The sequence below is a fragment of the Seongchinamella sediminis genome (genome assembly GCF_003457605.1).
GTDB lineage: Bacteria > Pseudomonadota > Gammaproteobacteria > Pseudomonadales > Halieaceae > Halioglobus > Halioglobus sediminis.
In genome coordinates this window covers 57,444-104,601 of the sequence record NZ_QRAN01000016.1, presented here as the reverse complement: position 1 = coordinate 104,601, position 47,158 = coordinate 57,444, and the positions used below count along the sequence as shown (strand labels likewise).

Annotated in this window: 39 protein-coding genes (1 of these 39 running past the window's edge); 10 read left to right on the top strand and 29 right to left on the bottom strand. The window is 61.6% G+C overall.

Annotation, left to right across the window (positions count from 1 at the left end):
• Positions 1-75: 75 nt before the first annotated feature.
• On the bottom strand, positions 76-675 hold the full coding sequence (locus tag DWB85_RS14575) for an SDR family NAD(P)-dependent oxidoreductase (protein WP_117956090.1): 600 nt from the start codon (positions 673-675) through the stop codon (positions 76-78).
• Positions 676-886: 211 nt separating this feature from the next.
• Between DWB85_RS14575 and DWB85_RS14570 the strand changes: the two genes are divergently transcribed.
• From DWB85_RS14570 to DWB85_RS14550, 5 genes are all read left to right on the top strand, one after another.
• Positions 887-1,480, top strand: coding sequence for a MarR family winged helix-turn-helix transcriptional regulator (locus DWB85_RS14570; RefSeq protein WP_117956088.1), 594 nt, complete (start codon positions 887-889; stop codon positions 1,478-1,480).
• A 207-nt stretch (positions 1,481-1,687) separates the two neighbouring features.
• The gene (locus tag DWB85_RS14565; RefSeq protein ID WP_117956086.1) at positions 1,688-2,176 is read left to right on the top strand and encodes a redoxin family protein; all 489 of its coding nucleotides are present in this window, start codon (positions 1,688-1,690) and stop codon (positions 2,174-2,176) included.
• A 74-nt stretch (positions 2,177-2,250) separates the two neighbouring features.
• Positions 2,251-4,242, top strand: a complete 1,992-nt coding sequence (locus DWB85_RS14560) for a CocE/NonD family hydrolase (protein WP_117956084.1) — start codon at positions 2,251-2,253, stop codon at positions 4,240-4,242.
• A gap of 21 nt (positions 4,243-4,263) precedes the next feature.
• Complete coding sequence (locus DWB85_RS14555) at positions 4,264-5,778, top strand: BCCT family transporter (RefSeq protein WP_117956082.1); 1,515 nt, start codon at positions 4,264-4,266, stop codon at positions 5,776-5,778.
• Complete coding sequence (locus DWB85_RS14550) at positions 5,778-7,655, top strand: DUF885 domain-containing protein (RefSeq protein ID WP_117956080.1); 1,878 nt, start codon at positions 5,778-5,780, stop codon at positions 7,653-7,655. The genes DWB85_RS14555 and DWB85_RS14550 overlap by 1 nt, the downstream gene beginning before the upstream one ends.
• Positions 7,656-7,691: 36 nt before the next feature.
• Here DWB85_RS14550 and DWB85_RS14545 read toward each other — a convergent pair whose 3' ends face one another.
• From DWB85_RS14545 to DWB85_RS14535, 3 genes are all read right to left on the bottom strand, one after another.
• Positions 7,692-10,247 (bottom strand): TonB-dependent receptor, encoded by a 2,556-nt coding sequence (locus DWB85_RS14545; protein WP_117956077.1) that lies wholly within the window; start codon positions 10,245-10,247, stop codon positions 7,692-7,694.
• A 77-nt stretch (positions 10,248-10,324) separates the two neighbouring features.
• On the bottom strand, positions 10,325-11,410 hold the full coding sequence (locus DWB85_RS14540; protein ID WP_117956075.1) for a FecR family protein: 1,086 nt from the start codon (positions 11,408-11,410) through the stop codon (positions 10,325-10,327).
• Entirely contained in the window at positions 11,407-11,949 is a 543-nt protein-coding gene (locus DWB85_RS14535) for an RNA polymerase sigma factor (RefSeq protein WP_117956073.1), read from the bottom strand. Before DWB85_RS14535 ends, DWB85_RS14540 begins: the two co-directional genes overlap by 4 nt.
• 346 nt (positions 11,950-12,295) lie before the next feature.
• Between DWB85_RS14535 and DWB85_RS14530 the strand changes: the two genes are divergently transcribed.
• Positions 12,296-13,603 carry a spinster family MFS transporter gene (locus DWB85_RS14530; protein WP_117956071.1) on the top strand — a complete coding sequence of 436 codons (1,308 nt, stop codon included), beginning with the start codon at positions 12,296-12,298 and terminating at the stop codon, positions 13,601-13,603.
• A 43-nt stretch (positions 13,604-13,646) separates the two neighbouring features.
• On the opposite strand, the gene DWB85_RS14525 is transcribed toward DWB85_RS14530, so the two are convergent.
• The 19 genes from DWB85_RS14525 to DWB85_RS14435 all read right to left on the bottom strand — a co-directional run bounded on the left by DWB85_RS14525 (position 13,647) and on the right by DWB85_RS14435 (position 36,635).
• Complete coding sequence (locus DWB85_RS14525; protein WP_117956069.1) at positions 13,647-13,904, bottom strand: hypothetical protein; 258 nt, start codon at positions 13,902-13,904, stop codon at positions 13,647-13,649.
• Positions 13,901-15,739, bottom strand: coding sequence for a Na/Pi cotransporter family protein (locus tag DWB85_RS14520; protein ID WP_117956067.1), 1,839 nt, complete (start codon positions 15,737-15,739; stop codon positions 13,901-13,903). Before DWB85_RS14520 ends, DWB85_RS14525 begins: the two co-directional genes overlap by 4 nt.
• A gap of 244 nt (positions 15,740-15,983) precedes the next feature.
• Entirely contained in the window at positions 15,984-16,817 is an 834-nt protein-coding gene (locus DWB85_RS14515) for an enoyl-CoA hydratase/isomerase family protein (protein ID WP_117956065.1), read from the bottom strand.
• 66 nt (positions 16,818-16,883) lie between these two features.
• The gene (locus DWB85_RS14510; protein ID WP_117956063.1) at positions 16,884-17,816 is read right to left on the bottom strand and encodes a TIGR03619 family F420-dependent LLM class oxidoreductase; all 933 of its coding nucleotides are present in this window, start codon (positions 17,814-17,816) and stop codon (positions 16,884-16,886) included.
• Positions 17,817-17,944: 128 nt separating this feature from the next.
• Positions 17,945-20,260, bottom strand: a complete 2,316-nt coding sequence (locus DWB85_RS14505) for a TonB-dependent receptor (protein ID WP_162846143.1) — start codon at positions 20,258-20,260, stop codon at positions 17,945-17,947.
• 401 nt (positions 20,261-20,661) lie between these two features.
• The gene (locus DWB85_RS14500; protein WP_117956058.1) at positions 20,662-21,882 is read right to left on the bottom strand and encodes a CaiB/BaiF CoA transferase family protein; all 1,221 of its coding nucleotides are present in this window, start codon (positions 21,880-21,882) and stop codon (positions 20,662-20,664) included.
• 43 nt (positions 21,883-21,925) lie between these two features.
• Positions 21,926-23,137: a CaiB/BaiF CoA transferase family protein gene (locus tag DWB85_RS14495; protein ID WP_162846142.1), complete on the bottom strand. Its 1,212-nt coding sequence runs from the start codon at positions 23,135-23,137 to the stop codon at positions 21,926-21,928.
• A 77-nt stretch (positions 23,138-23,214) separates the two neighbouring features.
• Entirely contained in the window at positions 23,215-23,991 is a 777-nt protein-coding gene (locus tag DWB85_RS14490) for a DUF2889 domain-containing protein (RefSeq protein WP_162846141.1), read from the bottom strand.
• Between the two features lie 40 nt (positions 23,992-24,031).
• A complete protein-coding gene (locus tag DWB85_RS14485) occupies positions 24,032-25,183 on the bottom strand; it encodes an acyl-CoA dehydrogenase family protein (RefSeq protein WP_117956051.1) in 1,152 nt (383 codons plus the stop codon).
• Between the two features lie 69 nt (positions 25,184-25,252).
• Positions 25,253-25,741, bottom strand: coding sequence for a hotdog family protein (locus DWB85_RS14480; RefSeq protein WP_117956048.1), 489 nt, complete (start codon positions 25,739-25,741; stop codon positions 25,253-25,255).
• The gene (locus tag DWB85_RS14475; protein WP_117956046.1) at positions 25,738-26,262 is read right to left on the bottom strand and encodes an FAS1-like dehydratase domain-containing protein; all 525 of its coding nucleotides are present in this window, start codon (positions 26,260-26,262) and stop codon (positions 25,738-25,740) included. The genes DWB85_RS14480 and DWB85_RS14475 overlap by 4 nt, the downstream gene beginning before the upstream one ends.
• Before the next feature lie 14 nt (positions 26,263-26,276).
• A complete protein-coding gene (locus tag DWB85_RS14470; RefSeq protein WP_117956044.1) occupies positions 26,277-27,437 on the bottom strand; it encodes a CaiB/BaiF CoA transferase family protein in 1,161 nt (386 codons plus the stop codon).
• A gap of 20 nt (positions 27,438-27,457) precedes the next feature.
• Complete coding sequence (locus DWB85_RS14465; RefSeq protein WP_117956042.1) at positions 27,458-28,636, bottom strand: acyl-CoA dehydrogenase family protein; 1,179 nt, start codon at positions 28,634-28,636, stop codon at positions 27,458-27,460.
• A gap of 156 nt (positions 28,637-28,792) precedes the next feature.
• Positions 28,793-30,049, bottom strand: a complete 1,257-nt coding sequence (locus tag DWB85_RS14460; RefSeq protein WP_117956039.1) for a CaiB/BaiF CoA transferase family protein — start codon at positions 30,047-30,049, stop codon at positions 28,793-28,795.
• Between the two features lie 163 nt (positions 30,050-30,212).
• A complete protein-coding gene (locus tag DWB85_RS14455; protein WP_117956037.1) occupies positions 30,213-32,699 on the bottom strand; it encodes a CaiB/BaiF CoA transferase family protein in 2,487 nt (828 codons plus the stop codon).
• Positions 32,696-33,694, bottom strand: coding sequence for an AraC family transcriptional regulator (locus tag DWB85_RS14450; protein WP_133300628.1), 999 nt, complete (start codon positions 33,692-33,694; stop codon positions 32,696-32,698). The genes DWB85_RS14455 and DWB85_RS14450 overlap by 4 nt, the downstream gene beginning before the upstream one ends.
• Positions 33,695-33,796: 102 nt before the next feature.
• Positions 33,797-35,293, bottom strand: a complete 1,497-nt coding sequence (locus DWB85_RS14445) for a class I adenylate-forming enzyme family protein (RefSeq protein ID WP_117956032.1) — start codon at positions 35,291-35,293, stop codon at positions 33,797-33,799.
• 35 nt (positions 35,294-35,328) lie between these two features.
• A complete protein-coding gene (locus tag DWB85_RS14440; RefSeq protein WP_205422751.1) occupies positions 35,329-35,637 on the bottom strand; it encodes a hypothetical protein in 309 nt (102 codons plus the stop codon).
• Positions 35,638-35,666: 29 nt separating this feature from the next.
• Positions 35,667-36,635: an amidohydrolase family protein gene (locus DWB85_RS14435; RefSeq protein WP_117956030.1), complete on the bottom strand. Its 969-nt coding sequence runs from the start codon at positions 36,633-36,635 to the stop codon at positions 35,667-35,669.
• A gap of 378 nt (positions 36,636-37,013) precedes the next feature.
• Here DWB85_RS14435 and DWB85_RS14430 point away from each other — a divergent pair, with 378 nt between their 5' ends.
• From DWB85_RS14430 to DWB85_RS14415, 4 genes are all read left to right on the top strand, one after another.
• The gene (locus DWB85_RS14430; RefSeq protein ID WP_117956028.1) at positions 37,014-37,970 is read left to right on the top strand and encodes an electron transfer flavoprotein subunit alpha/FixB family protein; all 957 of its coding nucleotides are present in this window, start codon (positions 37,014-37,016) and stop codon (positions 37,968-37,970) included.
• Between the two features lie 52 nt (positions 37,971-38,022).
• Positions 38,023-38,439 (top strand): Zn-ribbon domain-containing OB-fold protein, encoded by a 417-nt coding sequence (locus DWB85_RS14425; RefSeq protein ID WP_162846140.1) that lies wholly within the window; start codon positions 38,023-38,025, stop codon positions 38,437-38,439.
• Positions 38,440-38,459: 20 nt separating this feature from the next.
• On the top strand, positions 38,460-39,653 hold the full coding sequence (locus tag DWB85_RS14420) for a thiolase C-terminal domain-containing protein (RefSeq protein WP_117956024.1): 1,194 nt from the start codon (positions 38,460-38,462) through the stop codon (positions 39,651-39,653).
• 157 nt (positions 39,654-39,810) lie between these two features.
• Positions 39,811-41,799, top strand: a complete 1,989-nt coding sequence (locus DWB85_RS14415) for a heterodisulfide reductase-related iron-sulfur binding cluster (protein WP_117956022.1) — start codon at positions 39,811-39,813, stop codon at positions 41,797-41,799.
• Here DWB85_RS14415 and DWB85_RS14410 read toward each other — a convergent pair.
• The 6 genes from DWB85_RS14410 to DWB85_RS14385 all read right to left on the bottom strand — a co-directional run.
• Positions 41,796-43,187 (bottom strand): amidohydrolase family protein, encoded by a 1,392-nt coding sequence (locus DWB85_RS14410; RefSeq protein ID WP_117956018.1) that lies wholly within the window; start codon positions 43,185-43,187, stop codon positions 41,796-41,798. The genes DWB85_RS14415 and DWB85_RS14410 overlap by 4 nt on opposite strands.
• Positions 43,181-44,584 carry a CoA transferase gene (locus tag DWB85_RS14405; protein WP_162846139.1) on the bottom strand — a complete coding sequence of 468 codons (1,404 nt, stop codon included), beginning with the start codon at positions 44,582-44,584 and terminating at the stop codon, positions 43,181-43,183. The genes DWB85_RS14410 and DWB85_RS14405 overlap by 7 nt, the downstream gene beginning before the upstream one ends.
• A gap of 62 nt (positions 44,585-44,646) precedes the next feature.
• Positions 44,647-45,708, bottom strand: coding sequence for a TIGR03617 family F420-dependent LLM class oxidoreductase (locus DWB85_RS14400; RefSeq protein ID WP_117956012.1), 1,062 nt, complete (start codon positions 45,706-45,708; stop codon positions 44,647-44,649).
• A gap of 10 nt (positions 45,709-45,718) precedes the next feature.
• Positions 45,719-46,498 (bottom strand): enoyl-CoA hydratase/isomerase family protein, encoded by a 780-nt coding sequence (locus tag DWB85_RS14395; RefSeq protein ID WP_117956009.1) that lies wholly within the window; start codon positions 46,496-46,498, stop codon positions 45,719-45,721.
• A 38-nt stretch (positions 46,499-46,536) separates the two neighbouring features.
• Complete coding sequence (locus tag DWB85_RS14390; protein ID WP_117956006.1) at positions 46,537-46,965, bottom strand: Zn-ribbon domain-containing OB-fold protein; 429 nt, start codon at positions 46,963-46,965, stop codon at positions 46,537-46,539.
• A gap of 16 nt (positions 46,966-46,981) precedes the next feature.
• Positions 46,982-47,158: the 3' portion of a thiolase C-terminal domain-containing protein gene (locus DWB85_RS14385; protein ID WP_117956003.1), read on the bottom strand. 987 nt of this gene lie beyond the right edge of the window; the window shows 177 of its 1,164 coding nt (coding positions 988-1,164); the start codon falls outside the window, past its right edge; the stop codon is at positions 46,982-46,984.

Genomic DNA, 47,158 nt, shown 5'->3' with positions numbered 1-47,158 from the left:
CAAGCGACACATTGACCGAAGTGACCTTCCAGGGCTTCTGGATACCGAGAATCTGACTGTAAAGCTGTGTATCTTTCATGAGGACAAGGCTAATCTACCCACTCGATTTGGTGAAGACCCATTACAGGTAATGCCATGCCTTCCCCACTCTACCGCGGCGGTGCGGGTTAGCGCGCGCAGCGCCTCCTTGGAGCTGTTATAACCGACCGTATAACGATGCGCGTTGATGCCATTCAGTGAACACATGCTGATGATGCGGCCCCAGCCATTGGCTTTCATCGACGGGAACAGCTTTTGCATCGCCCACAGGGGAGCCAGGTAATTGACGGTATTGAGAGCCTCGATACGGGACGCCTCGGTGTGCTCCAGCCGCACCGGCTGGCCATCCCCGGAGGGCGTCGCGTTGCTCACCAGAATACCGATATCGCCGTGGTCGGCCGCCACCTCATCCAGCCGTCCCTCCAACTGCGCCCGCTCCGAGACGTCGGTCTGTAAAAAGACAGCATGGCCCTGCGGGTAATCCCGGTTGATCTGCTCCGCGGTTGTGTTTCCCGCTTCCGCGTTGCGGCTGGCGATGATGACGGTGGCGCCCTGCTCAGCATAGGCCCGCGCCACCCCTTTGCCAATTCCCTGGCTGGCGCCGGTGATAAAAGCGAACCTTCCCTGTAACTGCATAATCACTGCCCCTTGGGGGAGTCGACCATAGGAGTAAAGCACAGCTTTGCCATACTGGCCAAAGCGTTAGTACGCGCCTGTCGCCCCGGTGCTTTTTTTGCCACCCCGACAGTCAGCCGGAAACTGCCGGGTGTTGGCTCGAACATCACGAATCGGGCCCTGCTTCCGACGTGATTTGACAAGCCCGGAATTTAGGTTAGGATTCCTTACTATGATTTTTGATGACATTACCGAACCGCTCCCGGGGCGACTCGCCGACGGACTCGCCAGGCTGGCCGCCGTGGCCCGCCAACTCGACTGGCAAACCGCCGAGGCGGCTGGCCTGTCGCCGACCCAGGCCGATATCCTGCGCTTCGTGGCCAGGCGCCCACCGGGCGCGCGGCTCACCGCCGCAGCGGCCCACGCCGGCGTGCGCAAGGCCACCGCCAGCGACGCCGTGGCCGCGTTGGAACGCAAGCGGCTGCTGCGCAAGGGCCCCGACCCTGCCGACGGTCGCGCCGTGGTCCTCAAGGCCACGGCCGGCGGCAGGCGCGTGGCCGAGACCTGGCCCGCCAGTTTCGGCGCAGTCGTTAGCGGCCTGTCGGCGCCGGAACAGGAAAGCCTGTTTGCCCTGGTGCTCACCATGATACGCAGTCTGCAGCAGCGGGAACTGATCGCACCCCAGCGCACCTGCGTGAGCTGTCGCCACTTTCGCGAAAATGTTGCGCCGGGCAGCCCGGCGCCGCACTACTGTGCCCTGGTCGATGCGCCGATGGCCGACCGGCACCTGCGCGTCGACTGCGCGGAACACGATACGGCTGCCTGAGGCGGCCGCTGGCGCCCGCCCTGCCGGGGTGGGCTTTTTATGGTCCTATATAGTTAGGAGTCCTTATATGAAAAAGCAAGGCAGGCACTATCCAAGGCGGCGCCCCGGCGCTGTCACCCGCCCCCCACAGGAGATTTCCTCATGAAAACACTGCTTGCGGCTGCGCTGGATTACACCTTCAGCCGCCTGCGCGACTGAGTCGGCAACATGGCAGATCCAGACGCACCGCCCTGGCATATCGCCGAGTGGCTCAACAGCGCCGCCCCGCTAGACCTGGAGGCGCAACGGGGCAAGGTAGTTGTCGCCTGCGCGTTCCAGATGCTCTGCCCGGGCTGCGTGAGCCACGCCATACCGCAACTGAAAGCGCTGCACGAGGTGTTCACGCCCCTCGGCGTCACCGTTGTGGGCTTGCACACCGTGTTCGAGCATCACCGGGCGATGACCACAACCGCGCTGAGGGCTTTCCTTTACGAGTACCGCGTGACCTGCCCGGTGGGCGTGGATGCGCCGGACCCTGATGGGGGCGCGATCCCGCAAACCATGGCCGCCTATCGCATGCAGGGGACGCCAACCCTGCTGCTGATCGATCGCCAGGGCCGCCTGCGCCAGCAGTCTTTCGGGCACGTTGCCGACCTGCAGCTGGGGGCACAGGTCATGCGCCTGCTGCTGGCAAGTGACGCCGCAACCGCGGACTGATCGGCGGCCGCAAGCGGCACACGGCCACAATTCCTCCCTGTCATCCGCTATACTGCGGTTCACAGGGAGCGTTCATGCAACACATCAAAGAAATTCACCACGACTGGCTGACTCTGCCGGACGGCACGCGGCTGGCATTCCGCGCCTGGCTACCGGAGAACGCCGTTTCGCGCCCGGTGCCGGCCATCCTCGAGTACCTGCCTTACCGCAAGAACGACGGCACGGTAATCCGCGACGAGATCACCCTGGCGCAAACGGCGGCGCAGGGTTACGCCTGTGTGCGCGTCGACCTGCGCGGCTGCGGCGAATCGGAGGGGCTGTTTGAGGACGAGTATTCACCGCAGGAGTTGCAGGATGGCTGCGATGTAATTGCCTGGATCGCCGCCCAGCCCTGGTGCGATGGCAACGTCGGCATGGCCGGCATTTCCTGGGGCGGCTTCAACTCGCTGCAGATCGCCGCGCTGCAGCCGCCGGCCCTGAAAGCCATCATTACCCTGTGCTCCACCGACGATCGCTTTCGCGACGACATCCACTTCCTCGGCGGCTGCCTGCTCAATGACAATATGGACTGGGCGGCGTTTTTCTGGGCCTACGCCCAGGCGCGCGCGCCGGACCCGGAGCTGGTGGGCGACGACTGGCAGCGCATCTGGCGCGAGCGGCTGGAGCAGATGCCTTTTCTCGCCAGCCGCTGGATAGGCGAGCAGACGCGCTCCGCCTACTGGCAGCACGGCTCGGTGTGCGAGGACTACAGCCGCATCCAGGTCCCGGTGTATGCCATGGGCGGCTGGGCGGACAACTACCGCAATACGGTATTCTCTCTGCTGGCTAACCTGGACGGCCCGCGCAAGGGCCTGGTGGGCCCGTGGGCGCACAAATATCCCAACATCGCCTACCCAGGGCCCAGGGTGGACTACGTGGCCGAGTCGGTGCGCTGGTGGGATCGCTGGCTCAAGGGTATCGACAATGGCATCGATGCCGAGCCGCAGTTGCAGTATTACCTGCAGGACAGCGTGGCGCCCGCCACCGACTACGATTTCCGGGCCGGGCGCTGGGTCAGCGAACCCTGCTGGCCCTCACCCAACACCCGTTACCGCGACTATTACCTCGACGACAGGCGCCTGGTGGACGCCCCCGCTGGCGACGTCCCGCTCACCATCCGCTCGCCGCAGGACCTGGGCTTGCAAGGGGGCCGCCTGTGCGTGGGCATCCGCCTGGCCATGGAGCAGCCCGCCGACCAGCGCCCCGACGATGCCGGCTCACTACTGTTCGAGACGCCTGTGCTGGAGGAGGACCTGCCAATCGCCGGCCAGGTCGGCGCGCGTTTGCGCCTCGCCAGTTCCGCCCCGAATGCCCACGTGGCGGTGCGGCTATGCGATGTGCACCCGGATGGCGCCGTTACCCGGGTCACCCACGGCGTAATCAACCTGGCGCATCGCGACAGTCACGCCTCGCCCACGGCGGTGGAGCCGGGCCGCTACTACGACGTGGAGGTACCGCTGTACCACATGGCCTATGTCGTGCCGCGAGGGCACCGGCTGCGGCTGGCAATCTCCACCGCCTACTGGCCCCTGTTGTGGCCCTGCGCCCACGACGCCACCCTCACCCTGAGTCCGGCGCAGTGTCGCATTCGCCTGCCGCTCAACGACCAGAGCACCGCCGCCGATCGCGTCCCCGCCTGTGACAGTGCGGTTACATTTGCCGGCGAACAACGCCGGCCCACGGACAGCCAGCGCAGCGTGCGGCGCGATTACCGCAGCGGAATCACCACGCTGGAAACCCACGATGATTTCGGTTGCCAGTATTTTGAATCCAGCCGCAGCGAGGTGGCATTCAGCGTGAACCAGGTGCTGTCGATACATACCGACGACCCCCTCAGCGCCAGCAACGAGCTGTTGCTGCGCGTGGACATGGGCCGGGAGGGTTGGCGCACCGGCATTACCGCGCGCTACCTGATGACCTGCGACGCCGACAATTTTTACCTCAAGGCGCAGTGGACGGCCCGCCACGACGATAAGCTGGTGTTCGAGCGCGACTTCGACGAGACCATCCAACGCCACTTCATGTAAGGCGAGTAACCGGATCCCCTGATGCTGCGAGCCCTGCGCCCACTGGTTTTTTACCCTACCTTTCTCATCCTGGTGAGCGCCCTGGCGCTCAGCCTGGTGGACCTGGAGGGCTTTACCCGCGTGACCGGGGGGCTCAACGATCGGGTGCTGGACCTGTTCTCGTGGCTGTTCAGCCTGGGCAGCTTCTACCTGGTGGTGCTGGTCGCCTTCACCTACTTCTCGCCCCTGGGCAGGATCCGCATCGGCGGCGAGGGCAGCACGCCGCTGATCAGCAAAGCGCGCTGGTTCATGATCGTGCTCTGCACCACCCTGGCGGTGGGTGTGCTGTTCTGGACCACCGCCGAGCCGATCTACCACCTGCACGCGCCGGCGCGGAGCCTCGGCATTGCCCCCGGCAGCCCCGATGCCACCCTGTTCGCCGTTTCCGCCATGTTCCTGCACTGGGGCCCCACTCCCTACGCCATCTACTGCGTACCGGCACTCACCTTTGCCCTGGCCTTCTACAACCTCAAGCTGCCGTTTTCCATCTCCAGTTCCCTGCGCCCGGTATTCGGCCGCGCCCTGGGCCCGCGCACGGCGGACATCATCGATGCGCTGGCGCTGTACTCGCTGGTGGTCGGCATGGCCTCGTCACTGGGCACCGGCGCGCTGACCCTGCTGGGCGGCGTGGGCCACTTCATCGAACTGGAGCGCAACCCGTTCACCCTCGGCATCTTCGTGGCGTTGATCGTGGCAACCTTCGTGGTGTCTGCCGCCAGCGGCCTGACCCGGGGTATCGCGCGCCTGTCCAATGCCAATTTCTGGATGCTGATCGCGCTGCTGGTGTTCGTCATCCTCTGTGGCCCGACTGCCTATATGCTGTCGCTCGGGGTCGAGGGCCTGGGCACCTACCTGCAGAACTTTTTCCGTCTCAGCCTGTTTACCGGCGAGGCCGCCAACGATCCCTGGCCGCGGGACTGGAGCGTATTCTACTGGGCGGTGTGGTTCGCCTGGGCACCTATCACCGCCCTGTTCCTGGGCAAGATCGGCCGCGGCTACACGGTGCGCGAATTCATCCACATCAACCTGGTATTCCCCAGCCTGTTCATCCTGTTCTGGGTGTCGGTATTTGCCGGCACCGCAATCTACCTGGACACTGCCAGCGCCGGTGCCCTGCACCGGGTGTTGACGGACGGCGGCGTCGAACAACTGCTGTACTACATCATGGAACAGCTACCGCTCAGCGGCCTCACTTCGTTCTTCCTGATCCTGGTGGCGTTCATTTCCTACGTTACCGCCGCCGATTCCAGTACCGATGCCATCGGCGACCTCTGTACCCGGGATTTCAATGCCGATAGTGATGAGGGCGCCGCGATGCCGATCAAGATCCTCTGGGGCACGCTGATCGGCCTGGTGGCCTGGATCATGGTAAGCACCGTGGGCATCGAGGGAGTGAAGCAGCTGTCCAACCTCGGCGGCCTGCCCGCCACCCTGATTATCCTCGCCTGCAGCCTGACCCTGCTGCGCTGGCTGACAAAACCGGAGCTGCTGCAATAATGGCCCGCCGCTTTGCCGCCGGGCGCACCTTCGCCCTGCTGGCGGCCGCCACACTGCTGGCTGCGTGCAACGATGAGCCCGCGTCGCCAGCGGCAGCACCGCCGCCCCCCACACCTGCCGCAAGTCAGCATGAAAGCGTGGCGGCGCTGTACGCGAGGGCGGGCCGGCGCCTGTTCAGCGCACGCCCGGTGAGCGCCAGCAGCTATCGCCTCACGCTGGAGGCAGCGGGAGGCTACTACGCCAACCGGCTGGATGACTACTCGCCCGCCGCGGAACAGGCGCTGCGGTCCGACATGCGCGCGCTGCAGCGCACAGTGGGCGCGACCTTATCGGGCCAGACCGGCGACAGCGACAGCCGCGAGGTGCTGGCAGACCTGGCGCATTACTTCGCCGGCCTTGAGGCCTTCCCGGTGGGTTATATCGAGCTGTGGATGGGGCAGTCGCCCTTCATCGTCAACCAGATCAACGGGCCGATGATCGATGTCCCGCTGGCGCTGGAACACAGTCACCCGGTCAGCTCGCTGCACGACGCGCAGGATTACCTGGCGCGGCTGGCGGCCTTCGCCGGCTTTGCCGATGCCGTCATCGCGCGCCTGCAGGCGGACGCGGCGCGCGACTGGATCGCGCCGGCGGCACTGCTCGGCGGCGCGCTCGATTACCTCGAGCGCTACACCGCGGTGCCTGCAACAGAGCACGCGCTGGTGCGCAGTTTCGACGCCCGCCTGGCAGCGCTGGATGACCTGGATGGCGCCGGGCGAGAGGCCCTGCGGGCCGCGGCAGAACAGCGGGTACGCGAGGTGGTGTACCCGGCTTTCGCCCGGGTAGCGGCCGCTGTCCGCGACCTGCTACCGCGGGCACGCGCCGAAGCCGGCGTGTGGGCGCAGCCCAATGGCGATGCGTTTTACCGCTATACCATCCGCCTGCTGGCCGAGAGCGAGCAGAGCCCGGCGGAAATCCACGCCCTGGGCCTTGCCGAAACCGAACGCATCAGCGGCGAGATGGACCGCATCCTGCGCGCCCAGGGCTACGTCGAGGGCAGCGTGGGCGAGCGGATGGCGGTGCTGGCCCGGGAACCGCGCTTCCTGTTCGAGGATTCGACGGCCGGCCGGCAGGCACTGCTCGACTACGTCAACGGCGAGATCGCGCGTATCACCGCGCGCATGACGCCCTGGTTCGGCACGGCGGTACAGCAGGCGGTGGAGGTGCGCGCCTACCCGCGGGACATCGAGGACGGCAAGCCCGGCGGCGAGTACCAGTCGCCACCGGCGGACGGCAGCGCGCCGGGCATCTTCTGGATCAACCTGCGCGACATGCAGGCCCTGCCCCGCTTCACGCTCAAGACCTTCATCTACCACGAGACCAATCCGGGGCACCACTGGCAGCGGGCGCTCAACATGGGCCAGGCCGAGCTGCCCCTACTGCGCCGTATCGCGCCCTACAACGCCTATGTCGAGGGCTGGGCCCTGTATGCCGAGGCCCTGGCAGCCGAGCTGGGCATGTACGAGGACGACCCCTGGGGCGACCTCGGCCGGCTGCAGGACGAGCTGCTGCGCGCCGTGCGCCTCGCGGTGGATACCGGCCTGCATCACCAGCGCTGGAGCCGCGAGCGCGCAATCTGTTTCATGGCCGAGGTGACCGGCAAGGGCGAGGCGGAAACCGCCGCCGAGGTAGAACGTTACATGGCCTGGCCGGGCCAGGCCCTGGGCTACAAGCTGGGCATGCTGAAAATCCAGGCCCTGCGCGCCCGCGCTGAAGCGCAACTGGGCTCGCGTTTCGATCCCGCCGCGTTCCACGACCAGGTATTGCGCGGCGGCGCCGTACCGATGGCGCTGCTGGAGCGGCGCGTGGATGCGTGGATAGCGGCTCTCGAGCAATAGCCCGGTGGCGCCGCCTCACCGGGCCGGCAAGCTCGCTCAGAATTCATAGACCAGATCGATACCGCTTGAGCGAGGCGGGCCAAATTGCGCGCTAATCGTGCCCAGATTGGTGGTTGACAGGCGGTACTCCTCATCCGCGAAATTCTGGCTCCACACCGCGAGCTTCAGATTTCCCCTGTTTACCAGCGGAATAGCTCCGAGTTCCAGGCGTGCATTCCACAGCTCATAGTCCGGACAGCGAGTCTCTCTCTTCGGCCCGGCATAGAAACCATCCTGCGCGCGATAGTCGATGTTCAGTACCAGCTCGCCAAGTGCCAGCGGCGGGAACTCATAGACCATCCCTGCCCCAATCTGCCAGTCCGGGGCGTTGGGCACATGCCTGACATCCGCCAGTTCCACACCGCCGTCAATGTAGGAATCGTATTCCGCATCCAGGTAGGCGTAGTAGAAATTCACACTCAGCCCGGTGGTCACAACGGCCGAACCCTCGATTTCCAGCCCCTGAATGGTCACTTCTCCCGCGTTGAGCGTGTCGACGAAGACCGGGGGTGTTCGCGCCTGGTCGACCTGCAGGTCTTCGTATTCGTTGTAAAACAGCGCCACATCAAGTCGCGCCCGGTTATCCAGGAAGCCCGACTTCAGGCCAATCTCATAGGCATCAACCTCTTCCTGATCGAAGCCCGCACTGAAGAAATCAGGTGTACTCTGAGCATTGAAGCCCCCTGCCCTGTACCCGGTAGAGTACTTGGCGTATCCATTTACCGTATCCGAAAATCTGTAAGCCAGCGTCAGCATCGGATCCGTCGAATCGAAATCCTTGTCGCCCTCCAGCCGCAGCCCGGTGATATCCGGGGTGAATTGAGGGTTGCTATAGAGCTTGCTGACTTTTCGTGAATCCTCCGTGTAACGCAAGCCCAGGGTGACATCCAGTCGATCTTCCAGTATCGGTGGCGTCCAGGTTGCCTGCCCGAATATGGCCGCGGAGGTTGACTCCGCATCAAGATCCCACTCGTCTACCAGCAGGCCGCCGGCAAAACTGGACAGCAGGTATTCATCCGCCTCCTCCTCAATGTAGAAAAAGCCAGTCACATATTGCAGCCTGTCATCCAGCACACTACCCAGGAACTGCAGCTCCTGTGACCATTGGTCCTGCTCCATCGAGCGATCCTGAGTGAAGACATCAATGAAGTTCATGTCAATTACACTGTCCAGGTCGCGGTAGGCAGTGATGGACTTCACAGTGATGGCACCGGCATCCCAGGTCAACGTGAGGTTGTGACCGGAAATCTCCGCCTCGCTCGGCCCCATGCCGTTGTTCAACGTGACTTTTTCCTGGCGGCCCGACACGGCCGATGGGCCCTCTACCACCTGGTAGAAATGGTTGCCGTAAGTCATCGAAGAATCATCGTATCCGTAATCCAGCGTCAGCACCTCGGTCGGCTCCCAACGCATCGCGACCTTAAACGCCTCTTTATCCCTGTCCTCATTGAAGTTGACTTGACTGCGGAGATCTGAATTGTTCTCCACCCAGCCATCGTTTTCCCTGCGAATGTAGCCCACCCGCGCATAGAGATTATCCGTAAGCGGGGCATTGATTGTGGCCTCACCCCCGCGCTTGTCCCAATTACCCGCTGTTAGCCTGAAGGTGCCCGCCAGCTGGTCATGCGGTTTCTTAGTGATAAAACTGATCGCCCCGGCCGTGGTATTGCGCCCCCACAAAGTGCCTTGCGGCCCGCGCAGCACTTCGACCCGCTGCAGGTCTGCGAAGTCAGTCGCAAGCCCGATGCCGCGCCCTACCGGTACACCGTCTAGATATATACCCGTTGCCATGTCATTGACCGACTGGGTATTAAGGTTGCCCATGCCTCGGATAAAGAGGTTGGGCGCCACCCTCGACCCTGCCCAGGGCACCAGGGAGACCGAAGGCACCTTGTTTGCCAAATCCATAACATTGGTTATACGCTGTACATCCAGAGCGTTAGCACTGAATGCGGTGATGGCAATTGGCGTATCCTGCAGCGACTGCTCCCGCTTTTGCGCAGTTACCAGCACTTCCTCCAGCACTGTCGCCCGCTGTTGCGAGGGTGCTTCTTCAGCATTGGCCACGAACGCAGAGAGGCTCGCCAACAAGGCCGTGAACACGCCTGTCCTGTTACACTTTTTTTCTCGCATGAACAATATTCCCCGAGTGTTTCCGTTTTTTTTTAGCATCAGATGCCCGTCTTCCGTAGCGTCCACTTCCAGGCATGTACCTGCAACGAGCAATTCCAAACCCCTGGCGACAGTGTGCCGCCCCGTCAGCCCCTTAAGCTCAAGCCCTTCGACCAGGTCAAAGGGGTAGAGAATCTGGATATCCGCCTGCATCGCAAACAGGTTTAACGCTTTATGGGCACTGCATGGCGGTATCTCGAAACTAACTTCCCGCTCACTGCCCCAGGCGTTTCCCATCCCCAGAAGAGCTACTGTCAGTGCGCACAGAAGGAACCCTGGACCGGCCACAAGCATGGCCGCACGGCAACCACGCTGCGGCTTACCGCAGAGTTTTTCAGGCGCCCTGTTCAGGCCCGTCAATACTAGAGACCGTTCAGACATCAAAACCCGCTACTGTGACTGGAAATAAATTCAATTCGAGAGATAGGGCAGGGCCGGGCAGCCGGTAACTGCAGCCCTCACTGATCGGCACTGGCGTCCAGTGCGGATAACTGGACAATGTCGTCATTCAGCCTGACTACAGAGACCCCGAATCCGCCCTCCAGAGCAGCCAGGAAGCCGTCGATTTCGCCGATATCGAAATAACCACCAATGCGCAGGTCGGCTATTGAAGAATCGACTATCTCTATGCGTTGATCGGTATAGCGTGAGACCTCGTCCACCACTGTGCTCAGGGGTTCGCCGGCGAACTGCAGTTTTCCGCTGCGCCAGGCCAGTGCCCGCTGCAAACTCTCACCTGGCAAGTAATCGGGCTCGCCCAGTACGCTGTCGTAAGCGATCCTGCCTCCCGCGCCGAGCGTGACGGCGTCGGGGGTGTGGGCAGTAGCTGGTTGCGCCGAAGAGTCCCCTGATGCGAGTGCCTGCGGTCGCGCGGTCCCGACCTGGACCCTCCCCTCGTCCACCAGCACCTCTATGTGCTGCCTGACCAGGCGTACGCTGAAGGCAGTGCCTAGTGCCCGGACACGGGCACGTCCGGCATGCACGACAAAAGGAGCATCCCGGTTTTTAGCCACCGTAAAATAGGCCTCCCCGCCGGTAAGCAAAACCAGGCGCTCGTCCGCCCGGTAACTCACCCGGACCTCGCTGCTGGTATTGAGCACCAGTACCGACCCATCCCGCAGAGTGATCTCGGACTGCTCGCCAACCCCTGTACGGTATACCAGTTCCTGGGGTTCGCTCTGGTGGTGAAGTTCGGGAGCAGTGAGGGAGCCGGTCAGGAACACTGCAAGCAGCGCAACCGCCGCTAGCGCGCTTGCCATCGCTGCAACTGAACCGACCCCAAACAAGCGACCGCGGGAGGTGTCAGGTGGTCTTGCAGCGCCGGCGGGTAGCATCTCCGCAATGACGGCCATGCAGTCCATGGCGTCCCATAAGCGGGCCATTTCCACCAGCTCCTCGACATGCCGGGGATCCTGGTCCAGCCATTCGCGCAATTCAGACAGCTCCTGCCCGGAGACATCATCGCCGTCAAGCCGCACCAGCCAGGCGGCGGCTTCCCGACGAAGCTGCAGCTGACCGCGCGGAAAAGCCAGGATATTTTTCATTGCCGTGTGCGCCCTGAGACGCTGGTTTCTGCATGATGGTCATATCCGCCCGTCTCTACACGCTGCATGTATGCAGCGCAGCGTGCGAGGGCCTTTGCCAGGTGTTTTTCCACCGTACTGATACTTATATCAAGCCGCTCCGCAACCTGTTTTTGCGACAGTCCGTAAACTTTGCGCAATATCAGCACTTCTCGGCACCGTTCCGGAAGATCGAGGGCCGCGTGGCAAAATAACTCGAAGCGTTGTTCATGACTAATCTGGCTATCCAGTGGCACACCATCTTCTATGACAGTTGTATCCGGTAAATCCTCAATATAGCTGGACAACTGATGTGACTTGCTCGCCAGCATATTCAGCGAAAGATTCCGTGCCGTGCGGTACAGGTATGCCTGCGGATGCCGTATATCGCCTTTGGAGCCAGCTTCCAGCACCCGCAGAAATGCCTCCTGGGTAATATCCTCGGCGTCCTCTCTGGTTTTGCAGAAGCGCGACACGTAGCGCTGCAGACGCCCATGCAACTTGCTGATTTCGCGTGTCATTTCGCATTCCTCACCGGGTCACAATACCGTTACCGTCCACTAAATGTGCCATCGCGCAACTGGTTGGCAGTCACTCGCAAGAAATATGCCTTGCCAGTATGCCGTGTTGCAGCGCCTGTCCAACATTAAGGCCGCCTCTTAAACAGCGGCAAGTGGCCCGGCACCGTCTGGCCACAATCGAATTCAGTTTGACCAACTATGCATTTACTACGGCGGCAACATCGCGCCTGTGGGTATACCATTACTTGCGCTTGCACGCTCTGCGTCCCCGAACAGCAATGGCGTGGAAGATCGCGGCATATGTGTCGGCATGACCCTATAACCACAGCCTTCAGGAATCCCAGGCATGAGCAGATCCGGAGAAGCTCCGCAACAACAGGCACCCGGTGAGCCCACCAGCGTTTACTCGTACTATGTGCTGGTACTGCTGTCGATCGTCTACATATTCAATTTTATCGACAGGCAGATCATGGCGGTGCTGATAGACCCCATCAAGGCGGAGTTTGGTGTTTCGGACACCGCTATGGGCTTTCTGTCTGGCTTCGCGTTTGTCTTCTTTTACACCCTCGTGGGTATCCCCATCGCACGCTGGGCAGATCGCGGTTCCCGACGGTTCATTATCACCGTCGCCATCGCCCTGTGGAGTCTGATGACCGCTGCCTCCGGCCTGGCCAGGAGCTTTACCCAACTGGCCATCATCCGGGTACTGGTTGGTGTGGGTGAGGCAGGCGCCACGCCGCCGTCACACTCCCTGCTATCGGATTACTTTCCGCTGGAAAAGCGGGCAACGGCGCTGGCGATATACTCCTGGGGCGTGTATATCGGTGCCGCCCTGGCCTTTCCCATCGGCGGCTACCTGGTCGAGCACTATGGCTGGCGCACCGCCTTTTATGCCGTGGGGCTACCCGGAGTTGCCCTGTCACTGCTGGTCTGGTTCACCGTGCGGGAAGTGCCGCGAGGCAGTGCAGAGAGCAATGAGGTCAACATCGAGCACGCCTCATTGGGCGAGGTGCTGCGCTTCCTGGTGTCGCGGCGATCTTTTATGCTTATCGTGCTGGGCTCGGCATTGCAGTCCCTATCCGGATTCGGGGTTATCACCTGGGGCGCCCCCTTCCTGAGCAGGGTACACGGCATGAACTGGTCCGAGATTGGCATCACCATGGGCTGGATTATTGCCGTCGCCGGCTGCTCAGGAGTCTTCCTGGGCGGCAGGCTGGCAGACCGGCTCGGCGGGCGCGATCAAGCGTGGTACATGCGACTGCCGGCGCTGGAGTCTTTTCTGTGCATCCCCTTTATCGCCGCCTTCGCCCTGATCACCGACACCCGACTCGCTATCCTCAGCTTCATTCCCTTCTATTTCCTGGGTGCCGCTTACGTTGGCCCCATGCATGCCATGGTGCAGAGTCTGGTACGGGTGCGGATGCGCGCGACTGCCTCGGCCATCCTGCTGTTTGTGGTGAACATGGTCGGCGCCGGGTTGGGGCCGCTGGTGGTTGGCTTGTTGAACGACTATGTGTTTGGGCCGCTCTACGGTGAGCAGGCCATTCGCTACTCGATACTGGTCATTGGCCTGGTTGGAGGCCTGGCCAGCCTGCTGTTCTGGCAGGCATCGAAAACCCTGGCCGCTGACCTGGCACGGCGCGATGAGGACTGAAGGGCAAAGATGACAACGTGTAACATTCATCTTCGCGGTGCCCTCAGGTATCGCGCCCCTTCTTGATCGACTGGTAGACCTTGATCCCCTTGTGGCGCTGGTGGCGAATGACCTCCAGCTGCTGCAAGATCTTGCGACGTTCATGCTCGTCTTCCGTCTCCTCCAGCTTGCTTTCCAGCTTTTCCTGTTTCTCTTTGAGGGCCCTGAGTACCTTGCGGAGCTTTTTGATCTCGTCTTTATCAGCGTTTTCGCCGATCCCGATCAATCTGTTGAGCTTCCCCAGCAGCTTTTTCGACTTCACAACTCATCCTCCCCTTCGGCCGCCAGGGCGCCGCCGTCCAGCCTTCTCGCAATATCGGCGATTTCCTCAATCTGCAGTGACATCTCCTCACCCAGCACCTCACCCGGGGGCATGCTGGCTCGCGCCAGGGCATCGACAACCTCGATCAGGCGCGCCACCAGTTCCCGGGTGTAGGCGCCGTCGTTGATCAGCGAGGTGGCCATCTTGGAGGTGATGGTCCGCTCCCTGATCAGCTTGTCAACCGTGGCCGACGCAAAGTTGGCGGCATCCAGGCTCGCGACTTTAATCTGGTCGAGTGACAGCAGTATGACAACCGGATCGTCCGTCTCGCGCAAGGCCCCGAGCTCCCGGAGCACCCCACCCACCCGGATCCGGAAACGGTTGTACTCCCGGCGCAGGTCCGGATTCCGGTCCCGGGAATAGACCTGCAGGTTCTTGCGCAGGTGCTTGGTGGCCTTGATGGCGGCGACAGTGTCCATGTTGGCCCGGCGCAGGTTGGAGTACTGATCCGAGTACTCAGCAGGCGCCGCGGCCTGAGCCCGGCTGATGAACTCGATATTGGCACTGTAGATGTCCTTGATCATCAGGGCGTACTGCCTATCCAGGTCAATTTCGATCTGTTCCGGCGTGCGCTCGAGCAATGGCTGCATGTCCACCTCACTGAAAATCAGGCTGCGCCGCAGGTCCACCCCGTGGGCGATCAGGCTGAAGGCATTGTCCAGCAGGTGCAGGGTCTCCTTGTAGACAGCCTGACTGGCGATCTCCGGCAACTCCAGAGACGCCTTGCTCAGGTAACGGGGCTGATCGCCAGCCATCGGCGGTCCCTGCAGGTGCTGCTCGAGGAAGCGCACCAGCCGGGGCAGCAGCGGCACCATAATCATCACCCCGATCACGTTGAACAGGGAATGGAATACGGCCAGTTTAAGGGTGTAGTCATCGGCGGCAATACCCACTGCCTCGCTGAGGTACTCCACCACCTGCAACAGCGGCTGGATAAACACCAGGGCCAGCACGCCCGTTACCACGTTGAATATCACATGGGCAGCGGCCAGCCGCTTGCCGGAAATATTGGCGCTGATAGAGCCCAGCAGAGCGGTGATGGTGGTGCCAACATTACCGCCAATGGCCAGCGCCAGCGCGTTGTCGTAGGTCACCTGGCCGGCCGCCAGGGCGGTAATCGTCAGGGTCAGGGTCGCATGGCTGGACTGCATGACGACCGTGGCAAGAATGCCGATGAGGGTGAACGCCAGCAGGCCCGCTATGCCAGGGAGGGCGTAGCGGGTCAGGTCGATCTGGTCGGCGTAGGCGGAAAATCCCTCCTTCATGAAATGAATGCCCAGGAACAGGAAGCCGATTCCCACCAGGATCCAGCCCAGACCCTTGATACGGGCCGAGGACTGCATCAGGAACAGCACGCCAAACACCAGGATGGGCATGGCGTAGGCGGATATATTCACCTTCAGGCCAAAGCCGGCGACGATCCAGGCGCCGGTCGTGGTACCCAGGTTGGCGCCGAAGATGATGCCGATGCCCTGGGCCAGGCCGATAATCTCGGCGCTGAGGAAAGAAATGGTGATGACCGAGACCAGGGAGGAGGACTGCATCAGGGTGGTACTGACCACGCCGAAGCTGAGGCTCTTCCACAGGCGATCGGTGCTGGCGCTCAGCAGGCGCTGCAGGGTGCCGCCGCTGAAGGCCTTGAAGCCCTGCTCCATACAGAGCATGCCGAACAGGAACAGGGCCACGCCGGCGGCGATGTCCTTGAAATTGCTACTGGTCCAGAAGCCATAGGCCAGGACCAGGAAAATCGTCGGTAGGAATATGCGTCCAAGCATCGGCTTCGGTGGTCCGGGAGAATGGCGATTCCCATGCGCTGCCAGTAACGACCGGACCCGACCCGCGGACTGCCCCGGTGCGACAACTGGCGATTGTTGTCACGGAATTATTACAATTAAACGGCGACCGCGATAGTAGCGGGGGCGAAGAAGAGATAATTGGCGCCGGCGACGGTCGCGGCCGAGGGGAACGGTTGGCGCTGGGCAGCGCCCTGCCCGGCGGTCTGCGAATTCAGCGGCGCGTTCAATTGCCCCGGTAAACCGGTTTGCGCTTTTCGAGGAATGAAGCAGTGCCCTCTTTGGCATCGTTCGAGGAAGCGACTATGACCCCCGCTATGCCCTCGTAGTCAAGAATTTCTTCCAGGGTCGCGCCCTGGGCTGACATGTGGATCATACGTCGCGCCATATCCACGGCGACGCTGGCGCGGCCGGCGAGTGACTTGGCATAGGACAGCGCTTCCTTATAGGCCTCGCCCTCCGCCACCAGTTCGTCCAGCAGGCCCAGCTCCTTACACTGTTCCGCCTTGAACGTTTTTGCCGTCTCCACCATCATCAGCGCATTGGGCAGGCCGACTATCTTTGGCAGAAAGTAGGACATGCCGCAGTCGGGCGCCACGCCGATGTTGGTAAAAATGGCGGCCATTTTAGTGGTGGTGTCGCCGAAGCGGCGGTCACAGGCCAGGGCATAGGCCAGCCCCGCCCCTACTGCCGGGCCGTGAATCGCGGCGATGACCGGCTTGTCTACCTGGATCAGCTGGCGGCAGACCTCGAAAAAAGGCCCCCCCGGTGTCTTGCGCTGGGACCGCGGAATCGGACGCGATGGATCGGAAGTACCCGGCATCGGTCGCTCACTGTCCCCGGAAATAAAGTCCACGTCACCACCAGCGCAAAACGCCCGGCCGGCGCCGTGAATCAGGATTGCGCGCACCTCATCCTCATAACGCAGGGAAACCAGCAGCTTGGACAGTTCCGCGGCGAGCTCCCAGCTCACCGCGTTGAGTTTGTCAGGCCGGTTCAGGGTGATGATGCCCACACTGTCTTCGATTCGAAACAGAATCAGCTCGTCTTGTTCACTCATGCGCTCTTCCCCGTATGATTTTCTGGCCGCCTGAAGGCTGGCTACCGTGGCATCTGTATCGCGATCTCAGATGAAGTTTGGAATGACATCTTCATCAAACCATGCCAGCCAATCAAGGCACTGCTCGAAACTCTCCACTCTCGGCGGCATGACCTGGGCGACGGTGGCGCCGGCTTTCTGCAGTAGTTCCAGGTCGCGCATGATTTCATCGCGTCCAGACTCGATCCTGGTGTCAGCCGTTTCCTTGTGAGAGTAGTCCTCCACCTGGTACTCGGTGGTGGGCATGACGATCTCGAAGCGGTCTTTCTTCTCTTCGAACCCTGGCTGGTCCTGCAGGTACTTTATGCACTCCGCCAGCTTGTCGCGGGTGATCAGCCAGGGTATCCAGCCATCACCATGCTCAGCCGCGCGGCGCATGGCCACCTTGGTATTGCCGCCGATGAATATCGGCGGATGGGGTTTCTGCACCGGCTTGGGGTCCATCACGATATGATCGAACTGCGTATAGTAGCCGGAGTACTTGGGCCGGTCTGAAGTCCAGCACTCTTTCAGCACCTGCAGGTACTCGTCGGTAATTTTGCCCCTCGCCTTGAACGGGATATTGAGAGCGTCAAACTCCTTTTCCAGGTGTCCAGGCGCAGTTCCCAGGGTAAAGCGTCCACCGGCAATAAACTCGATGGAAGCAATCTGCTTCGCCAACATGAGTGGATTGCGGTACGGCAGAACCAGGACGTAGGTGAGCAGGTGGATGCGTTCGGTGGCGCCGGCGAGGACGGCACAGGCAGCGACTCCCTCGGGGAACCGGCTGCCCATCATTTCGCACATGTCTTCCGGCATGAACACATGTTCCGGCACCGTCAACCACTGCCACTTCTGTTTGTCTGCAGCCTTGGCGAACCTGAGCACTTCGCCACCCTTCGCCGTTTTCTCCCAGGGAGCCATGGCCGCGGGATAATTGAGGAGACCGGGTGTTGCCAGGGCAAATTTCAGTGGTTTCATAGTAGCCTTCCCGTTAATGCTGTTGCCGATGTCACAAATACACCTGTGAGCATCGCATGATGATTGTGAAATTCAGGAAAAAAGCGGGGCGACGATGCGCGGGCGCCGCCCCCGGAATTTCACGCTGATCAGTTGCCCAGGGTACCGAAGCGATAGGTAACATCCAGTCCGTATGTCCTCGGTTCACCCCACTGGCTGATACCCGTGCGGCCAATGCCGCCAAACGCCGGGTCGCCGGCATCGATTTCATAGCCGCCGATCTTGTAGGCTTCATCGGTGAGATTGTTGCCCCACAGAGACACCATCAGGGTGCCGTCACCGAGAGCGATATCGCCGTAGGTCAGGCGCGCATTGATCAGGTCATAGCTCTCCTGGACGAGATCCTGGTTGCCGCTTATTTTCGGCGTCACGTGAATCTTGCCCTGGCCCGCCCAATCTAGGCGGGCGTACAGGCGGCCATTGTCGAAAAACTGCGGAAATGCGTAGTCCAGGGAGATGTGGTAGCTGTCTTTGGGCGTGAACTCGAAGGCCCGGTCGTCGGAAATGTCGGTGATAATACCGGTGAGCGGGTCGAAGGATTCGAATTCGTCATATTCGGCATCGGTATATCCATAGCCGGCATTGATGTTCAGGCCTTCAGTGAGCTGGGCGATCACTTCCACCTCCGCCCCGATGACGGTCGCTTCAGCAGCGTTCTGGATAACGGCGGAAAAACCGACCTGCCCGTTGGGATCGATAGCATTCACCTGGGCCTGCATATCGGTCAGTTCCTGGTAGAAACCGGTGACATTCACCTGCAGCCGGTTTTGCCACCACATGGACTTGGCGCCGAGTTCATAGCTGTCTGTCTCCATGTCGTCATACGGCCCCCACTGCAGGGGGGTAAAGCTGCGGGCATTGAAACCGCCGCTCTTGAAGCCTTTGGCATAGGTAAAGAATGTCATCATATCATCGGTGAAATGATAGGACAGCGACAGGCGTGGCGAGGTATTGGTCGCATCAATCCTGGTGTCGTAGTCGGCCGGGAAGCCGCCATAGGTCTGATTATAGGTGTCGAAGAAAGTGAAGCCGGAATTCAGGTCGGTGGCGGTGCGGCCCGCCTCGCGCTCTTCATCGGTATAGCGCACGCCCCCGGTCACCGCGAATTTATCGGTCACATTCAGGGTAACTTCGGTGAACAGTGCCCAGCTGGTATTGTCGACTTCCGTGGTACTGACCGCATGCGACTGGAATGCGTTGATCTCCTGGTCATTGGTATATTCCCCGTCTTCATTGAAATAGAAGGCGCCCAGTACGAATTCACCAAAGCCGTCGCTGAAACCACCGCTTAACTGGAACTCCTGGCTTACGGACTGGTAGTCGAAGGCATCCTTGGAAATCAGGTAGGCGCTGCTCGCGCCGGTGTTGTTGTTGAGCACGTCACTGTCTACATCGCGGTACGCAGTGATCGACTTGAACGCCATGTCCTGGAACGCCCCGCGGTCGCTCAGGCCAAAGTCCATGGTCAGTGAGTGGGAGAGCAAATCGACTTTGCTGTGGGAGGGACTGTAGGTATGGACCTTGTCGGCATAGTCCTCACGGACATCATCGCCAAACAGGTCGCCCAGTCCCCAGCAGATAATACCCGCTTCAGTCAGGCAGACTGAGCCGCTGGCGGAGGAAATCTGCGGCGCCAGGGGCAGCTCGTCTTTCTCCTGCCAGTCCAGTGCGTAATCAATGGTCACCGTATCGGCTGCTTCCCAGCGCAGGGCCGCACGGACGGCCTGGTTATCCTCGCTCCAGCGATCACCACCCAGGCTGTTCTCCACATAGGGGTCACGGCTTCTGTAGAGATAAGAGACACTGCCCGCCAGGTCGTCGGTAATCGGGAACTCCAGATAGCCCTTGGCATCCCTGCGGTCATAATTGCCGCCGGTGAAAGTCGCGGTCCCGCCCCAGTCGCCACTTGGCTTGCGGGTATGCAACAACACCGCGCCACCCAGGGTATTCTTGCCGTACAGGGTACCCTGCGGTCCGCGCAGCACTTCCACCCGCTCCAGCTCGGCAAGATCAAACAGAGAGCCGATGGATTTGCCGACATAAACCCCGTCGAGATAGATACCCACCATGGGGTCCTCGGTGATGGTGTAATCGGTGCGGCACAGGCCGCGCATACAGATCAACACACCGTCATTACCACTGGTATTGGGCTGGATAATCAGGTTGGGCGTCAACTGGCTGATGTCGCCCACATTGGTAATGCCAATGGCCTCAATTTCCGCCGCGCTGAATGCGGTTACCGATACCGGCACGTCCTGCAGGCTCTCGGCGCGGCGCCGCGCGGTAACGATTACCTCTTCCAGCGCGGTGGCGCGTTCCTCAGCCGCAACCGGCGTTATCCCGGATACCATACTGCCCAATACGATAGCGGTCGCCAGGTATGGCCTTGTACGTGCAAACAGCACTGAGTTGGTTGCTTGTTCTGCTGGTTCTGGCTTGATCATCCGGTGTCTCCCTCAATTACTCTTATCCTGCAAGTGGCTTTCACGGCGCCGACAAGCGGCTGACATTGCGCGAGCCTGTGTGCTGTCGCGCAGCAGTCACAGGCCCATGTGTTACGGTTCCCAGTCTAAAGCGAGTTGCGTCCATGCGGCTTAATAGCCAGTTTCAATAAGGGACAAAGCTGTATGAGAGGAGGACAAGAGGAACGACTGTCAGGAACAGCTTTGCCAGCGACTTTTCCACGGAAAAATGGCGAACGGAATACCGTATAAAAAAACAGGGATAAAACGCCCCGATTGCCGGTCGCCGGCATTGCTGGAGCGCCGCTGTAAGCCAGGGCCTGTTAACACTAACTGGGTTGGCCCTAGTAGATTACCTTGTTGTCCACCAGGCTTTGGTAGCGCTCGTCATCCAGGCCGAGAATACCCTTGAACACCCGATCATTGTCCTGTCCCAGCCAGGGGCCGGGTTTGATATCGGCCTCCGTGCGGCTGGTTTTCACGTAGGCGCCATAGATTGTCTCGTTGAATCCCAGCGGATGGGTCACCTCTATATAGGTGCCCCGGGCTTTGTAATGCGGGCTGTTGAACAGATCGGCCACATTGAGCACCGGCGCCGCAGCAACACCGAGCGCTTGCAGTTTTTCCGCCAGCTGATAGTCATCGAACCCGGCAGTCCATTGCGCTACCTGGGCATGCAGTTCATCGATGTTGTCGAGACGATCGCGCAGGGTGGCGAAGGCCTCCTCGTTAGCCCAGGCCGGTTCGTTCATCGCCGCCTTCAGCGCCAGCCATTCCTCTTCCGAGGGTACGGCCAGGCTGATCCAGCGATCATCGCCGGCACAGGGAAATACCCCGTGGGGTGCCGCCGCGGCCAGCGGGTGCTCATTGCCTTTCGGCCCGGCGCAGCGACCGTTCAGCACGTAATCCATATAGTCCGGGCCAATCATCTGCATGATCGCTTCCTGCTGGGAGAAGTCGATGTGCTGTCCCGCACCGCTATTGCGACGGTGATTGAGGGCGGTAAGAATGGCAAAGGCACTGAAAATACCGACGAAAGGGTCTGAATACGCATTCTCCACCGGTATCGGCCCACCGTTCTTGTAGCCCACCAGGCTGTCCAGCCCGGTGGTGGAAGTCAGGCTGAGGCCGTAGGTGCGAACATTCCTGAAGGGACCGTAGAGCCCGGCCCCGGGCATCGAACAAAGCACGATATCCGCTTTGACCTTGCGCAGCTCAGCGTAGCCAAACCCCATGCTTTCCATCACTCCGGGGCCGAAATTCTCTATCACCACATCAGCGGTAGCAATCAGGTCAAACGCCAGCTGTTTTGCTTCCGGCTCCTTCAGGTTGAGCGACACCGAGCCGTTCCCGGCCCAGCAGGCATGATTGGAGAGGCTGCGATTGAAGCCCGGTTCACCGCCGGCATAGGGCGGCAGGTTGCGCGTCATATCCACCCGCGCCCGGGATTCGATTTTCAGAACCTCGGCGCCGAGAAAAGCCAGCGTCTGGCCGGTCACAGGGCCGGCCCAGACCCAGCCGAAATTGACAACGCGAACACCTTTTAACGGAAGTGCCTTTGCCATGATTGTCGCCTCCTACGGCCTGTTCACACTAACTGGGTTGACCCTAGATGATGGCATCGGACTTGAGCTCCGTGATGTCATCGTCGCTCAAGCCCAGGATCTCGCCATAGACCTCGGCATTGTGTTGCCCCAACAGCGGCGCGGCCGAGAGCGGGCCACCGGGGCTTGCGGGTAACTTGAACGGCGCTCCGAGGTTTTTCACCCTGCCCAGTTCCGGGTGTTCGATATCGACAAAGTAGTCCCGCGCCGCCAGGTGCGGCTGCTCGGCCGCCTCGGCCACGGTAAATACCGCCGTAATGGGGCAGCCCGCCTGCTGGCACTTTTCCATGATTTCCATTTTGTCGTGCTGCATGGTCCATTCTTCGATGAACGGGTAAATCAGGTCGGCATTCTGCGCCCGCGACAGCATGTCATCGAACAGTTCTATATCTGCCCAATCCGGGTTACCCATCACCTTCTTGAGACCCTGCCACTGGCCCACTTCCAGCGCCAGCATCCACACGTGACCATCCTTACAGGGCAAGATGGTCGCCGGTGCGCCCTGGGGCATACCGACACCGGTGCGGCTGTCGAAACGGCCATCCTGGGCATAACCGCCAATATTCTGGCCGCCGACAAATGCGGCGGCGATCGCCTCGGCACAGGAGACATCCAGTTGCTGCCCACCACCCGCCAGTTCGCGTCCATAAACGGCGGCCAGCCCCCAGGAGGCAGCGCTTACAGCGCCAAAGTAGTCGGCAGAAAAGGTCCCGTGCTCCAGCGGCGGCTCTCCCGGCCGACCGCAGTAACGGCTGCTCGCGCCCGACAGATGATAGGCGTTGAGATCGTAGGCATTCCAGCCACTGTAGGGCCCCGTTTGCCCAAAGGGGGTGATAGAGATGACAACGAGGTTTTCATTCACGCTGGAGAGGGTGTCCCAATCCAGGCCCCAATCCAACATTTGCCGCGGCAGGTTATTCTCAATCAGCACGTCGGCCCACTCGAGCAGGCGCAGAAAGAGCTTTTTCCCCGCCGCGGTGGCGACGTCGCAGGTGATACCTCGCTTGTTGCTGTTGTTCACAAAAAACAGGCCGCTCTTTTCCAGGTGGGGTATATCCTGCGGAAAGGGGCCGGTTCTGCGTGCTGCATCCCCTGCTGGCAGTTCCACCTTGATAACATCTGCACCGTAATCACTGAATAATTTGGCGCAGAAGGGGGCCGAAACCATCTGGCCGAAGTCCACGACCTTAATGCCATCTAAAGCTCCACTGGACATACTGATTCCTCGTCTTTCCTGCCTCTTCATGCACGCTGCCTGCTACGGCCGGTCTGTATCACCCTGACCGAGCAAGATCAAATGAACCTGAGCAGATCATCCTGCCTGTTGCTAAAATCCCTCCCCATCCCCGCCGTGTGCACAGCTCGCTCCACAACACCGGTGTTGTAGCTGTAACAGGCGCCATCGGGCATTCTGTCCGCCGTTGCCGGCCGACCACCCGCATTCATATAATCCTGGCGCCTGGACTGCGCCACGAAATAACCTCGCTGCAGAACCTGGGCAGCCTCAAGCCGGTCACCGCAGAACGCTGCCGAGGCCCAGTGATAAAAGCCCTTTTTCAGGGGCTGTCCGGCAAACTCCCGCGGGCTCGCCACACAGTGGGAATCGACCTGCCAGGCATGGATCACAATCCCGTCACGGGCGACACTGATCCGGCTGGTGCTGCCTTTTTCATCGGGTACAGTAATGTCGTAGACCCTTTCCCGGTCGTCCCTCCGCGCATGCGCAAGCGCTAACAGGGCCAGGTCGTACAGATGGGTACAGTTCTGTCCCGGGTCCAACCGGCGACGGCTTTCGCCAGCGGCGGCCCCGATGTGGCAGCCGAGTAGCGGCTGCAGCTGATCGACAGCGCCCGGGCAGGTATTGAACGGGTAGCGAATGGGCTCTGCGACAACATCGGTGACCCGTGCTAATGCATGCACCAGGGTCAACCTGAAGGCGTGGGTGGTATCCTCGAGTTCGGCGCGCACCTGCCCGGCCGAATTCACGAGACGAATGCGACGCCGGTAGACACCGTTCCCGTAGTCGGGATTGTCAAAGGCGAAGCCCCCGTCCGGAGTACTCACCTTCACTACCAACCTTCTGTTCATCAATGCCGCGAGCGCCGGGACGCTACACCTTGAACGGGTCCGCGATGGTGATCTCGGCGTTGTCCAGCACATCCGCGGAAATCAGGTCCTCCAGTGCCCGTGAGTCCAGCCAGTTCATCTGCTGCTGCTTGGCGCGACGGAAAAACAGCTGGATATCGTATTCCATGGTGAAACCGTAGCCACCGTGGATCTGTTCACACTTGGCCGTGGCGTCGCGGTTGGCATTACAGCAGAACAGCTTCGCCATCGGCGCCAGGCGTTCGATCGACTTGCCTTCGCGGTGGGCCCAGGCCGCCTCCCAGACCAGCACCTGGGCGCCGGTAATCTCCACCTGGGCGTCGGCCATATAGTGCGCCAGCGCCTGGAACGAGCCGATGGGCTTGTCAAACTGCTCGCGCTCCTTGGAGTACTGGACGGTGATATCCAGCGCTTTCTGGGCCGCGCCCACCGCGAACGCCGCCTGCAGGATACAGCCGTCCAGCAACACCTGGTGCCAGGTGGCCCAGCCGCCCTCGAGCTGATTGGCAGCGGGCACGGTGACATCGTTGAAGGTCACCTTGTACTGGGTATCGTAGGCCATGGACTGCTGCTGCTCGAGTTCTACTCCGGGAGCATCGATATCGACCAGAAACAGGTCCACTGCGTCGACAGCATCACCGGTTCGCGCCAGCACCAACAGCTTGTGCGCCGCTTTCGCGTAGAACACATGGCGCTTGACGCCATTGAGGGTAAAGCCCTTATCCCCGGCCACGGCGCGCATCTGCACCCCTTCCGGGCTGAAGCTGTTACCGGGCTCCAACCAGGCCGGCGCCACGATCAGTTCGCCACTGCCCAGCTGCGGCAACAACTCACTCTTCTGGTCCTCGCTGCCACCGCGGGCAATAGCCCCCAACGAGATAACCGAACTGACAAAATGCGGACCGGGCGCCAGGCCGCGCCCCAGTTCCTCGTAAATCAGCGCACAGTCGACCATATCCAGGCCGATGCCGCCGTACTCTTCCGGCAGCATGATGCTGAGCAGGCCCATGTCTTTCATCTGTGCCCAGAGGCCGGCGGGAATGCCGATTTCATCATGCTCCATCTCGCGGACAGTCCCGGTGGTACTGTGGTCCTCGACCATGCTGCGCACCATGTCCCGCAGGATGTGCTGCTCTTCAGTAAAATTGAGATCCATTGAACATGCCTCTTTGAAATTTTCTATATCGTGTGTGTTGACGGAGAAATCATTCGTTACCCGGGCGCGCTAGGGTTGCCATCGCTCACCCCTGCGTTGCCAGGGATTGTCAGTGGCATCCGCCGGGATGGCCACCCTGGCCTTGCAGGCGGTCGAGACCTCGCCGCTGACGGAAACCGCCAGCTGCAGGTCCAGCCAGCAACAGCCGCTATCATCTGTGCTGATATTTTCCACCGTGCCGGACATCACCATCAGGTCGCCGGGAAAGACCGAACTGCTCATCTTGAACTTCATCCTGCCCAGGCGACCCTTGGGTCCGGCCCAGTCTGTGACATAGCGCTCGAACCAGGCCGCGTTGTTCGGCGTGTTGATAAATATGTCTTTCACGCCGTTCCTGTTGATGGCGAAGTCCCGGTCGTGATGCATGGGACGCCAGTCGCGGCTGGCCAGGGCACCGAGTACCACCGTCGTCGCAGTGACCGGTACTTCCAGCGCCGGCAATTCATCACCCACCGACACCTGGTCTGCGGTGATTCCCGTGCTTGCTGTTGCCGTCATTGGGCAGGCCTCCGGTATCCGAAACAGGTGTAGATATCAGTGCCGACATGCTCGCCATCCTGGTTCGAGCACTCGACGTCTATGACCCAGAAGCGCCCCGTGCCAACGCGGGTTGTCTTCACCTCACTGACCGACCTGAGCACCTGGAATGTTGTCAGTTTGTCGCCCATTTTTACTGGCTCGCCGAAAATGCTCTCATTGCCGGCGATAATCGCCTCCGGCAGATCCATGATGCGCTTCAGGTCGAAGTGGCTTTGCAGGGCCGTGCGCTCGCCCTCGAAGCCCGGTGACCAGTAATGCGGCCGAAACCAGACAGACAGCATGGTCGGGGGAGCTATCTGCGCGCCCACCAGCTCCTCGGCTACAGCCCTGTCCCAGTACAGCGGGTTGCCGTTCTGTACGGCAGCCAGGGTGTTGTAGACATAGCCCATCTCGATATCAAACTCGGTGTGCTCCTCGTACTGGGGCTTGTCGATCAGGTCCAGCACCTGCTGCGGAATGTCTGGCATTTCATCTGGCATGACGATGGCTCCTCCTACTCGACGCAGCCGCCGGCTTTCAGCGCTGCGATCTCTTCCTGGGCGAAGCCAGCCGCGGACAGCACCTCGTCGGTATTGGTCTCGCCGGCCGCCTGCACATGATGTTCCGGCTGCTGGCGATCACAACCGGCCAGCACCGGGGCCAGTTGGGCGAACGCGCCCTCGGTCGGGTGTCTGGCCTGCATAAAGGTATGACGCGACCTGAAGTGCCGGTCTTCGACGACTTCGGCAATGCTGAGCACGGGTGCGACACAGGTACTCTGGTCAGCCAGGAGTTGGGTCCAGAAATCCCGGGGCCGGGTCAGGAACTTGTCCCGGAACGCGGCTTTCATCTCCTCCTGCAACGCCAGGTCGTACTGGGACTCGTTGAACTGTTCCAGTTCCAGCAAACGGCAGAGGTTGCGGAAAAAGTGAGGCTCGATGGCACCCACCGATACCGCGCCGCCATCACTGGCCTGGTAGACACCGTACCAGGCATAGGCCCCGGTCAATACCGCGCTGTTGGGCCTGGTCTCGACGCCGGTAGCGGTGTACTGGTCCAGGTAGAGTGACATCAGGCTCAACACGCCGTCAGTTGCCGCGACATCCAGGTAGGCCCCCTCGCCGTGGCGAAAACGATGCAGCAGAGCGGAGATAATGGCCATCGCCGCATGCATACCGCCGCCTGCGCTATCGGCCACGGTTGCTCCCGGCATGGCCGGGCGGCCTTCACTGTCGGTACCGCTACAGGCGAGAAACCCACCCATGGCCAGGTAATTGATATCGTGGCCCGCCCATTGCGCATAGGGACCATCCTGGCCATAACCGCTGGTAGAACAGTACACAATCGCGGGATTGTGCTGCCTGATGTCCTCGTAGCCAACGCCCAGGCGGTTTGCCACACCGGGGCGGTAACTCTCCATCACCACATCGACACTGGCCGCGAGTTTGTAAATCGCCGCCTGGCCCTGTTCCGACTTGAGGTCGACCCGGATCTTTTGCATGCCCCGACCCGCGCCGTAGGCGTGATACACGGGATCAATCTGCTTTGCGCCCTGCGCGGCCACCGGTGCAACCTTGATGACCTTCATGCCGTAATCGGCGAGAATACGCGAGGCGCGGGCCGCCGGGCCCACACTAGCCAGATCCAGTATCGTCAACCCTTCGAGAAATGCCATTGCCAGTACCTTTGCGATTTCTAGAAGTTCTTGGGCAGGCCGAGCTTGCGCTTGGCGATAATGTTTTTCTGCACCTCGGATGAGCCGCCGCCGATGGTGTCGATCACCGTGTAGGTGTAACAGCTCTCGGCACGACCATTGACCGGCGCATCCTCGGTACCCAGGGCCAGCTGTGCGCCCGGACCGAGTATGTCCATGGTGGCATTGGCCACCCGCAGTGACAGCTCGGTGGCGTACAATTTGTAGGCGGAGGCCTCGTAGGTGGGCGTCTTGCCGGCAATGGCCGCATCGACAAACTTCACACCCAACAGGCGCGCCACCTCGCACTCGGTGGCCAGTTGCGCCACCCGCTGGCGCACCACCGGGTCGTCCTTCAGCGGCTTGCCATCCCTGGTGTTGTGCTTGACATAGTCACACAGCAGTTTGACCCGGCCGATGATGGGGGAAATGGTGAACAGGGTGAAACGCTCGATATCCAGCGCCTCGGCGATGTACTGAAAGCCCTTGTTCTCCTCCCCCACCATGTAGTCGTCGTGAACGAATACATTGTCAAAAAATACACCGTTGGTGCGCTCCCCGCCCATCGTGGGCATGGGGTGAATCGTCAGGCCCGGGTCGTCCATGCGAACCAGGAACAGGGAGATGCCGAAATGCTTTTTGACATCAGGGTTGGTACGGGCACCTACCCAGTACCAGTCGGCAAAGTGCGCCGAGGTGGTAAATATCTTCTGGCCGTTCAGTACCCAGCCATCACCCTTGCGCTCCGCCTTGAGCCGCATGGCCGCCGCGTCAGAGCCTGCATTGGGCTCGGAATAGCCGACGGCAAATTCGATTTCCGCGTTGAGGATCTTCGGCAGGAATTCTTTTTTCAGTTTCTCCGAGCCGACATTGATCAGCGTCTTGCCGACAATGCCCACCCCCTTGCCGATCTGGGACGCACCCACGGATGACAGTTTTTCATTCAACAGGAATTCGTAGAAACCCTCGCCGTCCTGGCCACCGTATTCCTTGGGCCAGGTGATACCCAGCCAGCCCTTTTCCGCTATCTTCTTCATGAAGGCGCGGCGCTCCGGTGTATCACAGACCTGGGCCATGTTCTCCCGGGTTACGTCCATGACATCGATATGCCGGTTCTCCTCGAGAAACTCGTCGACCTCGCGCAGGAACTGGCACTCTTCTTCAGAAAATTCAAAATTCATGACATCTATCTCTGTAGTGATTTATTACCAGGCTGTTATCCATACTAGCCAGTGACACAGGCTTTATCAGTGGCAAGGCAAGTCCCAAGCGGACGAAACAATGTCAGATAGGGACAGTGCCGCCGCTGCGGGTAGCGACTCTCTGCGGCACCCGGCTCAGGCTTGCTGCTTTAGCTGGCCCGGGCCCAGGGCGCCGGACTCCCGGAGGGACTGAATGCGATTGTCGCCATAGCCCAGCACATCTCGCAGTACCTCTTCGGTGTGCTGACCGACGGTGGGCGCCCTGGACGGCACCGGCAACTCCTCGCCGGCAAAGTGCACCGGAAACGCCAGCATGTCGGCGCCGTGCTCCTCGTGCGGCAGGATTTTGAAGCGGGCCTTGAACTGTGGATCATCGACGATATTGGCGGAGGTATTGACCGGGGCGATAGGCGTATTCACATCAGAGCTGAATTGCAGCCATTCCTGGGAAGTCCTGGTCCGGAAGATATCCCGCAACTCGGCCTGCAGTTCGCGATTGCCGGGGGCGTGGTCGGCGTACCTGGAACCGGGCCACTTTTCGAACAGATCCATACGCCCCACGCCTTCGCAGAAGTTCTTCCAGAAGGCCTGCTCCGACGCCATGAACAGCACATGGCCATCAGCGGACTCATAGAGCTGGTAACGGACGCCCATTTTCATACCCGCGGTGCCCACCGGCCGCCGCTTGTAACCGTCTGCCTTGTTGCCGGTGACCACATCCTCCGGCCGGGCATACGCCATATGACTCTCGATGCGGTACCAGTCGAAAAACGCCGCCGCGTCACTCTGCCCCAGTTCCATTTCACAGCCGACACCTGTTTCACGCGCCCGCAATACGCCGGCCAGCATGGCCAGGCCACCGAAGAAGGGCGCAGCGGCGATCCCCACTGAAATGTGTTCGGGGATGTAACAAAAGCCTTCCTCGTCATAAGCCGGCGTCACCGCGCCGGCCCAGGTGTCGTAGGCAATCCCGTGGGACGGCATGCGCTGATAGGGACCGGTGGCGCCATAGCCGGATATGTTGATGAACACAATTTCCGGGTTCACTTTCCTCAGGTCCTCAAAACCGAGGCCCAACCTGGCCAGGGCGCCGGGGCGCATGGTTTCCACCACCACGTCGGCGTCCTTGACCAGTTCCTTGTAGATTTCCCTGCCCTCCTCCGTTTTCAGGTCGAGCACCATGCTCTTCTTGCCGCGGTTGAGGTGGTAGTGCATCAGCGAGGTACCCTCGATGATGGGCCAGGTCATCTCGCGGATATAATCGCCCGCCGGGGATTCCACCTTGATGACTTCGGCACCCAGGTCGGCAAAACAGGTGGTCAGGGCAGCTGGCCCTAACAGGGAGCTTTCGATAATTCGCAGGTCGGCCAGGGGGGGATGACAATCACTCATGCGAGAGGTTCCTTTCAGTTCGCCTATCCGTCAACGCTCTCCTGCATTGCATGAAGGAGACGCGCCAAATTACCTGTTCAAGATTAAGCGATTAACGGGAAATTAACTCGCAAGACTCAGTGCAGTTCAGGCCGATGATATGTCATATTCGGCCAGATGCAGATCAGGGCTCGTCCGGGGCCTGGATCACCCCTGCATCCAGCAGCCGGGAGAATTCACCCTCGCCCAGGCCCAGCAACTGGCAGAATACCGCGTGGTTGTCCTGCCCCCTGCCGCGACCGGCGTGGGGTGTCCTGCCCGGGGTTCCCAGCAGGCCCAGCGGCAGGCCGGGGGCGATCACAGTGCCCTTTTTCTCGTGGGCGATTTCCTCGAAGAACTGCCGCGCGTGCAGATGCGGGTCCCGCAGCCACTGGTCCTCGACATGCTGAGCCACCCCGGCGGCAATACCGGCTGCCTGCAGGCTGTGCATCACCTCGTAGGGGTCCCGGGTTCGCGTCCACTGTTCGATGCCGCGATCGAGCAGGTCGTGATTGGCCAGCCGGCCCGACAGCGAGTTGAATTGCGGGTCGTCAATCCACTCCGGCTTCTCCAGCAGGCGGCAGAAGTCCTGCCACTGGGCGTCACTGGCGATGGTAATGGCGCACCACCTGTCATCGTTGCCACTGTCATCACGGCAGCGGTAGACCCCCTGCGGCGCCATGTACAGTGAGCGATTCCCGATCTTGGCCGGCTCGACGTCATCCACCAGTACTTCCAGCAGCACATCTCCAATCGATGCCACTGTCGCTTCCAACTGGGAAATATTGACCTGCTGCCCGCGACCGCTCTTGCGCCGGTACTCAAGAGCGCAAAGAATGGCAAACAGCCCGTACAGGGCCGCCAGGGGGTCGGGATAGGCGAACTGGGTCATGGTGCATTCGCGATGGGGAAAGCCGGACAGGCCGGACAGCCCCGACAGGGTCTCCAGGTTGGGTCCCCAGGAGATGTAGCTGGCGTCGGGGCCAGAATTGCCATAACCCGTGCTGCTGCACAGGATCAACTCCGGTTTCAGGCGCACCAGCGACTCAAAGCCCAGGCCGAGCTTGTCGAGCACCCCGTTGGCGTTGTTGTCAATCACGATATCGCTTTCCGCGATCAGTTCTCTGGCGAGATTCGCGCCCTCTGGCCGGGTCAGGTCCAGGGAGACACAGCGCTTGCCCGCATTCCAGTCGGTCAACCAGGGAGACAGCTGTGACTGGACACCCAACTCCGGCGCTTTCGGCGGCACAAAGAGCCGGGACACATCCGGATAGTCCTTCGATTCGACCTTGATGACATCCGCCCCGCAATAGGCCATCAGGCGCCCGATCCAGGGGCCTGCCATACCGGCGGTAAATTCGACCACCCGCAGGCCGGCCAGCGCCTGCTCCTTTGCCCTGTCCGCTCCCGGCGCCGGCTTGTACCGTCCGCGCGCCTGGGCCGTATTCGCAGCGTCGCCACCCGGCGCCCTGAACTGGTGGTTATGCTCGCCGGCGCCCGGTGCAGGGGATTGCAGTCGCCAGGGGGTGGCGGAGAACCGGTAGGGTGGACCGGGAAAACGCAGCACGCCCCTGTCACCGTGATCCACAGCGACGTAAAAGCCCCGTGCATTGAGGTGGGGGTCCGCGGCAATACCGTGCGCCGTACTCAGGGGCGTTACCGCCAGGTGCCGCCGCTGGCCCTCGCGGTAAAACTCCTCCACGGTAAACTGCCCGGTCAGCTCGGCAATAAATATATCCAGCAACTCGCGATAGGGCTGGCGCATCGACGAGGGCCCGTCGAACATGGGGTCGAGCACTTCCTGGTTGCCACTGACCTCATTCACCCAGCGCGCCAGCACCTGCCAGTGCTTCGGCCGATTGACCATGATATAGACACTGCCGTCCTTGCAGGGATAGGTGCCCGAGGGAACCGATGCGAACAGGCCGGTACCGAAGCGATTGGAAATAATCCCGTCCTCCAGCCACTTGCCGACGCCGCAGATGCTGGTCACCGCAAGCATGGTCTTCTGGATGGAGATATCAACCTGCTGCCCCCTGCCGGTAGCGCGGCTGTGATGCAGGGCAATCATGCTGCTGATCGCCGCCATGGTGGAAGCCATCACAAAGGCCTGGGAACCCGCGAGCTTGACCGGCGGGTCTTCCGGAAAACCGGTCACCACCATCGCCCCCCCGAGCGCACTGGCGACGATCTCGGAGGTCCTGTAGTCCCGGTGCGGACCCGATTGGCCAAAGCCGGTTATCGACGTGAATACCAGCCCGGGCTGGTCGGCGCGCAACACATCGAAGGAAAGATTGAGGCCAGCCAGCATGCCTGGCGGCATGCTTTCCAGCAGCAGGTCCGCGCTTTCAACCAGGCCCCGCAACTGCTGCTGGCCCTCTACAGTAGTGATATCGAGTGTGACACTCTTCTTGTTGCTGTTGGCATAGAGAAAGGGCAGGCTGGAACCAGCCTCGGCACGGCCGTGCAAAAAAGGGGGAATCAGGCGGTCCGGGTCACCCCCGGGGGGCTCCACTTTAATGACCTCGGCACCCATATCGGCCAGCAGCTTGCCGCAATAGCTGCCCTTGTGGTCGCAGATTTCGACCACCCGGATTCCCGCCAGGGCGGTGTCCGGCTGCTGGCTCGTCATTCCCGGTAGTCGGTCAGTTTCTTACCCGTCCAGCCCTTGAATGCCCGGCGGAAATTACTCACGCTGTTGTAACCGAGCAGATAGCCGATTTCTTTCGGGGTCAGTGAGGTGTGCTGGAGGTACTGCAGGGCGAGATCCTTGCGGGTATCATCCAGGATCTGCTGGTAGGTCAGGTTCTCCTGCACCAGGCGCCGGCGCAGGGTCCGGGAGCCCATGTTCAGGCGCCGGGACATCTCCTCCAGGGTGGGGAATTCGCCCGGGTTCTTGACCAGCGCCTTGCGAATCTTGCTGGATAACAGATCAGCATCCGCCATCTGGTCGATCAGCATCTTGCACTGCTGCTCGCAAAGCTTGCAGACTTCCTCGTTGGCCAGGCTGATCTGGTTATCCTGACTGTTGACATCCCACAGAATCAAATTGCGCGGCTGGTCGAAATACATCGGGCAGTCGAAACGCTGGCGATAGACCTCGATATCGTCGGGCTCGGGATAGGTCACCCGGATTTCCAGCACCGGAAAAGGCTTGTTGGTCAGGTCGGCCGCCAGCCCGCAGGTACGACTGATAAACTCCTCCACCGCAAAAGGCACCAGTTCCCCCAGGGGAAACGTCTCCTTGAGTTCGGTGCACCAGCGATCCTCGGTAACAACCGTGGAGGGCAACAGGATATGCTCGACCAGGGCGTCGTAGCGCGAGAACAATTCCCGCGAGTGGGCCAGGTTGGAAGCGCTCAGGGCGGCATAGCCAAGGACACCCAGATTGCTGATCTTGAATTCATCGCCCAGGGCGAGGCCGATATGGGGGTCTTCCGTGAGGCGAATGATATTGCCGATAATCGCGCGGTACTGGTCGGGCCTGGGGGAAAACTGCTCGCTGCCAATCTGCGCCTGGTCCAGGCCGGTCCCTTCCAGTACCTGCTCCGGGGAAAAACCACGGCTTTGCATGCGCTCCAGATAGAAGCTGAATTTATTATTGGTTTTGAGATGAGTACCCTGCATGATCACCAGATCTTACCTGAAAATCAGCGCACGATGAAAGTCCTGCAGAAACGCAGGAGAGCCCGGCGATGGCGACACACGGGACCCTAGTGCGCCCGGGGTTCAGGCACTCAAGCGGGCCTTGACCGTGCGCCGCAACAGTTTCCCGGTTTCGTTGTAGGGCAGTTCATCCCAGAACTGCACCAGTTGGGGCACGCGGGAACTGCGCATCCGCTCTTTTACCCAGTTCTGCAGCTCCTCTGCGACCACACTCTGGCCGGTTTTCACCACCACCGCCGCCGCAACCGCCTCGCCCCATTGTTCGTCAGGCACGCCCACGACCGCCACATCACTGACCGCCCCGTGTTCGAGCAGTACATCCTCGATTTCACCGGGTGACATATTTTCACCCCCGCGCACGATCACGTCATCGGCCCGGCCCTCCAGGAACAGAAAACCCTCCGCATCCAGGGAGCCGGCGTCCCGGGTGGGGAACCAGCCCTCCGCGTCCAGCAGGCTGCCCTTGCCGACATATTCACCGGACACCTGCTCGCCCCGCACGTAGATTTCGCCACGCTCTCCCGCGGCCAGCGTCCTGCCCTCGTCGTCGCGAATTTCCACTTCCACCCCGGGCAGCGGCCTGCCCACGGAAACCAGCCTGCGCCGCACCGCCTGATCTTCGCTGGCAGCGGCGTCCCGGTGGTCCTGGGGACCCAGCACGGCAATGGTAGAACTGGTCTCGGTCAAGCCGTAGGCGTTGGTAAAATCGGCATTGGGCAGCAACTGCATGGCCCGCTCGATCACCGCCAGGGGCATCTTGCCGCCGCCGTAGGCCAGGGCCCGCAAACTCGGCAGGCTTGCCGACGGGTCGTCGCCCAATGAATCAACAATCCGCGCCAGCATGGTCGGCACCACGAAGGCATTGGTGACCTTCTCCCGGTTGACCAGGGCGATCCAGTCCCCGGCGGTAAAATTCGCCAACTGCACGACTCGGCGGCCAGAGTAAACAGAGCTCAGCACTGCCGAGATGCCCGCGATATGGTAGGGCGGCACGCAACCCAGGGAGGCCTCCTCCTCCGTCGCCGACATGAACTCGACGGATCCGAGAATATAGGACACCAGGTGCTTCTGCCGTAGCACCGCCGCTTTCGGCGCACCGGTGGTGCCACTGGTAAACAGCAGCACCCCGGTGTCCTCCTGATCCATGGACCAGGGCTGCGCCAGGATTTCACCGGACCTGGCCCTGGACAGGAAGTCCTCACGGGTACAGACCTGCACATTCTCATGGCCACTGAAATCCCTGGCGCGATCCGCTTCGGTTATCAGCAAGCACGGCTCGACGCGCTCCAGCAAGGCTTTGATCTCGTGAGGCGTCAGGCGATAGTTGATGGGGACGTAGGGAACGCCGGCCCAGGCACAGGCAAACAAGGCAACCGGCATCGCCAGGCTGGTAACATCCAGCATCGCGACATAGTCGCAGCCGGACTGCCTGATCTCGGCAGCGGCAGCGCCGGCCGCATCATACAGTTCCTGGTAAGTGAGCGAGTCATCTCCATTGGTGAAGGCCACACGGTCGCCAAAACCCTGTGCGGCCATCTCCAGTAGCATCATTACGTTCATCTGCTTTCCCCGATTATGCTATGGGCCGGTGGTACCTAGTCGGAAGAAGGCAGTGCCTTTGCTTCCTTGAGCACCAGTGCTTCGCCGCCGACCGCCAGAGAACCGTCACCCGGCTTGACGCAGAGCAATTCCAGGTCACCCGCTGCATTAACATAGCGCTTGCCGAGCAGGGTGCCGTCGGCGTGGGCAGCATCGACAGTGCCGCCCTCGGCCGTGTCGGCACTGCCGATCATCGATGCTCCACCACAGGTCACGTCAATCTCGCCACCGGGAGCAGCAATAACCATGACTTCCGTTGCGCACACTGCGCTCTTCATTCGCGTACCCGCTTTCAGTTCAGCCATCTCGAATTACCTCTTGTGAAATAAAGTCCCTATACCCGCTTGGTCGGCTCGATACCGGTCAAGCGCGCCAGGTTAAGACCCAGGATATTGGCCTTGTCGTCGGTGCTCAGTTGCTGGTAGCCCCACTTTTCCTGCAGCTCCTCCGGCATGTCGAAGTCGCGAATGTAGTCCACGACCCGCGCCAGGTCGTCGAAGGGCAGGTCAAAGCCAAGCACAATCTGTTCCGAAGGCATCCACTGCAGTGCTGTACCAATCGCGTGGTAGCCGCGATAGGGCGCGCGCTGGTACCAGCCGATAATACCCGAAATGCTCATATACAGGTTCTTGTGCTTACCACACAGGCCAATCAGCTCCTCGGTATCTGGCCAGCCGGCGTGGTAGGCAATGATATTCAGGTCCGGGAAGGCCAGGCAGACATCGTCCAACTGCCTGGTTTCACAGTGGCTGCCAGGCTGCGGATTGACGTAGGCCGCACCAGTGTGAATGGTCAGTGGCACCCCGAGTTCCTGGGCCTTTTCATAGAAGGGCCACAGGCGACGGTCGTTGATCGGGCCCTCGTCCTCCGGCTGGTATATCTTGCTCAACTTGGCGCCGCGCTCCGTGTGCAGGTACTCCAGCTCCCAGATCGCATTCTCCAGGCCGCGCTTGATAATGGGGCCACAGTTGGACTCCAGGTACATCCGCCCCGGGTAGGGCTCGATCTGCTGCATCATAAAACCGTTGGTCGACATGGAGACACTGCCGCCGGAAATATCCATCATCGGTTCACGCAAACAGAATGCGACGTCGACATTGGCCTCGTCCATGTATTTGATCAGGGCCTGCGCCGTGGGCTCGGGCCACTCGTCGTCCAGACTGCGCCCGGCCCAGGCTTTCAGTACGCCGCTGACACTGGCACCGAAGCGATGCATTTGCGGGTAATAATCGATCTCAGACATGGTCTGGGGATTCATGAAGTGAAACTCGGTGAGTGCTACAAAGTAATCCTGTTCAGCCATCGTGGGTTCCTTTTCTGTTGCTACAGCTTGCCTGTGATACAGCGCTCATTTCGCGGTGCCCGGACTCGTTTGCGCTACCAGACCACACCGCCCTGTAATCCTGTTTGCAAGCATCATATACCCAAAACTGAGAGCCCCGCAATTTTGCTCCCGGCCCCGGAATCTTCACCGGTGAAATTCCATATGACCCTGTTTTTACAGTGTTTTTTTTAATTTTTTTGTGACGAAAAACAGAAAATTTCATCCGCCGTTGGCGGGATACCCTGAGGATTGTCCAAAATTGAAATCCAGTAGGCCGGAATTGATCCGACCGCTTGTGGAGGGCTGCCCCCTTTGCCTTTAGACTGATTACCAAGCTAAACCAAAAGGAGTATCGAGATGAGCATTGTCCTGTGTACCTGGGGTAACTCGATTGAGGGTGGCACTGAAGAGGCCCTCTCGGTGGCGCACAAACTCAGTGTCACGACCGGCCAGGAATTGAACTGGGCAGTCATCGGCGCTGCGACTGCAGAAGCCGCCGCGCTGGCAGGCAAGTACGGCGTAGCCAGCCTGGACAGGATTGCCGATGACAGGCTCGACAGCTTCGGCCCCGATGCCCTGGTGGAAGCCCTGTCCCAGTACTGCCAGCAGACCAGCCCGCAAACCATTCTATTCAACCAGAACATCAACGCCCGGCTAATCGCACCGCGCCTGGCGGGTCGCCTCGGGGTGCCGGTGGTGACCAACGGTTTTGATATCAGCAGTGAGAGTGGACGACTCAAGGTGGTGGCCACCGCCTTTGGTGGTGACACCCACTGTGTCTATGAACTGGCCAGCGAAGTCAATGTGGTCTCTATTGTCACCACGTCTATTGTCGCCGAGCCTGCAGCCAGCGCGTCCACCCCGGCCACCCGTGACATCGCCGTCGATCTGGCTTCGGTTACAGAACGCTTCACGGTAAGCAGCGCACCGCAGGCTGAGGGGCCGCGCCTGGAGGACGCCGACATCATCGTTTCCGGCGGCCGCGGGCTGGGCTCGGCAGACAACTATGCATTGATTCGCGACCTCGCGGGGGCACTTGGCGGCCTGCCGGGCGCATCCCGGGCCATCGTCGACGACGGCTGGGTAGACTCCTCCCACCAGGTCGGCCTGACCGGAAAAATCACTCGCCCGGGGCTCTATCTCGCGGCCGGCATCTCCGGCGCCAGCCAGCACATGGCCGGCTGCTCCGCGGCCAAAACCATTGTCGCCATTAACAAGGACCCCGACGCCTCGATCTACCGCTATGCTCGCTATGGCATCGTCGGGGACTGCGTGGAGATTTTGCCGGAAATCATCAAGGCGGCGAAAGCATAGATCACACGGGCCGGACCACCGTCCGGCTGCAGCGTATCAGGAGAGGTTACCAATGTCTGAGCAAAGAGTTCCCTGCGTGGAAGGCCTGTTTACCGAGAGCAACGGGGCTGCCACCCTGCACGGTTCCAGGTGTGCCGGTTGCGACACGCCCTACTTCCCGAAATCGGCGGCCTGCCACAACCCGGAGTGCAACGACTCCAGAATGGAAGACTACGACTTCGGCGGCAAGGGCGTACTGTGGAGCTACTCGGTGGCCGACTTTCCGCCGCCACCGCCACACAAGTTCGACCAGCCCTTTGTTCCCTATGCCATGGGAGTAGTTGACCTCGAGTGCGGCCTGCGCCTGATCGGGCAGATGGTCGACAAGCCGGAAGATGTGCAGGTCGGCTCAGACGTGGAACTGGTTATCGACACCCTCTATCACGAGGACGACAAGGCCTTCACATCCTGGAAGTTCAAACAGATTTAACCCCGACGAGGAGAATTCAGATGCAGGAAGTTGCAGTAATCGGTGTGGGTATGCACCGCTTCGGCAAGACCGGAGACGACATCGTCGGCACCAAGTCCGTGGGTGAGCTCTGCCGCACCGCGGTGGACGCGGCACTGAAGGACGCCGGCGTCAGCTGGAAACAGATCCAGGCGGTCACCGCGGCCAGCTCGCGCTTCTCCGGCGGCAAGGGCTGGGGCCTCAACGGCAACGATGTGGTGGAGGACCTCGGCTCGACGGGGATTCCGGTCTACAACATGTCCGCCGGCTGTGCCGCGGGGGGCAACGCCTTCAATGTCGGCTACTCCATGGTCGCCGGCGGCGTCTACGACATTGTGCTGGTGGTCGGTGGCGAGGTGATGCCCAAGGGCATGATCCAGACCTCGGGCGTGGAAGAGGCCACCGACCCGGAATTCCTGCGCCAGCGCTGCATCGGCATGCCGGGGCCGTCTTTCTGGTCGACCCTGGCCCGGCGCCGGATGTACGAGTACGGCACCACCGAGGAACAGTTCTCCCAGGTGGCGGTAAAGGCCCGCCAGTGTTCGGTGAACAACCCCTACGCCCGCTTCCAGCAGGCCATCACCCTGGAAGACGTGATGAACTCCCCCTACGTCAGCAATCCCCTGCGCCTGTTCCAGATTTGCCCGGTGTCCAATGGCGCCGCGGCGGCAATCATCTGCTCCAGTGACTACGCCAGGAAGTTCACCAGCAAGCCGGTCACCGTCGCCACCAGCACCGTGGCCACCATGACCTTTGACGACATGCTGCCCCGCGGTCTCGCTGACCCGATGACCGACTGTCCCAACCTGCATACCGAGGCCCGGAATGCGGTGACCAGTGCCTTTGAGAAGTCGGGGATCGGCCCCGAGGACATCAGCTTTACCGAGTTGCAGGACAACACCTGCTATTATGAACTGGCGTTTCCGGAGGAATGGGGGCTGTGCGAGCCGGGTCAGTCCGAAAGCCTGCTTAAGGCCGGCGAAACTGCCCCGACTGGCAGCATGCCGATCAACCCCTCGGGCGGCTTTGTATCCTTCGGCGAGGCGACAACCGCCATGGGGGTATTCCAGATCGCTGAATTGACCTGGCAGCTGCGCGGCCAGGCGGGCGGGCGCCAGGTCCCCGGCGCCAGGGTCGGCCTCGCCCAGACCCTGGGGCTTGGGGGCAATGCAACCGCAGCCATACTCAAGCGGTAGCTGCGGGGCAAAGACTGGAATCGCCGGCCCGGCTGCTATCCGGGCCGCAACTGGCAGTGTTTAAGATGGCGCAGAAACAAGGGTAGTATGGCCCTGTCGTGGCGGCGAATCAGGCCCCACTTCCGGCCTGACGACCCTGGGAGATAGGCAGGCAGCGATGGATACCATACCGACTTACAACTACTTTATCCTGGCTGCGATCTTGCTCGGCGCACTCTACAGCCTGTTCCTGGGGCTGCGAAACCACAAGCAGCGGGTAGAACAGGGCAGGCCCTGGTTCGGGGAGAAGGTGACCCTGGAGGGCGCCCGGGCCAGGTTCAACATCGGCAGCTTTATCCGGCGCGGGCTGATGACCTCCCGCCTGAAGAAACGCCCCGTGGCGGGCAGCTTCCACGGCATCATGTTTATCGGCGCCCTGTTACTGATCTTCGGTCACGCGGTGTTCATGTTCGACTTTGTCGGCATCCCCGTTTACGAGGGCTGGTTCGGCTTTATCTTTCTTAAACTCGGTCGCGAGCTGGGGGGCATCATGCTGTTTACCGGCGTCGCCTTCTTCCTGGCGCGCCGCCTCGCCGCCCCGGACCGCCTCACCGCCGGCGACAAAACCCGGTCCGGCTTTGAGCGCGGTGAAATCTTCCTGCTGCTGATCGTCATCGCCGGCTTCCTGGCCGAGGGCTTCCGCCTCGCACTCGAGGTTCCCGCCGACAACGCTGAGTTCCTCGGCCAGGCCATCGGCAGCACGCTGCACAGCACATTCGGTGAAGAGGGCGCCCTGCTGGGCATGAATGTCATGTGGTGGGTTCACGGCCTGATGGGCTGTGCCTTCATCGCCATAATCGCCCACAGCCCCTTCTCCCACATGTTACTGGGTCCGGCCAATTCCGCGTTCGTGCCCGCCCGTGACGGAATCAACCTGCCCCCCATCAATTTCGATTTCGACGAGGATGAAGACGAGGACGATGAGGACGAAATGCGCTTCGGGGCCGCAAAGCTGGCTGACCTCACCCAGAAAAACCTGCTCGATGCCTCCGCCTGCCTCTGGTGCGGACGCTGTCACGAGGTGTGCCCCGCCGCCCAGACCGGCAAGGACCTGTCGCCGAAAAAAGTGATGGCGACCTGCGCTGAATTTATCGAGCAGGGCAAGTTCGACGACGATTCACTCATCGATGTACTGGGCCAGGACGCCATTTTCGCCTGCACCACCTGTGCCGCCTGCGTCGAGGAATGCCCGGTCAGCAACAACCCGGCGGAAGTGATCCTCGAATTCCGCCGTCACTTTGTCATGGATCGCTCCGAGATGCCGGAGACGATGGCCGCCGCCAACCGCAACCTGGAATCGCGCGAACACCCCTTCGTCGGCACCGGCTCCAACCCGGAAGACTGGCGGAAAGGCCTGGATGTGCCTTTTTTCGCACCCGGCGAGACCGAGTACCTGCTGTGGATAGGCTGTTCCGTCACCTACGAGGAGCGCGCCCAGGAGATAGCCCGCGCCATGGTGAAAATCCTCGAAGCGGCGGGCGTGTCCTACGGTATTTTCGAAGAGCCGCGCTGCACCGGCGACCCGGCCAAGATGATGGGCAACGAGATGCAGTTCGTTGAAATCGCCGAAACCAATATCGAGGAATTCAAGGAACAGAAGATCCAGAAAGTGATCACCATGTGCGCCCACTGCTACAACAGCTTCGATCGCTATTATCCGGAGCTGGGCGCCGATTGGCAGACCATTCCGCACACCGTGTTCATCGAGGAATTACAGGCCCAGGGCAAACTGGTGCTGGCGGAGAAGAGTGATGAAACCATCACCTTCCACGATCCCTGCTACCTGGCCCGCCACAATGGTATTGTCGATGCTCCGCGCAACGTTATCGCATCGGTGGGCAAGCTGATCGAGATGCCGCGCAGCAAGAAGGACAGTTTCTGTTGCGGCGCCGGCGGCGGCAATTACTGGGGCGGACAGGGCGGCACGGCACGGGTCAGCGATGTACGCATGCAGGAAGCATTCGATACCGGAGCCGACAAGGTCGCCACCGCCTGTTCGTTCTGCAACCTGATGCTGACGTCCAGCAGCAGCAAGCATACCGGGGAACGCAGGGTATTCGACGTGGCGGAGCTGGTTGCCGAGAAGATCACGATTATTGAAGACTAGCGCCAGTAGATAAGCTCGCCGGCCCTGATGGTGGCTCTGACATCCGCCGCATCGAGACGCTCGCGGGCACTGGCCCAGGGGCGGTCCAGCAGGCAGAAATCCGCCAGCGCACCGGGCTCTATCCTGCTCGCGGCGGTACCCGGGTAATCGGGGCTACCGGTGTACAGCGCCAGGGCCTGTTCGGGGCTCAGGCTTTCCGCGCTGCCGATACGCTGTCCCTGCGCGGTGCTGCGTTCAACTGCCGCCCGCATTGCCAGCCACGGGTCGTGGCTGCCATAGGGCGCATCACTGCTTCCCGCCAGCGGCAGGCCGGCATCGAGGAACGCTTTACCGCGGTATAACAGCTGCTGGTATTGAGCTTTCACGTCCCGCAGGTACTGGTCGCCGCGCTCACGAATGAAACCGTGCTGTGTAACCACCGCGACGCCGGCCTGCTGGAGCAGGGGCAGGACCTCGTCCGGCGTCACCGAGGCGTGCTCGATGCGGTCCCCGGGATGCCCTCCCGCGGCGATCAGCGAGGACAGGGCAAATACCAGCTCGGTCCGGGTAACGCAGTGAATCGCTACCGGGCGCTGTTGCGCATGTGCCAGGGCGATGTCCCTCACCAGATTATCAAGCTGCGGCAGGCGGTGCTCATCGAGGAGGATTTTATGGGCACCGCGGCGGGCCCATGGATGGGCCGGGGGCGAGAACTGCAACTCACCCATGAGCAGGATACGCTGCAGCAGTTCACCGCACTCGATGGCCTCGACAAAGGCACTGGCATCTGCATCAGTATTGGAGGGCGTGGCATCGGTGACACCCGTCACCCCGTAGCTGGCCAGCTCCCGCGAAACAGGCGCCAGCCCTGGCGGTCCGTCGTTGGCCAAGCTCGCTCTCAGCCAGCCGTCCAGGCGCAACAGCCTGCCATTCGGGCGGCCACGGTCGTCGCAGAGCACACCCTGGAGGTGGCGGTTGTCGGCGAGACCGAGCCGCTCGGCGGCCATCGAATTGACGATCCACAGCTTGCCGGAACGATGCTGAATCCTCACCGGCCGGTGCTTGACCAGGTCATCCAGTTGCCAGCGATTGAGCTCGCCGGCGACAGCATCGTGGTAGGCGATGCCGCGCAGCCAGCCGCTGCCCTGGTCCCTGTTCAGGACCTCTCGCAACTGTTCCACGGTATTGACCTGGGGCGGTCCACAAATCACGGAGGAGCGAGCCGCCGCCAGCGCGCGCAGGTGGAGGTGGTGGTCATGCAGTCCGGGCAACAGGGCGCCTCCGCTGGCATCGATCACCTGCTCGCCGGGCTCGGGCGGCAGGCAGTCGCCCACCTGGTAGACCAGCCCCTGCCGACAGCGCACATCGACACCAGAAGCCTGCTCTACCTCGGCATTTTTGATCAGCACGGGATTGCAAACTCCGTCAGCACCCGCTGTGTGTCACTGCCGGGCGGGGCAGCGGAGGATGCCGGCCTGCGCCGCTGGGGTGGGATAAGCGGAAAGCTTTCGCCCTGCAGCAGCAGGCGCCAGCCGCCCGATGATGCAAGCACCTTCCCTCTGGGTACGCCGGGATGGTAGTTCAGGCTATAGGCGGTGACGCCGCGCAGGGAGAGGTCCAACAGGCCTCCGGCGCCGCTCTGCCAGAAGGCCTGGGCGGCCACTGCGGCGTGAATGCCGGTCAGTGGGTCCGCCAGGGCGTCACCACAGAATACGGGCGGGTCGGCAGTGGCAATGGCCACCCCCGCCGCCACTGCCGCATCGTCGCCAAAGGCAACCCAGTTCGCCTCGGGCTCACCCCTGCCGTAGCCGGTGATACTGATCCAGGTCAGCCCCGGCACACTGCGTACCAGCTGCTCCGCCTCAATACCCAGCTGGCGCAGCGCCCGGGGCCGCGACCCCTCCACCACGATGTCGGCCCGCGCGAGTAAACACGCCAGCTGCTGCCGGCCCTGTGTCGACGCCAGGTCGAGGACGACGCTCTCCTTGTTCGCATTGAGCAGGTTGTAGAAATCTGTATCGCCGCCACGGGCGCCATCCAGGCGGCCTGCACTTTCAACCTTGATCACGCGGGCGCCCGCCAGGCCCAGCAGGTGGGTGCACAGCGGGCCGGCCCAGAGGGAAGAGAGGTCGACCACCAGCGGCCCGGATCTGCCGCCCGCGCCGCCGGGTCCCCGGGAAGCCAGGGAAAACCAGCTGTCGGCCCGCCTGTTCTCCGGCCTGGCGCAGGCGACCGGCAGGCCCAGTGTGCGGCCGCGCTCGAGCAGCCGCGAAATGTCCCGCTGTGCTACCCGCTCGGCAAGTTGTTGCCAGCAGGGCAGATCCAGGGCCGCCTCCAACCAGGCGGGCAACAACGCCCAGTCATCGTCCCGGGCCAGATTCAGCGCGAGCCAGCCATCCCTGGCCCGCAGCAGGTGGCAGCTGCCATTGGCAGAAACCCGCCCCTGCCGGCTCAGTCCCGGGAAGGCCGCGCGCTCGCTTAACAGGGAGGCCCCGTCCAGGCCCTGTAGATCGTTTCCCCCGGCCAGCAGTTTGAGCGCCGCCAGTGCGCCATGGGCGGCAGAGGGAATGGCGGCGGGCCCCTGCATTGGTGCATCGGGACTGCCGGTCAGCGGGATAAGCCCGGACGCGGCCCAGTCGCCGGCAATCTCCAGGGCGCCAAGTGGGGACGGGGCGGGAGTGTCGGCGCCCAGCGAGCGCAGCAGCGCGGCCGCATAGTCGCCAGCTTTAACTCCCGGGTTGAGGGCGATGTCCCGTCCCGCCAGCGGCAGGTCGCCGGCGGCCAGGGTTTTCGTGTGCGGTGCCATGGAACTCCCACAGGCGATGCCTGCCAACCAGTGTACTGCAGCAGAGTGGGCGGCGCAGCGTCTCAGGCCTGTATCTGCGCCACCGTGTCGCGCAGCCATTCCTCATCCGCGCGGGCCTCCGCTGGAAGGTCGAGCAAGACAGTATCGAAGAGACCCGCTACTCTGTCCTTCACCTGCCTGGCAAACTGCTCACAGGTACCGACAATCGCCCACTCTGCAAGCATGTCATCGCTAATCAACGGTGCCATGTCCTTCACCTTGCCTTCCCGGGCCATCCGCTGCAGTGCCAGCCCGATATCCTCCCAGCCATGGTAGCGCAATACCGGGTGATAGGACGGGGTCGAGGCGTAGAAGGCAATCTGCTGCCGCAGCCCCTCCACGGACCTGGCCAGAGCCGCCTCATCGCGGCCCACGGCCAGGAAGGGAGCCCCGAGTAAATCCACATCGGCCCGCCGGCGACCGCCCCGGCTTGCGCCCTCGTCAATGGCCGGAACGATGATGTCACGGGTGTAGCTGAAGGTGGCAATGGGGTGCAGCCGAACCCCCTGACACAGTTCCCCCGCCAGCCGGGCCATGTACTCATTGACCACCGCCAGGTAGATGGGAATGTCGGGGTGCTCGATCGGCCCCGGGTTGAAGAAGGTCGGCAGCATGGTGAACTGGTAGTGCTCGCCCTTGAAATAGCGGGGCTCATCCGGGTTCTGGAAAGAGTGGAAGATCGCCTGCAGGCTGAGCAGATACTCCCGCATGCGCGGCCCCGCCGGACCCGGCCAGGGGGTACCGAAGCGGCGCTCGTTGTGGCCCTTGACCTGGGTGCCGAGGCCCAGGGCGAAACGACCGCCGGAATAGTTCTGCAAGTCCCAGGCCGCCTGGGCGGTGATCATCGGGCTGCGGGGAAAGGACACGGCGATATTAGTGCCCAGGCGGACCTTCCCGGTATGCTCCGCCGCGAGCATCAGCGGCAGGAAGGGATCGTGCCCCGCCTCGGGCGTGGTGATCCCGTCGAAACCGATGTCCTCCAGTTGCCGGGCCGACTCGGCAATACGCGCCAATCCGCCCCGGGCCTGGGCTGTCCCGGCATACTGGGACTTGTCCGGCCCCAACATGACAGTTTCAACACGCATCACAGCGCCCCTACTTGCCGGTAAAGTTCGGCTTGCGGCGCTCCATGAACGCTTTCGGCCCCTCCACTGCGTCGGCGGAGCCGAATACCCGCGCCGCCAGCGCCTTTTCCAGGACAAAAGCCGGCTCAAGGTTGGCCTGTCGCACGGCGATCTCCTTGGCGGTCCGCACTGCCAGCGGACTGTTCAGGCAGATTTTCTCGGCCAGTTGCATGGCCTCATCCATCAGTGCCTCCCTGGGCACGACCTTGTTGATCAGGCCGATGTCGTAGGCGCGTTTGGCATCCAGGTTCTCCCCCGTGAGCAGCAGCTCCATCGCCACCGCCCAGGGTATCTGGCGTGGCAGGCGCACGTGGGTCCCGCCGGCGGGGACGAGACCGAAGCGCACCTCGCCAAGGCCGAAGGTGGCATGTTCGGCGGCGATGCGGATATCGGTGCCCTGCATGAATTCCATGCCACCGGCAATACAAAAGCCATTGACCGCGGTAATGATGGGCTTGAATACATCGGAGAATGGCCGCTTGGTGTGGTCCTCGTAGCCCATCTCCTCGCCGGCATTCAATTTCGGGATCGCCTCGCCCAGGTCCATACCGGAACAGAATGACTTGTCGCCGGCGCCGGTGAAAATGGCCACCCACAGGTCATCGTCCTGCTGGAAGTCATCGAAGGCCGCATCCATGGCGGCCAGCATCTCCTCGGTAAACGCGTTCATCGCCTGCGGGCGGTTTATCGTCATAATGGCGATCCTGCCCTGTTTCTCGTACTTGAAAGTCTCTGGCATCTGTAGCGTCATCGTTCCATCCTGTCATCAGTGCGTGCTCATGTGTTCAGTTAACCACCGGTGACCCGGCGAAATCGCGGCAGCGTGACCTCGTCAGTCACCGCCTCATAAACCACTTCAACGGGCATATCAATTTCCAGTTCGTCGGGCGGGCAATCGACCATATTGCTGGTCAGGCGCACCCCCTCCTCCATTTCAACCACAACCGGCGCCATCGGTACCGCATCCGGAGAGGGGTCGTAGAACGCGGGATGCAGCGCGCGGTTGACCACCACCCAGCTGAAAATGGTGCCCTTGCCGCTGGACTCCACCCACTCCCAGTCGAAGGAGTTGCACTCGGCACACATCTCCCTGGGGACATGGCGGAAAGTCCCGCATTCGCTGCACTGCTGGAAATGCAGTGACTCCTGCCGGCAGAAGTCATAGAACTCTTTGGTCAGTCCGTCCAGCCCCGGCAGAGGCTTGTTGTAATGCGTCATCTCTCGCTCCCGTGAACTAGCGGCGCAGGATGGCAATACTGCCATCGCCGAAGTCGCCCCAACCGGTTACCAAACCCAGTTCGGCATTGGCAACCTGGCGCTCGCCTGCCTCCCCGCGCAATTGTTTCACCGCTTCCACCACGTGGCCCAGGCCCAGTGAGTGAGCCTCGGACAACAGACCCCCGGAGGTATT

Bases quoted from the DNA above. Each gene is read 5' to 3' on its own strand.
- DWB85_RS14575 (WP_117956090.1), bottom strand. From the start codon at position 675: ATGCAGTTACAGGGAAGGTTCGCTTTTATCACCGGCGCCAGCCAGGGA.
- DWB85_RS14570 (WP_117956088.1), top strand. From the start codon at position 887: ATGATTTTTGATGACATTACCGAACCGCTCCCGGGGCGACTCGCCGAC.
- DWB85_RS14565 (WP_117956086.1), top strand. From the start codon at position 1,688: ATGGCAGATCCAGACGCACCGCCCTGGCATATCGCCGAGTGGCTCAAC.
- DWB85_RS14560 (WP_117956084.1), top strand. From the start codon at position 2,251: ATGCAACACATCAAAGAAATTCACCACGACTGGCTGACTCTGCCGGAC.
- DWB85_RS14555 (WP_117956082.1), top strand. From the start codon at position 4,264: ATGCTGCGAGCCCTGCGCCCACTGGTTTTTTACCCTACCTTTCTCATC.
- DWB85_RS14550 (WP_117956080.1), top strand. From the start codon at position 5,778: ATGGCCCGCCGCTTTGCCGCCGGGCGCACCTTCGCCCTGCTGGCGGCC.
- DWB85_RS14545 (WP_117956077.1), bottom strand. From the start codon at position 10,247: ATGTCTGAACGGTCTCTAGTATTGACGGGCCTGAACAGGGCGCCTGAA.
- DWB85_RS14540 (WP_117956075.1), bottom strand. From the start codon at position 11,410: ATGAAAAATATCCTGGCTTTTCCGCGCGGTCAGCTGCAGCTTCGTCGG.
- DWB85_RS14535 (WP_117956073.1), bottom strand. From the start codon at position 11,949: ATGACACGCGAAATCAGCAAGTTGCATGGGCGTCTGCAGCGCTACGTG.
- DWB85_RS14530 (WP_117956071.1), top strand. From the start codon at position 12,296: ATGAGCAGATCCGGAGAAGCTCCGCAACAACAGGCACCCGGTGAGCCC.
- DWB85_RS14520 (WP_117956067.1), bottom strand. From the start codon at position 15,739: ATGCTTGGACGCATATTCCTACCGACGATTTTCCTGGTCCTGGCCTAT.
- DWB85_RS14515 (WP_117956065.1), bottom strand. From the start codon at position 16,817: ATGAGTGAACAAGACGAGCTGATTCTGTTTCGAATCGAAGACAGTGTG.
- DWB85_RS14510 (WP_117956063.1), bottom strand. From the start codon at position 17,816: ATGAAACCACTGAAATTTGCCCTGGCAACACCCGGTCTCCTCAATTAT.
- DWB85_RS14500 (WP_117956058.1), bottom strand. From the start codon at position 21,882: ATGGCAAAGGCACTTCCGTTAAAAGGTGTTCGCGTTGTCAATTTCGGC.
- DWB85_RS14495 (WP_162846142.1), bottom strand. From the start codon at position 23,137: ATGTCCAGTGGAGCTTTAGATGGCATTAAGGTCGTGGACTTCGGCCAG.
- DWB85_RS14485 (WP_117956051.1), bottom strand. From the start codon at position 25,183: ATGGATCTCAATTTTACTGAAGAGCAGCACATCCTGCGGGACATGGTG.
- DWB85_RS14480 (WP_117956048.1), bottom strand. From the start codon at position 25,741: ATGACGGCAACAGCAAGCACGGGAATCACCGCAGACCAGGTGTCGGTG.
- DWB85_RS14475 (WP_117956046.1), bottom strand. From the start codon at position 26,262: ATGCCAGATGAAATGCCAGACATTCCGCAGCAGGTGCTGGACCTGATC.
- DWB85_RS14470 (WP_117956044.1), bottom strand. From the start codon at position 27,437: ATGGCATTTCTCGAAGGGTTGACGATACTGGATCTGGCTAGTGTGGGC.
- DWB85_RS14465 (WP_117956042.1), bottom strand. From the start codon at position 28,636: ATGAATTTTGAATTTTCTGAAGAAGAGTGCCAGTTCCTGCGCGAGGTC.
- DWB85_RS14460 (WP_117956039.1), bottom strand. From the start codon at position 30,049: ATGAGTGATTGTCATCCCCCCCTGGCCGACCTGCGAATTATCGAAAGC.
- DWB85_RS14455 (WP_117956037.1), bottom strand. From the start codon at position 32,699: ATGACGAGCCAGCAGCCGGACACCGCCCTGGCGGGAATCCGGGTGGTC.
- DWB85_RS14450 (WP_133300628.1), bottom strand. From the start codon at position 33,694: ATGCAGGGTACTCATCTCAAAACCAATAATAAATTCAGCTTCTATCTG.
- DWB85_RS14445 (WP_117956032.1), bottom strand. From the start codon at position 35,293: ATGAACGTAATGATGCTACTGGAGATGGCCGCACAGGGTTTTGGCGAC.
- DWB85_RS14440 (WP_205422751.1), bottom strand. From the start codon at position 35,637: ATGGCTGAACTGAAAGCGGGTACGCGAATGAAGAGCGCAGTGTGCGCA.
- DWB85_RS14435 (WP_117956030.1), bottom strand. From the start codon at position 36,635: ATGGCTGAACAGGATTACTTTGTAGCACTCACCGAGTTTCACTTCATG.
- DWB85_RS14430 (WP_117956028.1), top strand. From the start codon at position 37,014: ATGAGCATTGTCCTGTGTACCTGGGGTAACTCGATTGAGGGTGGCACT.
- DWB85_RS14425 (WP_162846140.1), top strand. From the start codon at position 38,023: ATGTCTGAGCAAAGAGTTCCCTGCGTGGAAGGCCTGTTTACCGAGAGC.
- DWB85_RS14420 (WP_117956024.1), top strand. From the start codon at position 38,460: ATGCAGGAAGTTGCAGTAATCGGTGTGGGTATGCACCGCTTCGGCAAG.
- DWB85_RS14415 (WP_117956022.1), top strand. From the start codon at position 39,811: ATGGATACCATACCGACTTACAACTACTTTATCCTGGCTGCGATCTTG.
- DWB85_RS14405 (WP_162846139.1), bottom strand. From the start codon at position 44,584: ATGGCACCGCACACGAAAACCCTGGCCGCCGGCGACCTGCCGCTGGCG.
- DWB85_RS14400 (WP_117956012.1), bottom strand. From the start codon at position 45,708: ATGCGTGTTGAAACTGTCATGTTGGGGCCGGACAAGTCCCAGTATGCC.
- DWB85_RS14395 (WP_117956009.1), bottom strand. From the start codon at position 46,498: ATGACGCTACAGATGCCAGAGACTTTCAAGTACGAGAAACAGGGCAGG.
- DWB85_RS14390 (WP_117956006.1), bottom strand. From the start codon at position 46,965: ATGACGCATTACAACAAGCCTCTGCCGGGGCTGGACGGACTGACCAAA.